Origin of the sequence: Stenotrophomonas pavanii (genome assembly GCF_900101175.1) — a bacterium.
GTDB lineage: Bacteria > Pseudomonadota > Gammaproteobacteria > Xanthomonadales > Xanthomonadaceae > Stenotrophomonas > Stenotrophomonas pavanii.
Map to the genome: position 1 here is coordinate 111,480 of NZ_FNFQ01000003.1, position 54,366 is coordinate 165,845.

Genomic DNA, 54,366 nt, shown 5'->3' on the forward strand with positions numbered 1-54,366 from the left:
CGCGCAAGAAAAAATTTCCAACCGACGTGTCGATTCCCCGCCCCCTGGTTCGTTGTACTCAGTGAAGGGCACGCACCACGCGTCCCACGGGAGACCGCAATGAAAGTGATGGTGATCGTGAAGGCCAACGCCGACTCCGAAGCCGGCCGCATGCCCAGCGAACAGGAACTGTCCGAAATGGGCGCCTTCAACGAGCAACTGGTCGCGGCCGGCATCATGCTGGCCGGCGAAGGCCTGCACGCCACCCAGCGCGGCCGCCGCATCCATTTCGGTGGCACCGCCCCCCGGGTCGAGGCCGGTCCGTTCGGCCCGGCCAGCGAACAGATCGCCGGCTTCTGGCTGTGGGAGGTGCGCTCGCTGGAGGAGGCGGTCGAATGGGCCAGCCGTGCGCCGTTCGGCAGCGGCGGCGCGCTTGAACTGCGCCCGCTGATGTCCGCGGAAGACTTCGGTGAGGCCTTCACCCCCGAATTACAGCAGCAGGAACAGCGTCTGCGTGCACAGCTGGAAGGTTGACCCGATTCATCTCCATGCCGGGCACGATCCGGCGCCATCCCCTTGAACCACACACGGAGCATTGCGATGAAACTGATTCCCTTCCTCGGCTTCAGCGGCCAGGCCCATGAGGCGATGGCGTTCTACGCCAAGGCACTCGGTGGCCAGGTCACTTCGGAAATGAAATACCGCGACATGCCGCCGTCCGATGGCTCGCCGGGCTGCAACGAGATGCCGCCGGAAACCCTGGACCACGTCGCCCACAGCCAGCTGGAGATCGGCAACGCCATCGTGATGGCGGCCGACGGCCCCGGCGGCGGCGAGGGTAGCTCGACCACCATCAATGTCGACGTCGACAGCGTCGAAGAAGCCGAACGCGTGTTCGCTGCACTGGCCGAAGGCGGGCAGGTGCAGATGCCGATCGCCGAAACGTTCTGGGCGCACCGCTGGGGCATGCTGATCGACCGCTACGGCAAGCCGTGGATGGTCAACTGCATGAAGCAGCCCTGATCCCGCCTTCTCCATCCACCCAGGAGCTTTACCGATGAGTGCACCACAACCGCAGATGATCTTCGTCAACCTGCCCGTGCAGGACCTGAACGCGTCCAAGGCCTTCTTCGCCGCGCTGGGCTACAGCTTCAACCCGGCCTTCACCAACGACGATGCCGCCTGCATGGTCATCAGTGAAAGCATCTTCGTGATGCTGCTGACCCAGCCGTTCTTCAAGCAGTTCACCACCAAGCCGATCGCCGACGCGCGCAGCCAGACCGAGGTGATCACCTGCCTGTCGGCGGACAGCCGCAAGGCGGTGGACGCGATGGTGGACAAGGCACTGGCCGCCGGTGCCAGCGAACCGCAGCCGGCGCGCGATTACGGCTTCATGTACCAGCGTGGCTTCCAGGACCTGGATGGCCATCTCTGGGAAATCGCACACATGGACGGCGAGCCGGGCTGACCGCCGCCGCAAGGGAGAACCCTCATGGCTTACGTGGATGCTTACGTGCTGCCGTGCCCACAGGACAAGGTGGCGGCTTACCGTCGCCTTGCCCGCAAGGCCGGCGCGGTGTGGAAGGACCATGGCGCGCTGCAGTACATGGAATGCGTGGCTGACGATGTGGAACCGGGCAAGCGCACCTCGTTCCCGCGCGCGGTCAAGGCAAAGCCCGGCGAAACGGTGATCGTTGCGTTCGTGGTGTTCCGTTCGCGCGCGGCACGCGACCGCATCAATGCCAGGGTGATGGCCGACCCGCGGCTGGCGTCGCTCGGCCCGAAGGACATGCCGTTCGATACCAAACGCATGTTCTGGGGCGGCTTCAAGCCCATCGTCGAAGCGTGAGCCATGGCGCTTGTGCGGGACGGGCGTGCGTGCTGTGATCGGCGCATGCTCGATCCCGCACTGACGCAGCGTCTGGAAACCCTCTGGCGGATGGAGTCGCCAGTGTTGATCGCGCGCCTGGCGCGGCTGCTCGGCGGCGATGTCGGCCGTGCCGAGGAGCTCGCCCAGGACACCTGGCTGGCCGCGCTGGAGCGCTGGCCAGAGCAGGGCATCCCGGACAACCCCGGAGCCTGGCTGATGACCACTGCGCGCAACCGTGCCATCGATGTGCTGCGCCAGCACCAGCGGGTGGCGCAGCAGCATGCGCAGTGGGGCGAGGAACTGCATCCGGCGGCACTGCCGGCGCCGGATGACAGCCAGGCACTGGAGGACGACCTGGGCGATGACCTGCTGCGGCTGATGTTCGTGGCCTGCCATCCGGTGCTGCCGGCCGATGCGCGGGTGGCACTGACCCTGCGCCTGCTCGGTGGCCTGACCACCGTCGAGATCGCGCGTGCGTTCCTGCAGCCGGAGCCGACCATCGCCCAGCGCATCGTGCGCGCAAAACGCACGCTGGCGCAGAAGCAGGTGCCCTATGAAGTGCCGCGCGCAGACGCGATGCCAGAGCGGTTGGCCTCGGTGCTGGAGGCGGTCTACCTGGTGTTCAACGAAGGCTATGCGGCCAGCGCCGGTGACGACTGGATGCGTCCGGCGTTGTGCGAGGAGGCGCTGCGGCTGGCGCGCATCCTGGCCCATCGCCTGCCGGTGCCGCCGGTACTGGGCCTGCTGGCGCTGATGGAACTGCAGGCCTCGCGCGCGGCGGCACGCGTGGATGCACAGGGCACGCCGGTGCTGCTGGACCAGCAGAACCGCGCGCGCTGGGACTGGTTGCAGATCGAACGCGGCCAGCAGGCGCTGGCGCGCGCGCTGGCGGCCGGTGGTGGCGACGATCCCTACGTCCTGCAGGCGCGCATCGCCGCCTGCCATGCGGTTGCGCGGCGCGCCGACGCTACCGACTGGCCGCGTATCGCCGCGCTCTATGCACAGCTGCTGCAGGTGCAACCTTCGCCGGTGGTGGCATTGAACCGGGTGGTGGCGATCCTGCGCAGCGAAGGCCCGTTCGCCGCGTGGGCGCAGCTGCAACCCCTGCTGGTCGACGCGCGCCTGCGCGACTATGCGCCGCTGCAGGTGGTTCGTGGCGAGCTGTTGCAGGCACTGGGGCGTGAGCAGGATGCGCGTGACGCTTTTGCCGCGGCCGCCGAACTCAGCCAGAACCGCGCCGAGCGCGGACTGTTGCGGCGACGGGCGGGACTACCGCCCACGGACTGAGCCGACAAGGACAGCACTTGTCGCCGGGCGCCTGAGCGGCTATGTTTCGCGCCCAGCGGACGCATCAGCGTCCGCATTCCATGCGTATTGACCGAGGAGCGGTTGGATGTATTCAAGGACGAAGAGCGCATCGCGCGCTTTTGCGCGCCTGCTTGCCTGTGCCCTGTGCCTGGCCGTATGGCCGATGGCCGTGCAGGCCGCCGACAAATCACAGCAGGCTTACTGGGCCGGGTTTGCCTACACCGCCGACGCCGCTGCCGTGCAGGCGACCACGCCGCATGCGCACGCCGTGCTGGAAAAGCGTGGCTTGATCCCGCTCAACCAGGCGCTGGCACAGTCGCTCAAGCGCCGAGCCCCGGCCCACCTGGAGCTGATCGACCAGCCGGTGGCGATGCTGGACGGCACCACCAGCGCGACCGTGCTGGCCGCCGCGCTGGACCGCGAACTGGTGTCGGTCGAGCCGATCGGCGACCAGTACAAGGTGCTGGTGGAAGTGGCGCTGCAGGCGCTGTTCTTCGACTTCCGCGAGCGCCAGGTGATTGCCTCCTATCCGCTCACCCTGCAGCGCATCGACGTGCAGGACTACCGTCCTGACAACGATGATATCGACGCGATCGTCGCCGATCTGCTGTACGGCAGCGCCGAGACCAGCCTGTCGCAGGTACTCGCGGCGAGCCTGGCACAGGCCCGGCTGCCCGACGCCGCCGTGCGCCGCCTGCAGGTGGGCGGGGTGACCCTGTCCGATGCGGTGCGCGCCAAGCTGCCCGACCCGAAATGGGAAGCGACGCTGCGCGCGACGCTGGCGCACGAGTTGTCCAAGACGCTGTCGTCCAACACCGGCGTCGGCCTGCTGCCACCGGCCTCGGGCCAGGCGATCGGCGGTGCGATGGCCGCCCGCTTTGCCGATGGCAAGGTCTACCAGCTGAAGATTCCCGAACCCGACTACGTCATCACCCTGCAGGTCGACGCGCTGAAGAACGGCGTGATCCAGGAAACCCCGGCGATGAAGACGATGCTGTTCGGTGCGTTCTTCACCGCCAAGGTGACCGAGCCGTTCTCGGGCAAGGTCTATTTCGAACAGCCGCTGCGCAAGGGGGCCACCAAGGTGGTGCCGGTCACGCAGTGGCAGGTTGACCAGTGGTCGGCCAGCTACGAAACCCTGCTGGCCGGGCTCGACGCCTTCGCCGGCGCCGCTGCCAGGCGCGCCGATTCGCGCGCGTGGCTGGACGAACAGAAGCCGGGCGGCCGCCCGTTGCAGCAGCAGACCCAAGCCCTCCAGGAGTTGATCAAGTCATGTCGTTGATGCGTACCATCCTGCTCATCCTCATCGCGCTGGTGGTGGCCTCGCCGGTCGCTGCACAGACCGCCAGCTCGCGCGGCACCGGCTCGGCCAGCTACGGCCTGCGCCTGAGCGCCGATACCCGCGCCCAGGCCCTGAACAAGGCCAAGGTCAACGCACTGGAGGCATACATCGCCGAAACCGGTGCGGCCAAGCTGCGCCTGTTCGAAGCCCGCCGCGCCGAGTTCATCGGCGAGATCGACCGCTACGTGCTCAGCGCCGTGCAGCTGTCGGACACCGAAGACAAGAAGGCCAAGACCTACACCGTCACCGTCCGCGCCGAGATCAACACCACCCTGCTGCAGACCAAGCTGGATGCGGGTTCGGCCGTGGCCGGCGCCACCGCCGCACAGCGCTCGCTGCTGACCTTCCTGTTCATGGCGCGCTCGCAGGACACCGTGCAGTCGTTCCAGGACAAGGAATACCGCCGCGTCGACGCCAGCAGCAGCTACAGCGAGAACACCCGCGAAGGCGACAGCTTCCGCGGCAACTCGGTCAGCACCAACGGCAGCATCAACCAGAACGGTTCGGTGTCGGTCACCAGCGGCGGCAGCACCACCGCGCGCGCCGACAACATCACCTGGAAGGTGGCCAACGCCGCCGAAGTCAACACCGCGATGACCGGTGCCTTCAGTGCTGCCGGCTACGAAGTGGTGGAAGCGGAGTACGTGGAAGGCGAGTCGCGCGGCCTGCTCAGCATCGAGCGCATCCGCAAGGACTTCAGCACCGGCAACGACCTGGCCCCGGCCACCCTGCGTGACACCGCCAACGGCATCCGCGCGGCCAACATCCCCTACATCGCCGTCGGCACGCTCGACGTCGGCATGCGCGACCGCGATCCGGCCAGTGGCAACACTCGCGTGTTCGTCACCGTCACCGGCAAGGTGCTGGATGTGACCGGCCGCTTCCCGCGCACCGTGTCGTCGGTGGGCCCGGTGCAGTTCTCCGGTACCGGCCCGAACGAAACCGTGGCCCGTACCAATGCCCTGCAGCTGGCTGCCGAAAAGGCGGCCCAGCAGATGATCAACGAACTGAACGTCAAGGCGGTCCGCTGATCCGCCGCCCCCGGCAGGTGCCGAGCTCGCTCGGCGTCGCCCCGGGGTTCACCGATTCCCCGCGTGCCGCACCGCGGCCGTCTCTCCCAAAGGACATCCTCATGATCCGCAATACCGCTCTCGTCGTGGCCATCGCCGCCGCTACCCTGTCGATGCCGGCGCACGCCGGCCTGGGCAAGCTGAAGGACCTGGCCGGTGCCGCCACCGGTTCCTCCACCAGCAGCGCCTCCAGCGCCGCCGCTCCGGACGAAGCCGCGCAGGAAGCGCTGGTGCGCCGTTTCGTCAGCTCGCAGTCGCACTCGCTGCAGGCCCAGACCTCGTTCGCCCGCGCCTTCGGCCTGGCCGAGCAGGTGCAGCTGCTGGAAGCCGAGCGCCAGGCGCTGTCGTCGGGTTCGGTCAGCGTCGATGCGATGAAGAAGTCGGTGTCGGTCAGTGAAGCCGCCCAGGCCGCGATCAACGAGCGCCAGGCCGCGCAGCCGGAACTGAACGCTGAATCCAAGCAGCACTACGCCGAAGGCCTGGTCTCGCTGCTGGCGTCGGCCGCCGAAGCGCAGAAGCTCGGTGGCGAGGCGAGCAACTTCACTGCCGGCATGAAGAACCTGGGCGCAACCCAGATGGCGACCGTTGGCCGCAAGCTGGCGGCAGGTGCCTGGGTTGCCAAGGAATCGCCGGGCTTCATCCAGGGCCTGTACGGCTCGACCAAGTCGGCCGTGACCTTCGCCAAGAAGAGCAAGGTGAAGGTGCCGTCGAACGCCGATTCGATGCTCGACTCGATCTGATCCGAGGTTCAACCCCATGCGTACGACCTCCCGCCTGATCGGCCTGGGCCTGGCCACGGTGCTGCTTGCAGCCTGTGGCAAGCAGGACACCCCGGCCGCCGATGCGCCCGCACCCGCCAAGGAAAGGGCAACCAGTGCACTGGCCAGCAATGCGCCAGTGGAAGCAGCGCCCCTGCGAGGCACGCCGGATTTCGGCGGCACCACCCAGGTCGCGCGCGAGGCCGACGGTATCGGCAGCACCCCGGAACTGGCGGTGCTGGCGGCACTGCAGTCGGCGGTGGCGCAGGTCAACGGCGTACGCGTGGCCAGCCAGATGCAGAGCCTGCGTGCAGGCCTGCATGTGGACGTGGATGACGAACACGTCGGCGATATCCGCGCCGACGCGTTCACCCAGCAGATGATCGCCGGCTCGCAGGGCGCAGTGCTGGGCTATGAAATCCTGTCGCAGGACGAAGTGCGGCAGCTGGATGAAGAAACCATCGCCCGCGTGCGCGCCAGCGACGAAGGCTGGAGCTTCAAGGGTTCGGCCTCTGCCAGCGCGTCCGGCGAGGCCACGGCCAAGGGCGGCGGTGCCTCGGCCAGCGTCAAGGAGAGCTACGACGAGAAGGTCAGCGTCGATGCCCAGCGTGGCGCACGCTCGTTCGATTCGGACGTGACCCACCGCAGCATGCGCAGCTACTGGAAGGTGCGCGTGCGTGCACAGATTGCCCAGTACCGCGCACCGGACGAGCAGGGCAAGCCGAAGATCGTGGTCGCGCTGCCGCGCACCAGGGCCGGCAGCTATGCCGTGGGCGATGGCCGCGTGAGTGCCGATGAAGTGGCCGACGCGATCCGCGCGCGCCTGTCCGACACGCTGACCCAGACCCAGCGCTTCATCGTGCTGGACCGCGAGTTCGGCGACGAACTGCAGGCCGAGATCGACCACATCAACAGTGGCAACGTGCGTTTGCAGGACACGGCCCGCGTCGGCCAGCAGCTGGCGACCGACCTGATCCTGATCCCGACCATCGAACGCTTCGAATACCCGCGCAGCGTGCGCAACCTGCGCATGTCCGACCGCCAGGTGACCTCGTATTCCGGTGGCGGCCGCATCACCCTGCGCCTGATCAACGCCACCACCGGCCAGGTGGTGTTGTCCGACAGCTTCGACCACCAGCTGGCCTCGACCGGCCCCAGCACCCTGCCGCGCGTGGTCAACGGCCGCAACATGGCTGCGGCGATGATGGAGTCGTTGTCCGGCCAGATCGGTACCACCATCGTCACCACGCTGTTCCCGGTATCGGTGGTATCGGTGGACGGTGACCAGGTGGTGCTGAGCCAGGGCGGCGAGACCCTGCAGGCCGGCCAGCGCTGGCAGGCCGTGCGCCTGGGCGAGGAACTGAAGGACCCGCAGACCGGCCGCTCGCTGGGCCGCAGCGAACACCCGTGCTGCACCATCCGCATCGACCGCGTGGCTGCACAGACCTCGTACGGCACCCTCGAAGACGGCGTCGACGCGATGCGCGGCGGTTTCCGTCCGGGCCAGATCGAACTGCGCCAGAAGCTGGGCAGCAAGCCCGCTGCCGCCGCCAGCGCGACCGCTTCGGCGGCCCCGGCTGCCGCCGCCCGCCCGGCCGCCAAGCCGAAGCCCAAGCCTGCTGCCGCCCCGGCCGAAGACCCGAACTGGTAACACCAAGCAACACACAGATGGGGTCAGAGCCCTTTCCCGCCGGGAAAGGGATCTGACCCCCTCGTGTTTTCGTCCGTGTCGACCCGCGTCGACAGCCAGCAACAGCGGCGGGACCGACCGGCCATCCCACGGAATGCCGGTGTTACTTCGGCTGTTGCCCCCGACGTTGCCGGCCAGCGGCCGGCACTACCGCAGGTGCAGGGCGCAGCCCTGCCGAATCCCATTACACTCCAGAAGGATTTTCCTGCTGGAGAGAGCAATGAAACGAGCGGTACTGGGCGTGCTGGCCCTGTCGGTGTCGAGCGCACTGATGGCGGCCACCCCGAAATTCGATGGCGCGCGGATCTCCGCCGACGTCAAGGAACTGGCCTCCGATGCCTACGAAGGCCGCTCGCCGGCCACCGCTGGCGAAGCGAAGACCATCGCCTATCTCAGCAAGCAGTTCGCCGATGCCGGGCTGCAGCCGGGCGGCGACCTGAAGGACGGCAAGCGCCTGTGGACCCAGGCCGTACCGCTGCGCAAGGGCGACATCGTCGGCACGCCGCAGCTGGCGCTGCACCAGGGCGGAAAGACCGTTGCACTGGAGCAGGGCAAGCAGATCGCCGTGCGCGCGGCCATGAACGGCGCCAGCAGCGTCGACATCAGCAAGGCCCCGCTGGTGTTCCTCGGCTACGGCGTGAAGGCACCGGAGCGCAACTGGGACGACTTCAAGGGCGTGGACCTGAAGGGCAAGATCGCCGTGGTGCTGATCAACGACCCGGACTTCGAAACCGGCCAGGGTGATTTCGACGGCAAGGGCATGACCTATTACGGCCGTTGGACCTACAAGTACGAAGAAGGCGCCCGCCAGGGGGCGCTGGGCGTGCTGATCGTGCACGAGACCGCACCGGCGTCGTACGGCTGGGCCACCGTGGCCGGTTCCAACACCAACACCATGTTCGACGTGGTGCGTGACAACCCGGCAGAAAGCCACCCGCTGCTGGAAGGCTGGATCCAGCGCGACCTTGCCGTGGAGCTGTTCCGCTCGGCCGGGCAGGACTTCGAGGCACTGAAGAAGAAGGCGCAGCAGCGCGACTTCACCCCGGTGCCGCTGACCGGCGCCAGCCTGGACGCGACGTACGCGGTGAAGACCGAAGTGATCACCTCGCACAACGTGGCCGCGCGCCTGGAAGGCAGCCGCCATCCCGACGAGACCATCATCTACAGCGCGCACTGGGACCACATCGGCGTGGGTGAGCCGGATGCACGGGGTGACCGCATCTTCAACGGCGCGCTGGACAACGCCAGCGGCACCGCCTCGCTGGTCGAGCTGGCCCGTGGCTTCGCCAAGGAGAAGCGCCCGCAGCGCTCGCTGCTGTTCCTGGCGGTCACCGCCGAGGAAAAGGGCCTGCTGGGTTCGGAGTACTACGCCACCCATCCGCTGTACCCGCTGGAAAAGACCGTGGCGGTGATCAACATGGACGGCATGGCGCCGTTCGGCCCGTCGCGTGACTTCGGCATCTACGGTGCCGCGCGCTTCGAGCTGCTGGACCAGCTGAAGGACGTGGCCAAGGGCTGGGACATCCGCTACACGCCGGACCCGAAGCCGGAAGCGGGCCTGTTCTTCCGCTCCGACCACTTCCCGTTCGCCAAGCGTGGCGTGCCGGCGCTGTCCTGGTCGGCCGGCCAGGACTGGGTGGACGGTGGCGTGGCCGCAGGCAAGAAGGCCTCCGAGGACTACACCGCCAAGCGCTATCACCAGCAGGGCGACGAATGGCAGCCGGACTGGGTGTTCGCCGGTGCCGCCCGCGACCTGGAAGTGCTGTACACGCTGGGCAACCAGCTGGCCAATTCCCGCGATTGGCCGAACTGGAGCAAGGACGAGGCGTTCCGCGCCGTGCGTGACGCCAGCGCCGGCCAGCGCAAATAACGGCGTCCGGTAGTGCCGGCCGCTGGCCGGCATTGCCGCCCCCGGAACGCCGGGCCGTGCCCGGCGTTTCCATAACGGCTTCCATCCCCACTTTCCCGGCCTTCGTCGCAGGCCGCTTGTTTGCCCGGCCGGCCGCCCTATGCTCGGCTCACCCTCTTCCTCCAAGGCGCCGCCGTGTTCGCCAGCCTTTCACTCCTGTTCCGTCACCTGCTGGCCTGGGCTGCGGCGCTTTTCGTCGCGGGCATGGTCTGGAGCGGCATCTTCAGTGGCATGAACGATGGCCCGGGCTGGATCTTCGGGCTGCTGGCGATGTTCCTGATCATTTCCGCGCTCGGCAGTGCCATCACCCACATCCGCCGGGTCTGGCTGGTGGCCGGTCGCCTGGATGCCACCACCCTGTCCGGCCGCCAGCGCCGCCAGATCGAACTGCCGATGGACGCCGGCCACGCCTTCTCGGTGGTGGAGGCGGCGATCTCCGAACTGCCCCGCGTGGAAGACGTGGAAAGTTCGGCCGGCAGCCTGCAGGTGCGTGCCTATGTCCGCCGGGTCGACCTCTGGAACGGTCGCCAGCCCTCGCGCTGGAACCTGCCGGCGCGGCTGGCGATCAAGCGCAACAGCGTGCTGGCCACGGTGACACCGGGGCAGGGCACCAGCACCGTGACCCTGCTGTTCGAACCCGACGCGGGTTGGTGGGCCGACCTGCTGGCGCTGGATGAAGGCAGCAACTACGAGAATGCCGAAGCGGTCACCCGTGCGATCAGCCGCCGCGTCGGTGACCAGCGCCGCGACGAGCAGGCCGCGGCCGAACAGACGCAGGTGGAAAAGGAACTGTCCGTGGCGCGGCTGAACCTGCTGCACGCGCAGGTGGAACCGCACTTCCTGTACAACACGCTGGCCAACGCGCAGGTCCTGACCCGCACCGATCCGGCGCGTGCCGAGCAGATGCTCGGCCACCTGATCCAGTACCTGCGCAGCTCGCTGCCGCAGGTGGACGAGTCGGTATCCACGCTGGGCGTGGAGCTGGAACGCACCCGCGCCTACCTGGAGATCCTGCGCATCCGCATGGGGGCACGCCTGGCGGTGGAAGTGCAGGTGCCCAACGAACTGCACAGCGTCCACCTGCCGGCGATGGCGCTGCAGACACTGGTGGAGAACGCGATCAAGCACGGCCTGGAACCCAAGCCCGGCGGCGGTACGATCTGGATCCTGGCGCGCGGCTTCGACGACCACGTGACCGTGACCGTGGCCGACGATGGCCTCGGCTTCGGCCACGGTACCAGCGGTACCGGCATCGGCCTGAAGAACCTGCGCGAGCGCCTGCGCCTGACCTGCGGCGAGCAGGCCGGCGTGGCGATCGTGGCCAACTTCCCCAGCGGCGTGGCCGCGACCATGACCCTGCCGCAGTCGCCCAAGGAGCGCAGCCATGCCGCTTGAAGCCCTGATCGCCGAAGACGAAGAGCTGCTGCGGCAGTCACTGGTGGAGCAGCTGGGCCGGCTGTGGCCGGAGCTGAAGCTGGTGGCCGAGTGCGAGGACGGCGCCAGCGCGCTGGAGCAGTTGGCCGAGAAACAGCCGGACATCGCCTTCCTCGACATCCGCATGCCCGGCATCAGTGGCATCGAGGTGGCACGTTCGCTGTCCGAGCTGAGCCCGCGCACCCAGGTGGTGTTTGTCACCGCGTACGACCAGTACGCCATCGACGCGTTCGAGCAGGGCGCGATGGATTACCTGTTGAAGCCGGTCAGCGACGAACGCCTGTTGGCGACCCGCGAGCGCATCCTGTCGCGGCTGCCGTCGACGCGGCAGGACGATGCCGTGCTCGAGCGCCTGCTGCAGCGGTTGGGCACCCCGCAGGGCGCGGCGGAGCGCCCGCCGCTGGCCTGGATCACCGCCAGCAACGGGCGCGAGACGCAGCTGATCATGCTCGAGGACGTGGCCTACTTCCGCGCCGACAACAAGTACACCACCGTGGTCACCGCCGCTGGCGAGAGCCTGTTGCGCACGCCGTTGCGCGAGCTGCTGGAAGTGCTCGATGCGCAGCATTTCCGCCAGATCCACCGTTCGACCATCGTCAACATGAAGGCGGTGGCGGCGGTCAGCCGCGACGATACCGGGCGCGGCGTACTGCGCCTGCGCGGGCGCACGGAGACGCTGGTGGTCAGCCAGCCGTTCATGAGCCTGTTCCGCGGCATGTAGCCGCACCGTCACTGCCCCTGCACCGAGGAGCGAACATGTCCCGTCTACTGATTGCGTGCGTGGCCGTGCTGGCACTGGCCGGCTGCGAAAAATCCCGCAACACCTCGATCACCCGGACCCAGGCCAACGGCGTGGATACGCTGTACAGCAAGAGCACGGTGGTCGAGGGCGAAGCCCGCTTCCAGTGCATCGCCAGCAGCAGTGGCGCCTGTCACTACCTGCTGCTTGATCCGGCCTGCAGCCCCGATGCCGCGTGTACCACGCCGCCGCTGCGCCGGTTCACTGTTGCAGTGGGCAAGACCGAGGCCATGCGTGACCTGCCCGACGGCTTCCGCCAGTGCGTCAGCCAGGACCCGATGGAACACTGCCACCATGAGTGATCACGGTGGCAGTGTGGATCCCCCCGCTACCCTGACGGGTCAGTAGGCAGGCTGCAGCGTCAGCTCGTGATGGTGCTCGGTTTCGCCGACGTGGTTCAGGCGCCCGACCAGTTCCGAGTGCTGCTTCATCCGCCCGATCTCGGTCATGATGCGGATGTCCTCGTGGCGCAGTTCGCGCTTGGCGGTGACCGCCTGCTTGTAGTCCAGCACTTCCGGGTAGTGCTCGGCCAGGTCCAGCGCCTCGGCCACGTGCTCGACGCTGTCGGCCTTGGAACTGATGCGCGCGCGGCTGTTGAAGGCCTTCATCCAGCGCTCGAAGCCGGCCTGCTGATCGAACATGTTGGCCATGAACCAGATCACGAACAGGATCGAGACCCAGGAGCCGAAGACGATCACCACGCGGGTGAAGGTGATATGGAAATCGTCGCGCCACAGGTAGTTGGCGATCAGGCCGAGGATCAGCAGCGAGGCCGCCTGCCAGCCAACGATCGACGCGATCAGCCACTGGCACTTCGCCTGGGCCAGCACCGCCACTTCATCGCGGATCTGCTGCTCGCTCAGGTTGCGCCAGTGCGCCACCTGTTTGTCGAACGGGCTGCTGTAGAGCTCGTTGTCGCGAAGCAGAATTCCCAAACCCTTGAACAAAGCAATCATGGCTGGCTCCTTGTGGAACGTGCGTCGATCAGCATTGGACGGTGTGGCAGGTCCAGTTCTAGCACTTCCAGCGGGCCGTGCAACGGGGGCAATGCCAAGCGGCGCAAGGGTTTGCCCGGCGGGGGTGAAAATTGATGCATTGCATCATTGCAGTCGCAGCCTGCGACAGGATGTCGCAGGGTGAAACGTGCTGCGGCCGCACATGAAACCCTGGCTGAGTGCGAAGACTCGCCGTCGGCGCCATGATCGCCGAGAATCGGGGCCGACCGCGCAAGATGCGACCGTTCCTCCGCCTTCCCTGGACCTGTGATGCCGGCCTTGCTGCAGCGACTCTCCCGCCCCGTGACCGCGCCGATCCGGCGCTGGGTACTGGAGGCCTTCCCGCGCGGGCAGAGCGGCATCGATTACGACCATCCGCAGGGTGATCCGGGCTGGTTCGGCCCGGACAGCGTGACCTGGCGCGTGCATGCCGAGCTGCCGTCGATGCTTGCCGGCGGCCTGTGCGCATTGATGCTGCAGACCCTGCACCCACGCGCGCTGGCCGGGGTCTACGACCATTCCAACTTCCGCCAGGACCTGGTGGGCCGGCTGCGCCGCACTACGGCCTTCGTGGCCGGCACCAGCTATGCGCCCACCGGTGAGGTGGAAGCGCTGGTGGCCAGGGTGCGCCGCATCCACGCGCAGATCCGCGGCCGCACCGCGCAGGGCGAGCCCTATGCCGCCGACGATCCGCAACTGCTGACCTGGGTCCATGTGACCGAAGCCTTCGGGTTCCTGCAGGGCTTCCGCCGCTATGGGCGCGAGGTCCCCGCGCACATCGCCGACCGCTACTACGATGAGTACCGCTGCGTGGCCGAGGCGCTGGGTGCGGTGGATGTACCGCGCAGCGAAGCGGAGGTGGCGGCGTATTTCTGCGCGCGGCAGCCGGAACTGCGCGTGGATGATCGCTCGCGCGAGGTGCTGGAGGTGCTGTCCGGCGTGCGCCTGCCGGTCCCGGTGCCGGGGCTGTCGCGCGACGTGTTCCTGGGGGCGGGCGCGGCGTTGCTGCCGGACTGGGCCGCAGGCATGCTCGAGCGCAGCGGCCGCCAGCGCGCGCAGGCGGCGGCATCGGCGAAGCTGATGCAGGGCATGGCACCGCTGTTCCGCCGCGCGCTGCCCGATGGCCTGGCCAGCCATGCCTGCGCGCGCATGGGCGTACCGGTGGAGATCCTGCGGGCGTGGCCCGCGGATGCCTGGTAGGAGCCGACCCGGGTCGGCACGCGTTTCGTGCGGCACCGCAGAAGCGCCAATCCAGGGTGGATCTACCAGAGCGGATTCGGGGGTGGACCCACGCGATGCGTGGAGGGGCGTTACCCTGCCACCTTCAATCCACGCAGGAGCATCTCCAGCGCCGCCGTCGCCCGCCGCAGGCGCGCATCCCCCTCTTCGCCCTCGGCGATCCAGAACGCGGCCTCGGCCAGGCTGCCGTACACCAGCGACGCCAGCGCCTGCGCATCTACCGATGCCACCATCCCCTGGGCGACCAGACGTTCGATCAGGTGCTGCATCGAGTGCACGCAGTGGCGCTGCGATTCCGGTGAGGCGCCGCCGAGTACCGCACGCGCATCGCGCAGTACGATGCGCTGTATCTCCGGTTCCAGGGCCATTTCCAGATAGGCGCGGCAACGCTGCACGAATCCCTCCCAGGCATCGTCGGCGGTGTCACTGATCGCCTGCAGGCGCAGGTCGGTCTCTTTGTCGAGCTGGGCAACCACGGCCGCAAGCAGGCCCTTCTTGTCCCCGAAGTGGTGGTACAGCGCACCGCGGGTCAGGCCCGCCTGGGCGGTCAGGTCGTCCATCGAGGTGCCCGCATAGCCGTGCTCGCTGAACAGCCGGCGGGCGGCAGCCAGCAGGGTGGCGCGGGTTTCTTCCATCTCGGCGCGGGTGCGACGAACCATTCGGAGCTCCTTACATACGCAGTGCATGATTATTTACATACGACGCGTATGAATGTAGCCTCTTATTCATACGCTGTGTATGTATTGTCGTGGCGCGCTGTGCGCCAGGCAAGTCGCTGCCTTGGAGAACTGATGGCTACCCCCTACCGCGACCTGTTCACTGCCCCCGGCACTGCCGGCCTTGCCCTGGCCGGGCTGGTGGCGCGCCTGCCGCTGCCGATGACCGGGATCGGCATCATCACCCTGCTGTCCCAGCTGCGTGGCAGCTATGCGCTGGCCGGTGCGGTGTCGGCCACCTTCGTACTGACCTACGCGCTGCTGTCGCCACAGGTGTCGCGCTGGGTCGACCGGCGTGGGCAAAACAAGGTGCTGCCGTGGGCCACTGCGGCCAGCGCGGCCGGTCTGTTGCTGCTGCCCGCATGCACGCTGCTGGCTGCGCCGGACTGGATGCTGTTCATTGCGGCGATGCTGTGCGGCTGCATGCCCAGCGTGTCGGCGATGGTGCGCGCGCGCTGGACCGCGATCCATCGCGGCCGTCCGCTGCTGCAGACCGCGTACTCGCTGGAGACGGTGTTCGACGAGGTGACCTTCATTGCCGGGCCACCGTTGTCGGTGGGACTGTCGGTGGCCGTATGGCCACAGGCGGGCGTTCTGGCGGCGGCCCTGCTGCTGGTGCTCGGGGTGACCGCACTGGTCCTGCAGCGCGGCACCGAACCGCCGCTGCAGCCCTGCGAGAGCGTCACCCCCGTGCGATCACTGCTGCGGCAGCCGGAAATCCGCCTGCTTGCGCTGTTGATGCTGGCGATGGGGATGATCGTCGGTACGGTCGACATCACCAGCGTCGCCTTCGCCGAACAGCGGGGACAGCCGCTTGCTGCCAGCGCGGTGCTGTCGGCCTATGCGCTGGGCAGCTGCGCGGCGGGCCTGCTGTTCGGTGCACGGACGCTGCAGATACCGCTACCGCGCCTGTTGCTGACCGGCGCAGCGGCCACCGCACTGGCCACGGTGCCGCTGCTGTGGGTCGGCAGCCTGCCGGCGCTGGCCCTTGCTGTGCTGCTGGCCGGGGTGTTCTTCGCACCGACGATGATCGTGGCGATGTCGCTGGTCGAACAACACGTGCCCGAATCGCGCCTGACCGAGGGCATGACCTGGCTGCTGGCCGGATTGAACATCGGCGTGGCGCTGGGCGCAGCGCTGTCCGGGCAGAGCGTCGATGCGGGGGGCGTGCGCAGCGGTTTTGTGGTGGCGCTGGCGGCAGGCGGCGGCGTGCTGCTGTTCGCCGTGCTCGCGCAGCGTGCGCTGCGCCCGTCTGCCGCGTCGAGATCGCCCGAAGGCATCATCCCATGAGCGCGTCATCGCCTGCGCATCCTGCGCCCGTGGCCCGCCATCGGTGGTGGGCGGTGTCCGCCGTGGGCCTCGCCACGTTCTCGGTGGTCACCACCGAAATGCTGCCGGTCGGGCTGCTGACCCCGGTCGCTGAAGATCTCGGCGCGTCCACCGGTACGGCCGGCCTGCTGATCTCGCTGCCGGCCCTGCTGGCGGCGGTGTTCGCACCGCTGGTGGTGATTGCAGCCGGTGGCATCGATCGTCGCCGCATCCTGTGCGCGCTGCTGGGCCTGCTGCTGGTCGCCAACCTTGCGTCGGCACTGGCACCGGGCATCGGCTGGCTGCTGGCCGCGCGCGTACTGGTGGGGTTCTGCATGGGTGGCATCTGGGCCATCGCCGGTGGGCTGGCAGCGCGCCTGATACCTGCGCAGCGCATTGGCCTGGCCACTTCGATCATCTTCGGAGGCGTGGCCGCAGCTTCGGTGCTGGGTGTTCCGTTGGGCGTGCTGATCGGGGATGCCTGGGGCTGGCGCAGTGCATTCATCGCGATGGCCTTGTTCAGCGCGGCAGTGATGCTGCTTCACGTGTGGGTGGTTCCGGCGCTGCCGGTCAGTACATCGGTGCGGCCACGGCAGTTCGCGCAGCAGCTCGGTCATCGCGGACTGCAGCGGGGACTTGGGCTGACCCTGCTGCTGGTGTCCGGGCATTTCATCGCGTTCACCTATGTGCGGCCGCTGCTGACATCCCTGTCGGGCGTGGACGCGTCATGGGTCGGCGCACTGCTGTTTGCCTACGGCCTGGCCGGCATCGTCGGCAACTTCCTGGCCGGGCCACTGGCAGCACGCCATCCACGCGGCACGCTGCTGGCCATCGCGTCCAGCCTGCTGCTGACGCCTGTGCTGTTCCTGTGGATGGGAAGTACACCGGCCGGTGGCAGCGTGTTGATGCTGGTGTGGGGCCTGGCCTATGGCGGCGTGTCGGTCGGTCTGATGGGCTGGATGATGAAAGCGGTGCCGCAGGCCGTGGAGATCGCCACCGCGCTGTACGTGGGGGTGTTCAACATCGGCATCGCATTGGGCGCCTGGGGTGGTGGTCGCCTGCTGGATGGCATCGGGCTGCACGCCACGCTTTGGGCTGCGGCGGTGTTGGCGGGGAGTGCTCTGCTGATGGTTGCCACCACCCGCAGGTAGAGCCGCGCCGTGCGTGGATTCCCAGCCTGTGCCGACCAAGGTCGGCACCCACCAGAGCGGTGCATGTGCCGACCAAGGCTGGCCGCCACCTGAAATGAAACGGGCGCCTTGCGGCGCCCGTTCCGGTTACATCACCACACCTTGACCCGCTTGTCCGGGGCCAGGTACAGCTTCTGGCCTTCCTTCACCTCGAACGCCGGATACCAGGCGTCGATGTTGCGCACGGTCAGCGCGCGGAACTGGCCCGGTGCATGCACGTCGGTCAGCAGCGAATTGCGCAGCGCCTGCTCGCGGCTCTTGCTGCGCCACGCCTGGGCGAAGCCGAGGAAGAAGCGCTGGTCCGGGCTGAAGCCTTCCAGGGTCTGGCCCGGCTTGCCCTGCAGCGACAGCTGGTAGGCATCGTAGGCGGTACCCAGTCCGGCCACGTCGGCGATGTTCTCGCCCAGGGTCAGCTTGCCGTTCACATGCACGCCGGGGAACGGCTCGTAGCTGCTGAACTGCGCGGCGAGTGCATCACCGGCCGCGTTGAACTGCTTCAGGTCTTCGTCGGTCCACCAGTTGTGCAGCTTGCCGGTCTCGTCGAACAGCGCACCGGCGTTGTCGAAGCCGTGGCTGATCTCGTGGCCGATCACCGCACCGATCGCACCGTAGTTCACCGCGTCGTCGGCGGCGCCGTCGAAGAACGGCGGCTGCAGGATCGCGGCCGGGAACACCAGGCGGTTTTCCAGCGGCACGTTCATCGCATTGATGGTCTGCGGCAGCATCGCCCACTCGCTGTGGTCGACCGGCTTGCCCAGCTTGGCGATGTTGCGCTGGTACTCGAACAGCTCGGCGCGCTGTGCATTGCCCAGCGGGTCATCACGACGGATCTCCAGGCCGGTGTAGTCGCGCCACTTTTCCGGATAGCCCATGCCCACGGTCAAGCCGGCCACCTTGGCCTTGGCATGTGCCTTGGTCTGCGGTGACATCCACGCCAGTGCGTCGATGCGCTTGCTGAAGGCGGCGATGATGTTCTTCGCCATCTCGTCCGCGCGTTCCTTGGTCCTGGCGTCGAAGTGCTTCTCGACGTAGCGCTTGCCGATGGCCTCGCCGACCGCATGGTTGGCATCGTCCACCGCGCGCTTCCAGCGATCGCTCTGCTGTGGCGTGCCGCTCAGCGCGGTGCCATGGAAGGCGAAGCGGGCGTCGGCGAACTTCTTCGGCAGGTAAGCGGCGGCACGGTCCAGCGCGTGGAACGCCAGGTAGTCCTTCCACGCGTCCAGCGGCTCGGTGGCGACCAGCCGGGACAGGCCGGCCACGGCCTTGGGCTGCCACACGATGAAGTCCTGCTGGTTGCCCAGTGCGGCTGCATCGAGGAAGGCGTTCCAGTCCAGGCCCGGCGCCTTGGCATTGAAGTCGGCCTGGGTCCAGGTATTGGCCCCCTTGGTCACGTCGTTGGTTTCTTCCTGGGTGGCATGCGCCTGCGCGATCTTGGTTTCCAGCGCGAGGATGCGCTGCGCCTTGCCGGCCGGGTCGGCGACGCCGGCCAGCTGCAGCATCTGCGCGATGTAGGCCTGGTACTGCTTGCGCAGCTCGGCCATGCGGCCATCGCCCAGGTAGAAGTCGCGGTCGGGCATGCCCAGACCGCCCTGCACCAGGTACGGCGCGGTGCGGTCCGGTTGCAGCATGTCCACCGACACCCACAGGCCGAACAGGCGGTCGGTGTAGAAGTTGGTGGCATTGAGCAGGTCGACGTCGGCGCGCAGGTCGCCGCCGAGGGCCCGCGCCAGCCCGGCCTTGTCGGCGATCGCATCGATGGCCTTCAGCTGCGGCTGCACCGGCGCCAGACCGTGTTGCTCAATGCCGGCTTCGTCCATGTAGGCGGCGTAGTAGTCGCCGATCAGCTTGTCGTCGCCGCTGGCCTGGGTGTTGCCGGCAGCCCCTTCCAGGATGGCGCGGGTGTCGGCCAGGGTCTTCTCGGCAATGACATTGAAGCTGCCGAAGCGCGAGCGGTCGGCCGGAATCTCGGTGTTCTTCACCCAGGTGCCGTTGGCGAAGCCGAAGAAGTCGTCGCCGGCGGCGATGCTGCGGTCCATGCCGCTGGCATCGAAGCCGAAACTGCCCAGCATCGGCTTGGCCACAGCGGGGGCGGCGTCGGCCGGGGCGGTGGCCGAGGCGGCCGGGTCGGCCGGGCGGTCACAGGCGGCCAGGGACAGGCTGGCGACGATGGCCAGCGCCAGGGTGGGACGGCGCAGCTTGGACATGGACTTCTCTTGCGGCGGAAAACACCAAGTCTAATCCGCTCCAGCGCCGCTGGCCGCTCCCCTGCGGTGCCTGCCCTGTGCAGGATCTGGCTGAACGCGCAGCGGCGATCTTCACGCCGTCACCGGGGTGGTGCATGCTGGACCCTCGAGCCCTGCGCGGACACGGGGAGGTGGCCATGCAGGACGGGGTCAGGCGTCAAGAATGGCGTCCGCCGGCCGTTGAGGTCGGGGACGTGGAGGATTCGTTCGCGCATGAAGCCAGCCGACTGCACAAGGAACATCAACCGATGCCCGCGCTGAAGCGGGCGTTGGCCCGGCCGTTGCGCGCCATTACCTGGGGCGGCGTGCTGCTGGGCGTGCTGCTGGTGGCCGGCCTGACCCTGATGCTGGTCAACGACCACCACCGCCGCCTGGAAGCGGCGCAGCGGCAGAGCCGCGCGCTGGCGGTGGGCAGCGAGCGCCTGCTGGCCCTGGAGCTGCGCAACCTGGAGCGGGCCATGTCCGGTATCGCCGCCGATGCCGCGGAACTGTTCCGCAGTGTGCCGGCGCAGGCGCCGGCCCTGCTCGATGCGTCCATTGGAGGGGTGCTGCGCCGGCACGCCGAACTGCACAGCATCGTGGTGCTCGACAGCTATGGCCGCGCATTGACGGCCGGCAAGGGCGACCTGCAGTTGCCGCTGTGGACCGATCCGCAACGGCGCGGCCCGGGCAGCGCGCTGTACATCGGCCCGCCGCAGCGCGCCAGCGACGGGGGCTGGGTGGTCCCGCTGGCGCTGCCGATGGCCGATGGGCGCTGGCTGCTGGCACGGCTGCGCTGTGGCGAACTGCAGCGCATCGTCGGCGGCCTGGATGTCGGCCCCAACGGATTGGTCTCGATCAGCGACGCCCAGGGCTACATGCTGGCCCGCGTACCCGATCCGCATGGCACGGTGGGCCGCCGCTATGACCTGCCGCGCCGGGACCTGCTCGGCACGCAGGCAGTGGTCGAGCTGGGCAGTATGCCCGGCGTCGTCGACGGCGTGCCACGCATCCTCACCATCAGCACGCTCGAACGCAGTCCGCTGGCGGTACAGGTCGGGTTGGCCGACGAGGACGTGCTGGCACCCTGGTGGCCGTACCTGCAGGCCTCGGTGGCGATCGTGCTGGCCTACATCGTGGTGTTGCTGGTGCTGCTGTACGCCGTCCGCCGCAGTACCCGCAGCCAGCAGGCGATGGCCGAGGAGCTGAAGGCCGGCCATGCCGAGCTGCGCCTGGCGCACCAGGTCGGGCGTGTCTGCACGTGGTACGTGGATGAGGACGCCGCGCTGCTGCGCTGGTCGCCGCTGGCCCGCGAGATCTTTGGGGTACAGACCGACGCCTTGCCGGTTGCGGATTTCTTCGCGCGCGTGCATCGCGATGATGCCGCGCGCCTGCAGCAGGCGTTCGACCAGGCCTTCGCCGGCGGCGCGGTGCTCGACCAGGTGTTCCGCCTGGTGCTGCCCGGAGGCGAGGTGCGCTGGGTCGGCGCGCGTGGGCAGCGGGTGGAAGTGGCCGACAGCGAGCGGCGCATGATCGGTGCACTGACCGACCTGAGCGAACGCTATCAGGCGCGCGAGCAGATGAGCGAAGTGGAACGCCGCTTCCGCCTGCTGTTCGACCGCAATCCGGCGCCGTTCTGGGTGTTCGACCCGGATACGCTGCGCTTCATCGAGGTCAACGACGCTGCGGTGCGCCAGTACGGCTACAGCCGCGACGAGTTCCTGGCGATGAGCATCCTCGACATCCGCCCGCGCGAAGGCTGGGACGAAGTGCGTGGTGCCATCCAGCGGGCGCAGGTGGGCGATCCGCCCGACGCGACCGTGCGCCTGCACCGGCGCAAGGACGGCAGTGTGTTCGAGGTGCGCGCACACCTGTCCAAGCTCGATTTCGATGGGCAGCCTGCGTGCCTGGTGCTCGCCGAGGATGTCAGCGAGCGGCTGGCCTACGAGCGCGACCTGGCCTACCAGGCACGGCACAACCCGGCCACCGGCCTGCTCAATGTGCGCGCCCTGACCGAGCAGCTGGACGAACAGGACGCCGGCTATACCATCGCCTTCGTGCAGCTGCGCGGCCTGCAGCTGGTGGCCGACACGCTCGGTCGCGAGATCGGTGATGCGGTGCTGCAGTCGATGGCGACCCGGCTCGGGGGCCTGGGCGCGCGCTGTGGCACGCTGGCGTTCCAGCCCGCCGAGGACTTCGTGTTCGCCATCGGTGCCGAGCACGATACCCAGCGCGTGCTGGACGACCTGCTGCAGATCGTGTCGGCGCCGATGCGCGGCAAGGACTCGCTGCACCAGTTCGAGCCGCGTATCGGCGTGGCGGTGCACATCGCCGGTGACGGGCACACGGCCGAGCAGGTGATCGGCATGGCCGCGCAGGCCGCGCATGCGGCGCGCGCCGAGGGCAACGTGGTGGTCTGGTTCGACGCGGCCGTGACCACGCGCCTGGCCGACCGCCTGCGCCTGGCCGGGCGCATCCATGCCGCCATCGACAACGAATTCCAGCTGTATTTCCAGCCGATCCGGCATGCCAGCGACGGCAGCCCGGCAGCGCTGGAGGCACTGCTGCGCTGGCCGCAGGCCGATGGCAGCTTCATCCCGCCCAACGAGTTCATCCAGCTGTGCGAGGACACCGGGTTGATCCTGGCGCTTGGCCGCTGGGTGATCCGCGCGGCGGCGAAGGCGCAGCGCCGTCTGGTCGACGCCGGGTGGGGCGAGCTGCCGATCGCGGTCAACGTGTCTGCGGTGCAGTTCTTCAACAGCGATCTGGTGGCCGAATTCACCCGTGCCCAGCAGGACTTCGGCCTGGCCCGCGGCGCGCTGCACGTGGAGCTGACCGAGAGCAGCCTGATGCGCAAGCCGGCGCAGGCGATGCAGACCATGCAGCGCCTGCATGAGCAGGGCATCCGCGTGTCGCTGGATGATTTCGGCACCGGCTATTCCAGCATGTCCTACCTGCAGCACCTGCCGCTGGACATCCTGAAGATCGACCGCAGCTTCGTCGCCGACGTGGAAACCAACCCACGCAATGCCTCGATCTGCCGCGCGCTGTTGTCGCTGGGGCACAGCATGGGCCTGACCATCATCGCCGAGGGCGTGGAAACGCCGGGGCAGCTGGACTGGCTGGCCGCGCACGGCTGTGACCAGGTGCAGGGCTATCTGCTGGGGCGGCCGGCGCCGCTGGAGCGGATCATCGACGCGCTGGATGAAGTCGCCGCCTAAGTGGTAGTGCCGGCCGCTGGCCGGCATTCGCCCAGGACCGGGAGGTGTCTGATTGCCGGCCAGCGGCCGGCACTACCGGCAAACGCCAGACTCGGCTACACCCCGCTTTCCACCAGATGGTCGATGAAACTGCGCACCTTCGGTGCGAGGTGGCTGCGGCTGGTATAGACGGCGAAAATGCCGATCGGCGAGGCCTCCCATTCGGGCAGCACGCGCACCAGGCGGCCATCGGCCAGCGCGTCTTCCAGCAGGAAATCCGGTTGCAGGATCACGCCCATGCCGGCGATCGCCGCTTCGCGCAGCACGTCGCCGTTGTTGGCGTGCAGCAGGCTGTTCACCGCCACCTTGACCTCGCCGCCAGGCCCCTGCAGCGGCCAGTGGTCACCGGCGGCCCAGTAGCTGTAGCTCAGGCAGGCGTGGGCCTGCAGCTCCTGCGGATGCTGCGGGGTGCCGCGCGCGGCCAGGTAGGCCGGCGCCGCGCACAGGCTCACCCGTGACTCGCCCAGGCGGCGCGCAATCAGCGCCGGGCTCGGTTCGCGGGTGATGCGGATGGCCACGTCGTAGCCTTCCTCGACCATGTCGACCAGGCGGTCGGACAGGGCCAGGTCCAGTTCCACCTGCGGGAAGCGCTCGCGGTAGCGGGCCAGCAGCGGGCCGAGGCGGGCGATGCCCCAGCTGACGGGGGCGTTGATGCGCAGCGTCCCGGAAGGCTCCAGTGCCTGCGCGCCGATGCTGGCCTCCAGCGCATCGAACTCGGCCAGCAGGCGCACGCACTGCGCGTAGTAGGCGGCGCCGGCACTGGTCGGGCTGACCCGGCGCGTGGTGCGGTGGAGCAGGCGGGTGGACAGGCGTTTTTCCAGCGCAGCGACCTGGCGGGTGACGCCGGCGGTGGACAGGTCCAGGGCCTGGGCGGCGGCGCTGAAGCCATTGCGTTCGACCACCGCCACGAACACGCGCATCGCCTCGAGAGTGTCCATTGTTGCGCCTTTTGAAATAAATACGGTCAAACGATCGTATTTATCGGTCCACGAACGCGCAATAACCTGTCTCCACTCCCCTCAAGGTGTTTTGCCATGCACACCACGACCGCTCCTGTCTCGTCGCTGGCCCCGTACGGTGCCACCCTGCTGCGCCTGGCCCTGGGCGTGCTGTTCCTGGTCCACGTCCTGACCAAGCTGCTGGTGTTCACCCCGGCCGGTACTGCCGCGTTCTTCGAATCGCTGGGCCTGCCTGGGGTACTCGGCTATCTCACCCTCGGCGTCGAACTGGCGATCAGCGCCGCGCTGCTGCTGGGCATCTACGCGCGCTGGGTGGGCCTGATCGGCGTGCCGCTGCTGCTGGGCACCATCGTCACCGTGCACGGCGCCAACGGCTTCGGCTTCGCCAATGCCGGCGGCGGCTGGGAATACCCGGCGTTCTGGGCGCTGGCGCTGGTGGTGCTGTTCCTGATCGGCGATGGCAAGTGGACCCTGCGTTCGCGCTGATCGCCGCCCGACCCTGCAACTGGAGCCTTCCATGTCCCGCCTGCCTTCGCTGTACATCTCCCACGGTTCGCCGATGACCGCCCTGCATCCGGGCCAGGTCGGCGTGCGCCTGGCCGAGCTGGCGCGCGACCTGCCGACGCCGCGTGCCATCGTGATGGCCTCGGCGCACTGGCTGGGCCGGCAGCCGCTGGTCGGTGCGCACCCGCAGCCGCCGACGATCCACGACTTCGGCGGCTTCCCGCGCGCGCTGTTTGAACTGCAGTACCCGGCGCCCGGCGATCCGGCGCTGGCCGAAGAGGTGGCCGGCCGCATCGCCGCCGCCGGGCTGCCGGTGGCGCTCGACCCGCAGCGTGGCCTCGACCACGGTGCCTGGGTGCCGTTGCGGCTGCTGCGCCCGCAGGCCGACATCCCGGTGGTGCCGGTATCGATCCAGCCGCTGCTCGGCCCCGAGCATCAGTTCGCGCTGGGCCGCGCGCTGGCGCCGCTGCGCGAACAGGGCGTGCTGCTGGTCGGTTCGGGCAGCATCACCCACAACCTGCACGACTGGGGCGATTACCAGGACGGCAAGGAAGCACCGTATGTGCGGCCCTTCATCGAGTGGGTGGAGCAGCGGCTGGCCGCCGATGACCGCCAGGCGCTGTTCGACTACCGCCGGCAGGCCCCGTTCGCCGAGCGTGCGCACCCGACCGACGAGCACCTGCTGCCGCTGTTCTTCGCGATGGGTGCGGCCGGCGAGGGCGGTTTCGGTGCGCGCCGCATCGACGCCGGCATCGATGCCGGCTTCCTGGCCATGGATCTGTACCGCTTCGACGGGGCATGAGCCGGGGCTGACGCGCGGCGGCTGCGGCCGTCGCGGCCAGGGCCGCATGTGGTAGTTTTTTCCGGGTTTCCGGCGCTGGCCCTCGTGCCTCCCCACGCGCCGCTTCCTGGAAGAAGCATGCATACCATCGAAGTCGTCCTGGCGATGCTGGTGGCCGTTGTCGCCAGCGGCTACCTGGTTCGCGTCCTCCCGTTCTCGCTGCCGCTGCCGTTGGTGCAGATCGGCCTGGGGGCGGTGATTGCCGGCGTGTTCAACCGCGGCCACGCGCTGGAGCCGGAAGTGTTCTTCCTGCTGTTCCTGCCGCCGCTGCTGTTCCTGGATGGCTGGCGCATTCCCAAGCAGGGCCTGTTCCGCGACAAGGGGGCGATCCTCGAACTGGCGTTCGGCCTGGTGGTGTTCACCGTGATCGGTGCCGGCCTGCTGATCCACTGGATGATCCCGGTGATGCCGCTGGCGGTGTGCTTCGCGCTGGCGGCCATCGTCTCGCCGACCGACCCGGTGGCGGTGGGCGCGATTGCTTCGAAGGCACCGATTCCCAAGCGCCTGATGCACATCCTGGAAGGCGAATCGCTGCTCAACGATGCCTCCGGCCTGGTCTGCTTCCGCTTCGCGGTGGCGGCGGTGATGACCGGTTCCTTCTCGCTGGCCACGGCCTCGCTGACCTTCCTGTGGGTCGCAGTGGCCGGCCTGGCCGTGGGCGTGGCGGTTACCCTCGGCGTGTCCACGTTCCAGCGCTGGTTGTGGCGCCGCTTCGGCGAGGAGCCGGGTGCGGCGATGCTGGTCAACCTGCTGATCCCGTTCGCGGCCTACCTGCTGGCCGAAGAAATCCATGCCTCGGGCATCCTCGCTGCGGTCGCCGCCGGCATCGCAATGAGCTACGTCGAGCTGACCGGCCGTGTCTCCGGCAGCATGCGCGTGCAGCGCGCGGGTGTCTGGAACATGCTGCAGTTCAGCTTCAACGGCATCATGTTCGTGCTGCTGGGCGAGCAGTTGCCGGGCATCGTCGAGCGCGCCACCACCACCATGAACGAGTCCGGCCACCAGAGTGCATGGTGGCTGCTGGTCTACGTGGTGGTGATCAACCTGGCGCTGATCCTGCTGCGCCTGCTGTGGGTATGGCTGTCGCTGCGCTGGAACCTGCTGCGTGCGCGCCGTCGTGGCCTGGAGCGGGGCGAGGCGCCGAACTGGCGCATCGTGGTGGCGACCTCGGTGGCCGGCGTGCGCGGCGCGATCACCCTGGCCGGTGTGTTGACCCTGCCACTGTTCCTGCCCGACGGCAGCGCGTTCCCGGCGCGCGACCTGGTGATCTTCCTGGCCGCGGCGGTGATCCTGTTCTCGCTGGTCGGCGCCAGCGTGGCGCTGCCGCAGCTGCTGAAGGGCCTGCAGCTGCCGGCCGATTCGGGCGAGCGCAAGGAAGAGGACCTGGCACGCCGGCTGTCGTCCAAGGCCGCGCTGGCCGGGGTCGAGCGCATGCGCCAGCAGTTGGTGATGAACCAGAACACCGAGAACGTGCAGCTGTACAACGACGCTGCCTCGCGGGTGAGCCTGCTGTACCAGCGGCACCTGGAGAAGGACAACGACGGCCCCGACGTGGACCCGGAGAAGGTGCGGCGCATGGAGCTGGGTTACCGCCAGCTGCGCAGCGCCGGCCTCAATGCCGAGCGTGAGGAACTGTTCCGGCTGACCCGGCGCGGGGTGATCTCCGATGAGATCTCGCGGCGCCTGATCCGCAACCTGGACCTGCTGGAATCGCGCAAGCGCGAATGACCGTGTACCCCGGGTGGGTGCGGACCTTGGTCCGCACACCGTTCAGGCCTTACTCCGGCTTCTGGTCCAGGAAATACACCTCGACCTTGCCCTTGACCTTGATGGTCATCGGGTTGCCACGGCGGTCGCGGGCCTTGCCGGCCTGCACGCGGATCCAGCCTTCGCTGACCGAGTATTCCTCGACGTTGTCGCGCTCGACGTCGTTGAAACGCACGCCGACGCCGCGCTCCAGCGCCTGCGCATCATGGAAGGGGCTGGCCGGGTTGATCGCCAGGTGGTCGGGAGGGATATCGCTCATCGCTTCATTCACAGTGACGGCCACCAAGGCCGGCTTCAGCGGCACAGGATAAACCGTAGAATGCCGACCTGCCCCAGAGGACGTTCCGCCATGCCCGACAACAGCGACTATTTCGACTTCGAGGAAGACATCCACGACTTCGACGAGGAGGGCTTCGAGGCGCGGGTCTGGAACCTGCTGGTGCTGATCAACCCGGGCGACGAAGAGCTGGCCCTGCAGCAGTTCAACCGCTGGCGCGAGCACCTGTCCGAGGACGGGCAGCCGCTGGAAGCGGACAGCGACTGGCTGCCGGCGCTGTTCACCGCCATTGCCTGGCAGTCCGGTTTCGATGTGGAGCGGGATGACCTGGAATCGCTGCAGTCGGCGGTCAACGAGCTCTCGGCGCGCTTCAACCTGCAGCTGGACTGGGGCGGGGACCTGGACGACGAGGACTTCGCCGAGGGCCTGGACGGCGTGCAGCTGATGTCCACCGCTTTCGACCGCCTGCGCGAGCACAACTACACGCTGTGGAGCGTGGATGCCGGCAGTGACGGCTTTACCGGGGTGATGGCATTGACCCGCGACGACGATGCGATGCTGGCGCTGTGCTCGCTGCTGAACGTGGAAATCCGGCTGGGCAGCGACCCGTTCTGAGCGATGGACCGATCCGCCGGGCGCGGCCTGACGGGTTGATCCGCTGAGGACGACCCGACGGGGTAGAGTCGACTGTCAGTCGACTATTCACGCGCAGCGCGGGGTTCTCGCGGCCGGATGGGAGAGCAGTCGACTAACAGTCGACTCTACCCCGCCGGTGCCGGTTGGTGTCCGGCGAACCCGCGGCGCGGCCTACGGCCGGTACTGCGCCCGGGCGTTGGCGATCACCGCTTTGACCAGTTCGCGGTCGGCATGCCGCGAAATCGCTTGCGCGCCGAGCGCGATCGCCTGTGCGCGCAGCTCGGCAGTGACATCGTAATGGGCACCGCTGGCCTTGTTCTGGAAGGCCCGCGGTGGAATGCCGAGCTGCGCCGCCATGGCGTGCAGCTCGGCCAGGGTGTCGGCCATCAGGTGCGCCCAGCGCTGTCCGCGCCAGGGATGCACCGCGTCATCGACGTAGACCGTCACCGCCGCGGCCGGTTCAGGCCTGCGGCTTGCCGTCGCTGTCAGCGGCCGGGGCGGCGTCGGCAGCAGCTTCAACCACGTCGCCTTCGGCGGCCGCAGCGGCTTCTTCGCCTTCTTCGGCTTCCACGGTCTCGAACTCGGCGACCAGCTTGTCCAGGTACTCGTCAGCGGTCTGATCGGATTCGGCGGCCAGGGTGTCCAGCAGCGACTTCAGCAGTTCGGAATATTCCAGGTTGACCTTGCGGCCTTCCTTTTCCTGCACGTTGGACAGGTGCTTGAGCATGGCCAGCATCGGCACCGGGTTCTCGGCATTGCCCATGGTCTGGCCGCCGATGGCCAGCAGCCACTCACGGCCCTGCAGGCCGATGGCCGCCACCACCTGGCCGTCTTCGTTGGTCAGCACGGCATGGTTCTGCACCTGCTGCTGGGCGTTCAGGCGGAGGAACGGGCGCTTGCCCTGCTGCTTCTTGCGCTTGTCGCGCTTGGCCTTGGAATTCTGGGACATGGGGGTGGAATCACCTGGAAACGGAAAGACCACCATTGTAGCGGGTGCGCCGGGGGATGCCCCTGGTGGGTGCGGACCTTGGTCCGCACGCTTTCCCGGATGTGCGGACCAAGGTCCGCACCCACCGTCTACTTTGCCTCACCCTGCGCGGCCTGCACGTCCGGGTCGGCGGTCGGCGCCGACAGCCCCACCTGCGGCCCGGCGCCGGCCAGCGCGGCCGCTTCGGCGGCCTGGGTCATCACCACGATGCTGATACGGCGGTTGATCGGGTTCTGCGGGTCGGCCTTGTCGAACAGCACTGACGAGGACAGGCCGACCACGCGGGTGATCTTGCTGTCCTCCAGGCCGCCGTCCACCAGTGCACGTCGTGCAGCGTTGGCGCGGTCGGCGCTCAGTTCCCAGTTGCCGTAGCCGCGTGCGGCCGAATAGGCGGTGATGTCGGTGTGGCCGGTCAGGCTGATCCGGTTCGGCACGTGGTTCAGGTAGTTGGCCAGCTCGTGCAGGATCTGTTGCGTGTACGGCTTCAGCGTAGCGCTGCCGAGGTCGAACATCGGCCGGTTCTGCTTGTCCACGATCTGGATGCGCAGGCCTTCCGGGGTCAGGTCCAGCAGCAGCTGGTCCTTGAACGGTTCCAGTGCCTGGCTCTTGCTGATCGCTTCCTGCAGCTCCTTCATCAGCGCTTCCAGCTGCTGCTTGTCGCGCTGCTGCTGGTCCACCGGCTGCGGCACCGCTTCCTTCTGGTTCTGGAAGGGATCGTTGCTGCTGCCGCGCGAGATGTCGGTGGCGCCGCCCAGCTTGATCATCGAGGTGCTGGCGCCGCCCGGGCCGGCCATGCCGGGCGCCGGCGTGGCGTTCTGCCCGCTCAGCGGGCTGGGGTTGCGGAAGTACTCCGAAATGGCCGCACGGTCGTTCTTGTTGGTGGTGGCCATCAGCCACAGCACCAGGAAGAAGGCCATCATCGCGGTCACGAAGTCGGCATAGGCCACCTTCCACGACCCGCCGTGGTGAGCGGCGTGGCCGGCTTTCTTGACCCGGCGGACGATGACGGTGGGCTTGTTCTCGGCCATGGCTTACTTGACCGTCTTCAGGTGCTGCTCGAAATCGGAGAAGGCCGGGCGCACGTTCGACGGCAGCGTCTTGCGGGCGAATTCCAGCGCGATCTTCGGGTTGTAACCGCGCAGGCAGGCCAGCAGGGCAGTCTTGACCGATTCGTAGATGCGGCTGTCCTGCTCGGCGCGTGCCTCCATGGCGGCGGCCATCGGGCCGACGAAGCCGTAGCCGAGCAGGATGCCGAGGAAGGTGCCGACCAGTGCACCGGCCACGTGGCCACCGACCTCGACGATGTCGCCGCCGATCGAGCCCATGGTGATGACGATGCCCAGCACCGCCGCGACGATGCCGAAACCGGGCAGTCCGTCGGCGACCTTGGTCAGCACCTGCGACGGTGCCATGGCCTCGGCGTGGTGCTTCTCCAGTTCCAGCTCCAGCAGCGGCTCGAGCTCGTGCGGCTCGATGTTGCTGCCGATCATCAGGCGCAGGCAGTCGGTGATGAAGTCGATCAGGTGGTGGTCGGCCTGCACCTTGGGGTAGTTGGCGAACAGGGCGCTCTCGGCCGGCCGCTCGACATGGTCTTCCAGGGCCATGAAGCCTTCGCGGCGGGCCTTGTTGAGCAGTTCATAAAGCAGGCTGAGGACATCGATGTAGTCCTGCTGCTTGTAGCGCGGGCCCTTGAACACGCCGACCATGGCCTGCAGGGTCTGCTTGACCGTCTTGGCCGGGGTGCCGACCAGGAACGCGCCCAGTGCGGCGCCGCCGATGATGACCAGCTCGTAGGGCTGCCAGAGGGCACCCAGGCGGCCGTGGGCACCGAGGTAGCCCCCGATCACGCTGATGATGACGACCAGGAATCCAACGATGATGAGCATGGGGCGACGCAGGGAGGGGGGATATCTCCTTGTCGGCCCGTCGCCCGGTTTTCTGAAGAGGGAATTCTGTGAAATCGGTCAGCGGGGTGTTTCAGCCCGCCACACCGGCTTCGGCACCGCCACGCTGCAGCGGATCGGGCCAGGGCTCGCCGGTGCCGACGAACGAAAGTGAGACGGAGTTCAGGCAGTGGCGCTCGTAGGTGGGCGGCGGACCGTCCGGGAACACGTGGCCCAGGTGGCTGCCGCAGCGGGCGCAGGTGATCTCGGTGCGCACCATGCCATGGCTGGTATCGCGGATCTCGCGCACGTGCGCCGGGTCGAACGGGGCGAAGAAGCTGGGCCAGCCGGTGCCGGAATCGAACTTGGTGCTGGAGCGGAACAGCGGCAGGGCACACAGCCGGCAGCAGTAGACGCCCTCGCGCTTGTTGTCGAGGAACACGCCGCAGAAGGGCGCCTCGGTACCGTGCTGCAGCAGCACGCGGCGCTCTTCGCTGCTGAGGCCGGCGACCAGCGCCTCGGTCTGGGTGGCAGTAGGGGGCGTCAGGTCGAAGGCAGTCATGCCGGCTCTCCGTGGGGTCGATGGCCTGGGATGCCGGACAACGTGGGGGTCGTGGCGCGCGCTTGCAAGTGTGATGGCCGTTCATGGGCGGCACACAGGCGCGGGCGCAAGGTGACTGCGATCCACGCCGGAGCGTGCCATGAAACCGACCCTTCCCCTGCTGTTGATCGCCCTGATGCCGGCACTGGCGCAGGCCCAGGTGCCCACGGCCGACCCGACCGCCACCCGCAGCGCGACCCGCGTGGCCCCGCCGCCGGTGGCACCCCCGCCACAAGCGGCCCGGCCGCAGCCGCAGGTGCTGCCGTCGCCGCAGCCCACGCAGCCGATCAAGTCCACCGGTCCGGCCCAGGTCGCGCCCGCCCCGGCGCCGAAGCCGGCTGACAAGGTCTATGACCGCAACGGCCGCATCGTGCCCGGGGTCCGCCCGGCCGGCCCGAACCGCGTGTTCGATTCGCGCACCGGTCGTTATTACGACAGCGTGCCGGCCGGCGATGGCCAGCAGATCAAGCGCTGACGCGGCCGCAGGCCCGGCGGGCGGACGCGGTGGCCTGAACGCACGAAAACAACGGTCTGCCAATCACTGCTTTTTCGCCTGCGATTAACCGCTGCCGGACCACCGTGGCCGTGCGCCGGCATTCCGCCGCCGCGTGTCCTTCGTCCACTGGATCGCGATCATGAAAAACCAGCAGAACCGTCATCCCGGCAAGGAACCGCAGGGCCGCAACCCGCAGCAGCAACAGCAGCAGCAACAGCAGCAGCAACAGCAGATGGAGCCGCAGCAGCACAAGGGCGGCAAGCCGCAGGAACAGCGCTCGCAGAAGCATCCGCAGCAGCGCTAACTGTCGCCATGACCGGGGTCAGGGCCCGCTGCGCGGGATCCGACCCCTTGCCGGATGCCGACCGGGGTCGGATCCCGCGCCGCGGGCTCTGACCCCATCCGGTTCCCAGCTTCAATCCGGAATCGGCAGGCTCAGCGTCTCTTTCACTTCTTCCATCACGATGTAGCTCTTCGATTCCCGTACATGCGGCAGCGTCAGCAACGTGCTGCCCAGCAGCTTGCGGTACGAGGCCATCTCGCTGATCCGCGCCTTCAGCAGGTAATCGAAGTCGCCCGACACCAGGTGGCACTCCAGCACGTTGGGAAGCTTCAGCGCCGCGCGCCGGAACTCCTCGAAGATGTCCCCGGACTTGTAGGCCAGGCTGATCTCCACGAACACCAGCAGGCTGGCCTTCACTGCCGCCGGGTCGAGGTGGGCGTGGTAGCCGGTGATCACCCCTTCGCGCTCGAGCCGGCGCACGCGCTCGGTGCACGGGGTGGTCGACAGGCCGACCCGTTCACCCAGTTCGGTGAAGGAAATACGGCCCTCGGCCTGCAGGATGCGCAGGATCTTGCGGTCGATCTTGTCCAGTTCGCGGGTCCGGGGGGCCATGGCCGTCAACCTCGGGGAATGAATTGCAGGAGAACATCCTGCCGGTTGATTGTAAATCAGGCAAATCGACTGGTATTGCCTGTCTATACTTCCCCAATTATGGTCCCCGCGCGCTCTGGTGCAGGGAATGATCGGGTTGGAGAATTCCCATGCGAGTCCTAGTTCTCGGCAGCGGCGTGATCGGCACCACCAGTGCCTGGTACCTGCGACAGGCCGGGTTTGAAGTCACGGTGATCGACCGCCAGCCCGGCCCGGCGCTGGAGACCAGCTTCGCCAATGCCGGCCAGCTGTCGTTCGGCTACACCTCGCCCTGGGCGGCCCCCGGCGTGCCGAAGAAGGCGATCGGCTGGCTGTTCGAGAAGCACGCGCCGCTGGCGATCAAGCCGGGCATGGACCTGGCCCAGTACCGCTGGCTGTGGCAGATGCTGCGCAACTGCACGCATGAGCGCTATGCGATCAACAAGGCGCGCATGGTGCGCATGTCCGAATACAGCCGCGACTGCCTGAACGAACTGCGCGCGCAGATCGGCATCGAATTCGAAGGTCGCGACCTGGGTACCACCCAGCTGTTCCGTACCCAGCAGCAGCTGGACGCGTCGGCGCAGGACATCGAGATCCTGGCCCAGTACGGCGTGCCGTACGAGGTGCTGGACCGCGCGGGCATCATCCAGGCCGAACCGGCCCTGGCCCATGTCGACGGCCTGGTCGGCGCACTGCGCCTGCCGCGTGACCAGACTGGCGACTGCCAGCTGTTCACCCGCCGCCTGGCGCAGATGTGCGTGGATGCCGGCGTCGAATTCCGCTTCGACCAGGACATCACCGGCCTGGAGTTTGACGGCGACCGCATCACCGGCGTGCGCATCGACGGCAAGCGGGAAACCGCCGACCGCTTCGTGGTCGCGCTCGGCAGCTACTCGCCGGCACTGGTTGCACCGCTGGGCATGCGCCTGCCGGTCTACCCGCTGAAGGGCTATTCGCTGACCCTGCCGATCACCGACCCGGCGATGGCGCCGACCTCGACCATCCTCGACGAGAGTTACAAGGTGGCGGTGACCCGCTTCGACGACCGCATCCGCGTCGGTGGCATGGCCGAAGTGGCCGGTTTCGACCTGTCGCTGTCGCAGCGCCGCCGCGAAACCCTGGAACTGGTGGTCAGCGACCTCTACCCGAAGGGCGGTGACCTGTCGCGCGCGCAGTTCTGGACCGGCCTGCGCCCGGCCACGCCCGATGGCACGCCGGTGATCGGCGCCACGCCGTTCCGCAATCTCTACCTCAACACCGGCCACGGCACGCTGGGCTGGACCATGGCCTGTGGCTCGGGCCGCTACCTGGCCGACCTGATGAGCGCGCGCCAGCCGCAGATCAGCACCGAAGGTCTGGATATTTTCCGCTACGGCCAGTACGGTCACGCGCCGCAACACGAGAACCGCACATGCGTCCTGCCCGCGCGCTGATCGATCTGGGCGCCCTGCGCAGCAACTACCGGTTTGCCCGTGAACTGGGCGGTGGCAAGGCCCTGGCGATCATCAAGGCTGATGCTTATGGGCATGGCGCAGTGCGCTGTGCGCAGGCGCTGGAAGGCGAGGCCGATGGCTTCGGCGTGGCCACCATCGAAGAAGCGCTGGAGCTGCGCCAGGCCGGCATCCGAGCACCGATCCTGCTGCTGGAAGGCATCTTCGAGCCCAGCGACATGGCGCTGGTGGCCGAACACGATTTCTGGTTCGCCGTCGGTTCGCCGTGGCAGGTGGAGGCGCTGGCCGCCTTCGCCAGCCCGCGCCCGCTGACGGTGTGGCTGAAGCTGGACAGCGGCATGCATCGCCTGGGCCTGGACGTGGACAGCTTCCGCGCCGCGCATGCACGCCTGTCGACGCTGCCGCAGGTCGAACGCATCGTACTGATGACCCACCTGGCGCGCGCCGACGAGCTGGACAGCGAGCGCACCCACGAACAGGCCGCGACCTTCGCCCGCGCCATCGACGGCCTGCACGGCGAGACCAGCGTATGCAATTCGCCGGCACTGCTGGGCTGGCCGGATGTACGCAGCGACTGGGTGCGCCCGGGCCTGATGCTGTACGGCGCCAACCCGCTGCCGGACGACACCGCGTTGACCGAGCGCCTGCGCCCGGTGATGACGATGCAGTCGAAGGTGATTGCCGAACGCTGGATCGAGGCCGGCGAGCCGGTGGGGTATGGCGCGCGCTTCGTGGCGAAGGCGCGCACCCGCGTGGGCGTGGTCGCGCTCGGCTATGCCGACGGTTATCCGCAGTTCGCCCCCAACGGCACGCCGGTATTGATCGATGGCCAGCCCGGCGCACTGATCGGGCGCGTGTCGATGGACATGCTGACGGTGGACCTGACTGCGCACGCGCAGGCCGGCGTCGGCAGCGTGGTGGAACTGTGGGGCGCTGCGCCGACGCTGTCGGAACTGGCGCCGCGCTGTGGCGTGAGTGCCTACCAGCTGCCGTGCGCGGTCAAGCGTGTGGCGCGGGTGTACCAGGAGTGACGTAATGCCGGCCAGCGGCCGGCATTGCCAGGACCAGGGCTGGCGCCGGGCCATGCCCGGCGGTTGCCCATCATCGTGCAGCGGTAGCCCGCGTGCTCAGCTCGCGCTTCACCCAGTCGTCGATCAGGCGCTTCTCGTAGCGCAGCGGATCGCTGTCGCTCTTCAGCCCCAGGTTGTGCAGGTAGCCGGTGTCGCTGAGCTTGGCTTCGCCCTCATCGACGATGCGGCCGCTGGCGTCCTTCAGCGTGTACTGCAGGGTGATCCGCGGCGGATAGATGTCGCGCATGATCCGGATGTCGCTGCCCCGCGGGCCGTGCCAGGGCTCGTAGTCGCCCGCGCGCTTGATGTCGACCAGGGTCACGTCCAGGGTCTGCCCGGGCTGCAGCGGCTTGGCTGCGGTGGTCTGCACGTAGCTGGCCAGCTGCTGCACCCAGTTGCCGCGTTCGGCTTCGAAGCGGTTGGTGCTCTGGCGGATCTCGGTGAATGTGGCCGGATCGTCCCATTTCACGCTGACCGGCCCGTTGGCCTGCAGCGCACGGGGCGCGTCCGGATCAGTGACGGCGCGCGGCGCGGCGTTCGCGCTGCCGGCCATGAGGGCGCCTGCCAGCAGCAGGGCAGTGGCCAATGAGCGGTTCATGACGGTCTCCTGCGTCCCATCAATGGGGACGATGCGGTTCTCGGAGCGAGTGTGATCCCGCATTCCGGTGGCCGCAACGGCCGATTGCGACATACGCAAGAGCGGTTGCCGCCAATTCATCGTCGTCAACCATGACTGACGGCGCTTGACGCTGTGAATACGCCCTTTGGAAGATGCTGTGTCTCCAACCCGGCCCGTCCAGACGCCCTTGTCCACACTGCCGCCCCTAGTGGAGCGCCCACCGATGATGGTGCCGGCGCCCGAACCCGACCTGCATCATGGCGTGCTTGAACGCATCAACGCCGGTTTCTGCGTGATCCAGGTGCTGTTCGAGGGCGACCGTGCGGTCGACTATCGCTTCATCGAGGTCAACGACGCGTTCGAACGCCATACCGGCCTGAAGGACGCGCGTGGCCAGCGCATGACCGCGCTGGAACCCAACCATGAGCAGGACTGGTTCCGCATCTATGGCGAGGTCGCACGCAGCGGCCGCCCGGCCCAGTTCGAGATGGAAGCGCGTGCGCTGGGTCGTTCGTTCGCGGTCGACGCGGTGCGCGTGGGCCGGCCGGGCGAGGACAAGGTCGGCATCCTGTTCTTCGACATCACCGCGCGCAAGCAGATGGAAGTGGAGCTGGGCGAGAGCGAAGCGCGCTTCAGCGCACTGGCCGACGGCCTGCCGATGCCGGTGTGGGTGCTCGATGAGCGTGGGCACGCCCGTTTCGTCAACAGCGCTTTCAGCGAGTTCTTCGGCGGCGACGAGACGCGCGTTCCGGAAGACGTCTGGCGTGGCCTGGTGCATCCGGACGACGCCTCGGTGTTCGAATACGAACTCCAGGAGGCGTTGAAGGCGCAGCGCTCGATGCACGCGCTGGTGCGTGCGCGGCGTGCCGATGGCCAATGGCGCTGGCTGGAGATGAACGCCCGCCCGCGCTTCTCGCGCATGGGCCGCTTCATCGGCCTGGCCGGCAGCAGCCCGGACGTGACCGAACGCCGCGAGATCGAACTGGCCCGCGAGGAGCTGTTGCAGTCCGAGCGGGCCGCACGCAGTGCCGCGGAAAACATGGCGCGGCTGAAGGATGAGTTTCTGGCCACGCTGTCGCATGAACTGCGTACGCCGCTGACCACCATTCTTGGCTGGAGCGAACTGCTGCTGCAGCGCGTGGACGACACCAGTCCGCTGTACAAGGGCCTGAACGTGATCGCCAACAGCGCCGGCGCGCAGAAGCGGCTGATCTCGGACATGCTCGACCTCAGCAGCATGCTGCTGGGCAAGGTGCAGCTGGAGGTGGAAGTGCTGGACCTGCGCACCGTGCTTGGCGAAGCCATTGGTGCGCAGGAACTGGTCGCCGAAGGCAAGGCACTGGACGTGCACCTGCAGCTGCCCGAGCAGCCCAGCCTGGTGCTGGGTGATGCCACGCGCCTGCAGCAGGTGTTCTGGAACCTGCTCTCCAACGCCATCAAGTTCACCCCGGCCGAAGGCCGCATCGACCTGCAGCTGCAGGCCGACGGCAATCACTGGGTGATCACCGTGCGCGACACCGGCGACGGCATCGCGCCTGAATTCCTCAATCATCTGTTCAGCCGCTTCCGCCAGGCCGACGGCACCACCACGCGCCGCCACGGCGGGCTGGGGCTGGGCCTGGCGATCGTGCAGCAGCTGGTGGAACTGCACGGCGGCACGGTCACGGCGGCCAGCGAAGGGCATGGCCTCGGTGCCACGTTCACCGTGCGCCTGCCACAGCACCTTCCCGATGCCGAGCGGCGGCCACTGCGCGAAGTCATCAGCGGGCCGATCCTGGAGCCGGTGATCGTCGAACCGTATCCGCTGCGCGGCATGCACGTGCTGGCGGTGGAAGACCAGCCGGAAGTGCTGGAATACCTGCGCCGCATGCTGGAAGAGCAGGGCGCCAGCGTGTCCGCGGCCAGCTCGGCCGGCGAGGCGTTGGCGCTGCTGGCCGACACCGGCCATCTGCAGTACCACGTGCTGCTGACCGACATCGGCATGCCGGGCATGGATGGCTATGGCCTGGTGCGCACGCTGCGCGAGGACATGGGCGTGGATGCGGCGACCTTGCCTGCGGTGGCGGTGACTGCACTGGCGCGTGCCGACGACCGCCGCCGCGCGCTGGCATCGGGCTTCCAGGAGCATGTGGCCAAGCCGTACTCGGTAGCGCAGCTGGTGGCTGCCGTGCGCAAGGTGCAGGTGCCACGCGCGGACAACGCGCTGCACTGAGCATTCACGGACGATCGGCGATCCTGCAGCCAGGAGGTCGCCGATGTCCCGCATAGCTCCCCGTATCCATACCGATCCGGCGCAGATCGCGCGCCTGGAAGCCCTGCTGCCGCAGCTCGACGGCGAGACGCAGGTGGAACTGATCCTGCAGGACGGCCGTCGACTGCTCGGCACCGTCGCGGTGAGGCCGACGGTGCAGCAGTATCGCAACGAAGCCGGCGATGAAGGCAGCAACGGGCAGTTGCGCCTGGATGACTACGACACGCCGGTGCAGCAGCACCATGTGTGGCTGGACGAGATTGCCAGCATCCGCAGGTTGCCGCCGAGGGTCTGACGGCAGCCTGCTGGGCCCATCCACGCATGGCGTGGATCTACCAGAGGTTGCAGTAGAGCCACGCCATGCGTGGCTGCTGGGCTCAGTGCTCGAACAAGGTCGGCGTCGCTTCGAACCGGCGCGCGTAGGCGCGTTCTTCCGCCACCCGGGCTACCTCGTCATCGGCCAGGTCCGGCGCGCCATACACCGCATAGGCCACGCTGCCGTCGGCCCCATGGCCGACCTGGTGCAGCCGGTAGCGCGAGTGGCCGCCGCCGGTGTCTTCGGGGTAATGCACGGGCGGATGGCTGCCTTCCAGGTCCATTTCACTGTTGTCGACCACGCCACCGACGAACAAGGCTCGCATGCAGGTTCTCCTGGGTTCCGGGGGGAGCCTCTACCCTGAACGTTTCAATGTTGCTGGCAGATCAAGGCCCCGTTCGGGTTTCGCAAAGCGCCCTGGGCGGGGCTGCCTGGCCGAGCCGGTACAATGGTCGGCCCTCACGCTTGAAGTACCCCGCGCCGATGGCCTCCAGCGACGACGCCCCCCTGCAGACCCTGCTCCTGCCGTTCTCCCAAGGCGCCCTGCGCTGGCCGGAGGGCCCGGTGGCCTTCCTGCGTGCCCGCGACGGCTGGCCGCTGCGCGAAGTGGCCGGCCACCGCGAGCTGCACTGCGAACAGAGCTTTGCCCCGTTCGCGCAGCCGCTGCAGCATGCCGCCGGCTGGACCGTCAGTGGCCAGCTGGAGGATGGGGCCGGCAAGGGCCGCTACCCGCTGGTGCTGGTGCTGCCGCCGCGCCAGCGCGAAGAAGCCCGTGCGCTGTTCGCCCGCGCGCTGGCGCTGGTCGCCGAAGGGGGCCGCATCGTCGCCTGCCAGTCCAACAACGAAGGCGCACGCTCCGGCGAGGGTGACCTCAGGCAGCTGACCGGCCTCGGCGGCAGCCTGACCAAGAACCATTGCCGCGTGTACTGGACCGCCCCGATGCAGGGCCAGCACGATGCCGAGCTGGCCAAGCGCTGGTCGGCGCTGGATGCGGTGCGCCCGATCGTCGGTGGCCGCTTCCTCAGCCGCCCGGGCGTGTTCGCCTGGGATCGCATCGATCCGGCGTCGGCGCTGCTGGCCGAGCACCTGCCGCCCGACCTGGCCGGCCGCGCCGCCGACCTCGGCGCCGGCTACGGCTATCTGTCGCGCGAGTTGCTGGAACGCTGCCCGAAGATCACCGCGCTGGACCTTTACGAGGCCGAGCAGCGCGCGTTGGCACTGGCCGAGCTGAACCTGGCGCCGCCGCCGCGCGCGCTGCCGCTGCGCTTCCTGTGGCAGGACGTCACCACCGGCATCGAGCCGGGTTACGACGTGATCATCAGCAATCCGCCGTTCCACACGCCGTCGCGCGCCGACCGCCCGGACATCGGCCAGCGCTTCATCGCCGTGGCCGCGCAGGCGCTGCGCCCGGGTGGGCGCCTGTATGTGGTGGCCAACCGCCACCTGCCGTACGAGCACACCCTCAACGACAGTTTCGGTGCGGTGCGCGTGGTCGCCGAGCGCGATGGGTTCAAGCTGGTCGAAGCGGTGAAGGGGAAGGGCAAGTGAAGCTGGTCAAGCACATCGCCAACCTGGGCTATGGCAGCCGCAAGCAGGTGCAGTGGCTGTTCCGCGAAGGCCGCATCACCGATGCCGACGGCGAGGTGTTGTACGCCGACGACCAGGTGCCGCATGAGGCCATCCGGGTCGATGGCGAGCCACTGGATCCGCCCGTGGGCCTGTCGATCGCGCTGCACAAGCCGGCCGGCTACACCTGCTCGACCAAGGATACCGGTCGCCTGATCTACGACCTTCTGCCGCCGCGCTTCCGCGACCGCGACCCGGTGCTGTCCACGGTGGGCCGCCTCGACCGCGAGACCAGTGGCCTGCTGCTGCTGACCGATGATGGTGGCCTGCTGCACCGGATCATCTCGCCGAAATCGAAGCTGCCCAAGGTCTACGAGGTCGAGTTGAGCGACGACCTGCGCGGTGATGAAGTGGCGCTGTTCGCCAGCGGCACGCTGATGCTGGAGTCCGAGAAGACGCCCCTGCTGCCGGCTGAACTCGAAGTGCTGGATGCGCGTCGCGCGCGCCTGGTGCTGCACGAAGGTCGTTACCATCAGGTACGCCGCATGTTCGCCGCCACCGGCAACCACGTGCAGGCCCTGCACCGCAGCCGCGTCGGCGGGCTGGACCTGGAGGGGCTGGACGAAGGGCAATGGCGGCAGCTCACCCCTACCGACCTGGATACGCTGTTCGCTCCATGACCCACATCGCTGCGCTGCCGTTTCTTCCCGACGCCGTCATCTTCGACATGGACGGCCTGATGATCGACAGCGAGCGTGTCTCGCTGGCCTGCTGGGGCCAGGCCGCCGATGAATTCGGGCTGGGCCTGGACGAGGCAGTGTTCCTGCGCATGGTCGGCCTCGGCGACCGCGATTCGCACGCGCTGCTGCGCGCGCAGGGCATCGAGGACAGCGTGATCGATGCGGTGGCCGCACGTTGCCACGACCTGTATGAGGCACGTACGCAGACCGGGTTGCCGCTGCGTCCGGGCATCCTGGAACTGCTGGAGCTGCTGAAGGCACATGCGATCCCGCGTGCGGTGGCCACCACCACGCGGCAGCCGCGGGCCGGCCGCAAGCTGGCCGCTGCCGGCCTGCTGCCGTATTTCGATGCGGTGATCACCAGTGGCGACGTGGCGCGGCCGAAGCCGGCGCCGGACATCTACCTGCTGGCCGCGCAGCGGCTGGGCCAGGCGCCAGAACGTTGCCTGGCGCTGGAAGATTCACCGGCCGGCACGCGCGCTGCACTGGCGGCGGGAATGACCGTGATCCAGGTGCCGGACCTGGTACATCCGGATGAAGATCTGCGCGCACTGGGCCACCGCATCGTCGGCTCGCTGGTGGATGCGCACGCGTTGCTGCTGCCGTTGCTGCCGAGGTAACGGTGGGTGCCGTCCGCCCCTGACGGTGGGTGCCGACCGCTGGTCGGCACGCCTGCCCCATCACACCCGACCGAACACCAGCGCCGCGTTGGTGCCACCGAAGCCGAAGCTGTTGGACATCACCGTGTCCAGCTTCTGTGCGCGGCTCTCGCGCAGGATCGGGAAATCCACCACCTTCGGGTCCAGCTCGGCGATGTTGGCCGAACCGGCCACGAAGCCGTCGCGCATCATCAGCAGGCAGTAGATCGCCTCGTGCACGCTGGCCGCACCCAGTGAATGGCCGGACAGCGCCTTGGTCGAGGACAGCGGCGGCACCGCGTCGCCGAATACTTCGCGGATCGCGTTGAGCTCGGTGACATCGCCCAGCGGGGTCGAGGTGCCGTGGGTGTTGAGGTAATCCAGCGGGCGGTCGACGCCCTGCAGTGCCATCTTCATGCAGCGCACCGCGCCTTCACCGGAGGGCGCCACCATGTCGGCGCCATCGGAGGTCACGCCATAGCCGATCAGCTCGGCATGGATGCGCGCGCCGCGTGCGACGGCGTGGTCGTAGTCCTCCAGCACCAGCATGCCGCCGCCACCGGCGATGACGAAGCCGTCGCGGTCCTTGTCATACGGGCGCGAGGCGCTGGCCGGAGTGTCGTTGAAGCTGGTCGACAGCGCGCCCATCGCGTCGAACATCACGCTCATGGACCAGTGCAGGTCTTCGCCACCACCGGCGAACATGATGTCCTGCGCACCGTGGCGGATCATGTCCGCAGCGGCGCCGATGCAGTGCGCGGAGGTCGCGCAGGCGGCCGACAGCGAGTAGCTGACGCCCTTGATCTGGTAGGCCGTGGCCAGGCAGGCCGAGACCGTCGAGCACATCGTGCGCGGCACCATGTACGGGCCGACCTTGCGCACGCCCCGTTCGCGCAGCAGGTCGACGGCACCGATCTGCCATTCGCTGGAGCCGCCACCGGAGCCGGCAATCAGGCCGGTACGCAGGTGGCTGACCTGCTCGGCGCTGAGCCCGGCATCGGCGATGGCATCGCGCATGGACAGGTAGGCGAAGGCCGCCGCGTCGCTCATGAAGCGCTTCTGCTTGCGATCGATCAGTGCGTCCAGGTCGAGGTCGACACGGCCGCCGACCTGGCTGCGCAGCCCGGCCTCGGCGTGGTCGGCCAGCTGGGTGATACCCGAGCGCCCTTCGCGCAGCGCAGACGATACGGTATCCAGATCATTGCCGAGGCAGGACGTGATGCCCATGCCGGTGATGACGACGCGACGCATCAGAAGCTCCCGGTTTCAGTGAACAGGCCGACGCGCAGGTCGCGCGCGCTGTAGATTTCGCGGTCATCCACGTACATGCGGGCGTCCGACTGGGCCATCACCAGCTTGCGGTTGATGACCCGGCTGATGTCGATCTCGTAGCGCACCCGCTTGGCGTCCGGCAGTACCTGGCCGGTGAACTTCACTTCGCCGCAGCCCAGTGCGCGGCCCTTGCCGGGGGCACCCAGCCAGGTCAGGAAGAAGCCGGTCAGCTGCCACATGGCGTCCAGGCCGAGGCAGCCGGGCATCACCGGGTCGCCGATGAAGTGGCAGCCGAAGAACCACAGGTCCGGGCGGATATCCAGCTCGGCGCGTACCATGCCCTTGCCGTGCGGTCCGCCGTCCTCGTGGATGTCGGTGATGCGGTCGAACATCAGCATCGGATCGTTGGGCAAACGGCCGGCGGCGGTGCCGAACAGTTCACCGCGTGCGCTGGCCAGCAGCTGTTCGCGGTTGAACGCGTGGAGACGGGTCATGAAGCACAATCCTGGAAGCGGGGAAACAGGGAAACAAGTTCTCGAGGATGCCCGTGGAAACTGTGCCGATCAAACATTTCAACCGTACGCAACCGTAGAGTTTTCAAGGGAATACGCGCATCCTGTTGATGTGCAACGACCATACTTCGGCGTGTGGCCTGCCTGGCCCGCCCCCGCCTTTTCCGCCCGACATGACCCGACTGCGCAAGATCATCCACGTTGACATGGACGCGTTCTACGCGTCGGTGGAGCAGCGCGACGATCCGTCACTGCGCGGCAAGCCGGTGGTTGTGGCATGGCGCGGCGCGCGTTCGGTGGTGTGTGCGGCCTCGTACGAGGCACGCGTGTTCGGCGTGCGTTCGGCGATGCCCGCGGTGCGCGCCGAGCGCCTGTGCCCGGACGCGATTTTCGTACCGCCGGACTTCGCGCGTTACAAGGCGGTGTCACAGCAGGTACGCGCGATCTTCCTGCGGCATACCGACCTGGTCGAACCGCTGTCGCTGGACGAGGCCTACCTGGACGTGACCGAGCCGAAGAGTGGCATCGAGCTGGCCACCGACATCGCGCGCACCATCCGCGCTCAGATCCGCGAGGAAACCCACCTGACTGCTTCAGCCGGGATCGCCCCGAACAAGTTCCTGGCCAAGATCGCGTCGGACTGGCGCAAGCCGGATGGCCAGTTCGTGATTCCACCGCAGCGGGTGGATGCGTTCCTGCTGCCGCTGCCGGTGAAACGGGTGCCTGGCGTGGGCAAGGTGATGGAGGGCAAGCTGGCCGCGCGCGGCATCGTCACCTGCGGCGACCTGCGGCAATGGGCATTGACCGATCTGGAAGAGGCGTTCGGCAGTTTCGGGCGCAGTCTGTACAACCGGGCGCGCGGCATCGACGAGCGGCCGGTGGAGCCGGACCAGCAGGTGCAGTCGATTTCCTCGGAGGACACCTTCGCCGAAGACCTGCTGCTGGAAGACCTGACCGAGGCAATCGTGCAGTTGGCGGAGAAGACCTGGAAGGCCACCCGCAAGACCGAGCGTGTCGGCCATACCGTGGTGCTGAAGCTGAAGACCGCGCAGTTCCGCATCCTCACCCGCAGCTTCACCCCGGAGCGCCCGCCGGAATCGATGGAAGAACTGCGCGACATCGCGCTGGCCCTGCGTGCCCGCGTCGACCTGCCGGCGGAGACCCGTTACCGTCTGGTTGGTGTCGGGCTGGGCGGCTTCCGCGAGAAGGAGCCGGTGGTGCAGGGCGAGTTGTTCGAGCACGGACCGAACGAGTCCACATCCCTCTGATCTGCAAAGGCGGGGTCAGCGCCCGTTGCGCAGCAACGGGATCCGACCCCAGTAGATTGCCGATATCTGTCGAAGGCGGGGTGGGTCCGGTTGCGGGGGCGTGAGCGCCATGGATGGCGCGACCGGGCCTCCATGGACGGATTCACGGCGTCCCCCGCAACCGGACCCACCTCGCCATCCCACGGATGGCCAGCTGTTGCTGTTGCTGTTGCTTCGGCTGTTGCTGTTGCCTCTGCAGGTGCAGGGCGCAGCCCTGCAAAAGAAAACGCCCTACCTCATGGCCACTGCATCTCGCCCTTGGCCACCTTTGCACTCAGCTCCAGCGACGCCACGCCGGCCAGCGTCGGGTAGCGCGACTGCATTGCTTTCACCAGCGCCGCACTGTCCTTGGCCTTTGCCGTTTCGGCATCGAACGCGCGGATGTAGTCCGCAGTGAAGCGCAGTGCACTGGCATCCAGCGCCGCACCCGGCGCGTAGTGCCCCGGCACCACCACCGTCGGCTTCAATGCCTGCAGTCGCTGCAGGGTCTGCAGCCAGTCGGCATGTGACTTCGGCGTCTGCGTGTCGGCCATCCACACGTGCTCGCCGGCCACCACCGGAATGCCACCAACGATCGCGCGCAGCGACGGCACCCACAGCACGGTGCGGTCCGGGGTCGGGCCGTCCAGGCCGATCAGCGGCAGGCGCTGGCCTTCCAGCTGCAGGGCATCACCGTCCAGCACCTGCGGCACGACGATGCGCGCCGGCGCATCGGCTCCCATTTTCGGTCCCCAGTAGGCCAGCTTGCCGGCCTGGGTCTGCCGGATATGCGCAACGGTCTGCGCGGTGGCGACGATGCGTGCCTGCGGGAAGGCGTCCTGCACGGTGGCCAGGCCGAAGTAGTAGTCCGGATCACCGTGGCTGATGTAGATCGTGGTCAGCTGCTTGCCGCTGGCGCGGATCCGTTCGACCAGCGCGCGCGCGTCGCTGGCACCGAATTGCGCGTCGACCAGGATCGCGTCGTGGCGGCCTTCGATCAGCACCGAGGAGACCGAGAACATCGCCTGCGGGCCGGGATGGAAGGTCTGCAGGTGCAGCTGGGCTTTCGTCGCCGCCGCCGGCGCCGGGGTGGCCGGTGCGGCGAGCAGCGGTGCACTGGTGAAGCTGGCGGCCAGGGCGAGGGGGAGCAGCAGGGCAGCGGTACGCATGGGAATTCCTTGTGTAGAGCCGGGCCAATGCCCGGCTGCATGTTCGCGTAGAGCCGAGCGCGGGCTCTGCTCTACAAGGGACGTGCGTGGATCAATACGCGGCCGTGATGATCTGCTTCGGGTACTGGTGTGCTTCCAGCTCGGCGACGAACGCTGCACCGTAGTCGGCGTAGCTGATGCGGCTGTGGCCGCTGGCATCGGCGAGGAAGGCCTTGGGCTGCACGCGGTACTGGCCGCGCTCTTCGCCCGGGCCGATTTCGGCGGCCGGCGAGAAGAAGGTCCAGTCCAGGTCGTCCACCGCCTGCAGGCGGTTGAATGCCTCACGGTGGGCCAGCGCGTACGGCTTGTAGGCCTCCGGGAAGTCGGGGGTATCGACCAGCTGCACGCCGGGCGCGACTTCCAGGCTGCCGGCACCACCGACCACCACCAGGCGCGGCACGCCGGCCTTGCGTGCGGCGGCGGCCAGCTGCGCGGCGATCTCGCCCACACGGCCGATGTCATCGCCGGGGCGCGGGCCGTAGGCACTGGCCAGCACGTCGTGGCCGGCAATGGCGGCGACCAGCGCATCCAGGTCGTCCAGCGAGGCGACCACTGGATGCGCACCGGCCAGTTCAGCCGGGAGGTCCTGCGCGCTGCGCACGATGACGGTGAGTTCGTGGCCGCGGGCCAGCGCGTGGCGGGTGATCTGGCGGCCGATGTTGCCGGTGGAACCAACGAGGGCGATCTTCATGGCAGGACTCCGTGGGGCGGTGTGGGGTGGGAATGGGGCCACTCTAGGCCCCTGCAGTCGGCCGAAAAACAGCGTATAACGCGCTTGTTTGTTGCATGGATCGAGCATATGGACCGATTGACCGCCATGACCGTGTTCGTCGAAGTGGCCGAGCGTGGCAGCCTGACCGCGGCCGCCGAGGTGCTGGACATGTCGCGGGCGATGGTCAGCCGCTACCTGGCCGAGGTCGAGGCCTGGCTGGGCGCGCGCCTGCTGCACCGGACCACGCGCCGGGTCAGCCTGACCGGCCCGGGCGAGGCGGCGCTGGCGCGCTTCCGCCAGATGCTGGCGATCGGCGAGGAACTGCAGGGCGAGCTGGCCAGCGACGATCCCGAGCCACACGGCACGCTGCGGGTCACCGCCAGCGTGTCGTTCGGGCAGAGCCACCTGGCACGGGCCGTTGCCGGCTTTGTTGCGCGCCATCCTGCCGCGCGCATCGAGCTGCTGCTGGTCGACCGCATGGTGAACCTGGTGGAGGAGCGGGTGGACCTGGCGGTGCGCATCGCGCGCCAGATCGACCCCAGCCTGATCGCGCGCCGGTTGGCCACCTGCCGCTCGGTACTGTGCGCAACGCCGTCGTACCTGCAGGCACGCGGCACGCCCACCGCCCCCGAGCACCTGGCCGCGCACAACTGCCTGACCCACCATTACGTCGGCAAGAGCCTGTGGCAGCTGCACCGCGATGGCCGTTCGCTGTCGGTGGCGGTGGGCGGCAACATCAGTGCCAACGAGGCCTCGCTGCTGCTGGAGGCGGTGCGGGCCGGTGCCGGCATCGCCATGCTGCCGACCTACCAGGTGGCACCGTTGCTGCGCAGCGGTGAACTGATCGAACTGCTGCCTGCGTTCAGTCTGGACGAACTCGGTATTCATGCCGTGTACGCATCACGCCGCCAGCAGCCCGCTATCATGCGGCGATTCCTGGACTACCTGGCCGAGTGCTTCGCCAGCCCGGCCTTCCAGGATCTGGATTGGCGCCCACCGGGCAAGGAGAACACATGAACCATGGACAGGCCTTGATCGACCACAACCGTGCTGCCTGGGACCGCCAGGCCAGCGAAGTGCGCGAATGGTCGCGCCCGGTGGAGAGTTCAACGATTGCCGCCGCGCGCGAAGGGCGTTGGCAGGTGCACCTGACGCCCCGCGCCCTGCCGCTGGACTGGCTGGGCGATGTGCGCGGCCGCCGGGTGCTGTGCCTGGCCTCGGGCGGTGGCCAGCAGGCACCGGTGCTGGCGGCGGCCGGGGCCGACGTCACCGTGTTCGACCTGTCCGACGGGCAGCTGGAACAGGACCGCAGCGTGGCGGCGCGCGACGGCCTGCGGCTGCGCACGGTGCAGGGCGACATGCGCGACCTGCACGTATTTGCCAACGACAGCTTCGATGTGGTGTTCCACCCCATCTCCAATCTGTACGTGCCGGACGTGCGCCCGGTCTGGACCGAATGCCGCCGCGTGCTCGCGCGCGATGGCATGTTGATGGCCAGCTTCTACAACCCGGTGCTGTTCGTCGGTGCGCGCGATCCGCAGCTCGATGCGCAGGGCCTGATTCGGCCGCAGTACGCCATTCCCTATTCGGACCTGGAAGACCTGCCCGCCGCCGAACGTGAGGCGAAACTTGCCCGCGGCGATGCGCTGACCTTTGGCCACAGCCTGACCGAACTGATCGGCGGCCAGCTGGATGCGGGGTTCGTCATCGATCGCTTCATGGAAGACTGGCAGCCGCAGCCGCGCTTCCTGATCGACCGCTACCTGCCCACGTTCCTGGCCACCCGCGCGCGCCGGATCGGCTGAGGCGGATCGGCGCAGAAACCAGCGGCGTACAATGGGCGGCCCCACGTCGTGCAGGTGCCGTCCCTTGTCGTATCCCTATCCGCTGGTCGTGTTCGACCTTGATGGCACGCTGGTCGACAGCGCAGCTGATATCGCCGAAGCACTGAACCGCACGCTGGAAGACATCGGCATGGCACGCGTGCCGGAAGCCACCGTGCTCGGCTGGATCGGCGACGGTGTGCGCCGCCTGGTCGAACAGGCCGTGCACGCCGCCGGTCGTGAGGTCGACCTGGCCGAGGTGATGCCGGTCTTCATGGTGCACTACCGCGAGTGCCTGCTGCGCAGCCCGCGCCTGTTCGATGGCGTGGCCGACGCACTGGCGCAGCTGCGCGCACGCGACGTGCCACTGGCGATCTGCACCAACAAGCCCGAAGCACTGGTGCCGCCTCTGCTGCAGCACCTGGGCATTGGTGATGCGTTCGCGCTGGTACTGGGGGGCGATTCGCTGCCGCAGCGCAAGCCCAGTGGCGAACCGCTGCGGCACATCGCTGCGCATTTCGCGCTGCCGGTGGACGCCTGCCTGATGGTGGGAGATTCGTTGACCGACTACCGCGCCGCCGAAGAGGCCGGCATGCCGATCGCGCTGGTGCGCTACGGCTACCCGCGCGGCCTGGATCTGGCCAGCGCGCATGCGGTGGCAGTGATCGACGACCTGCGTGAGTTGCCGGGGTTGGCCGCGGGCCGGTAACCCAGCCAACGCAACAGGTGGTGCCGGCCGCTGGCCGGCAACCCAGGGCCGACGCAACAGGTAGTGCCGGCCGCTGGCCGGCAACCCAGGGCCAACGCAACGGGTAGTGCCGGCCGCTGGCCGGCAACCCAGAGCCAACGCAACGGGTAGTGCCGGCCGCTGGCCGGCAACCCCGAGGACGTCGCCGAAGGTCATGATGTTGCCAGCCGCTGGCCGGCACCACCATGACCGTCGCGGTCATTTCGGCTGGTAACGCACGCTCAGCTGGTACTCGCGACCGGGCTGGTTGAACCACGCCACTGTTTCATAGCGGCGGTCGAACACGTTGGCAGCGCGCGCCAGCAGCGACCACGACGGCGTCAATGCGTATTCGGCGCGAACATCCAGCGTACCGTAGCCGCCCACCTTCACCGCATTCGAGGCGTCGTCATAGCGCTTGCCCGCACCCTGCACGGTGAGGCCGGCACGGAAGTCCCCGAAGCGGCGATCGATGTCCAGGCGCGCAGTCTGCTGTGCACGACGCGGCAGCCAGTTGTCGAACTGGCTGCTGCCGCGGGTGCGGTTGCGCGGGTCGGTGTAGCTCAGCTGCGCGTTGAGGTCGAAGCCGGCCAGCAGCATGCCACCGGTCAGTTCGGCGCCGCGGATGCGCGCCTTCTCCACCTGCTGCATCCTGAACGTCGACGCATCGTAGGTGATCAGGTCATCGATGCGGGTCTCGTACACATCCAGGCCCCAATGCCAGCCCTGGCCCTGCTGCAAAACGCCCAGGTTGGCACTCTTGGACTTCTCCGGCTTCAACGTCGGCACGCCGCTCCACGGGTCGTACAGGTCGCTGAAGGTCGGCGCCTTGAACGCGGTGCCGTAGCTGGCATTGACGCGCAGGCCGTGTCCCAGTTCCATCGCCCAGCCGACACTGCCGGTGGCATGGTTGCCGAACTGCTGGTTGTCGTCGTTGCGCGCACTGGCCTGCAGCTGGTGGCGACCAAAGCGGCCCTGGTACTGCACGAACACGCCGGTGTTGCGACGGCTGTCGACCAGATAGCCGGCACTGCTGCCATCCAGGTTGTCCTGGCTCCAGTCCACACCGGTGCTCAGCAGCTGGCCCTCGGCCAAGCCGATGTCACCCTGCAGCGAGGCGCTGTCGCGGTGGGTCTGCGCACTGCCACGCGCACCGAAGTCGCCGACGTTGTCCGACTCGTTGTCGCTGCGGCCGACAGTGGCGGTCAACGCCAGGCGCTCGGACGGGGTGTAGCGCACCTTGCCGGCCAGCACCTGCTGACGGGTTTCCGAGTAGTTGTAGTAGCCGTCGTAGTGGTTCTTGCCGTCGGCACGCAGTGCGCTGCCTTCCACGCTCCACTGGTCGTTGAAGGTGTAGCCGCCGCGCAGGCTCTTGGACAGGTTGCGGTAGCCGTCGCGGTCATGTTCGTCGGCAAAGCAACCGGTGAACAGCGTTGCCGAGCCGCGGCAGGCATCGATGCCATCGGAATGCTGGTAGGCGATGTCGGCGCCGAACCAGCCGCGCTCGGTACCGCCGCCGATGCCGCCGCTGGCCTCGCGCAGGCCGTTGCTGCCACCGCCGAGCTGGAAGTGCGGTGCGAAGTCGCCCGGGTTACGGCGGGTGAAGATCTGGATCACGCCGCCGATGGCGTCGGCACCGTACAGGCTGGACTGCGGGCCACGCACGATCTCCACGCGCTCGATCTGCGCCAGCGGCAGGTCCTGGTACATCGCCAGGCCGAGGTCGGCGCTGTTGATGCGCACGCCATCGATCAGCACCACGGTGTGGCCCGAGTTGGTGCCGCGCAGGAACAGCGAGCTCTGCTTGCCCAGCCCGCCGGCATTGGTCAGGTTGATGCCGGCGCGGCCGCGCAGCAGTTCCTGCAGTGAAGTGGCCTGGCTGGATTCGATCTGGGCGCGGTCGATCACCTGCGCCGGCGCGATGCTGTCCTGCAGGGCGATCGGGGTGCGGGTGGCGGTGACCAGGATCTGGTCGAGCGCGGTGGTGTCATTGGCGGCCTGGGCCAGCGCGGGCAGGGCGGCCAGCACGGCCAGGGACAGCATTCGGGACTGCAGCTTCATGGGGGACTCCAGGTGCCACGCACGCCCGCGTGGCGAAGGGGAGGAGCCGCGAAGGCAGGCATGCGCCGACGCCGCAGCGCAGGCTGCGGTCATCCAGCGCCATGCCCACCGCATCGCGACCTGAGGCTTCCGGGCCGGTCTCCGGGCTTGCCGCCGGGTGGCCGGGGGGCCACCGTCCAGGCGCCTTCCCATGCACAGGGCACAGTGGCGTTGTTGCCTGGAACTGACGTGCTTACCGTTGCGGGGGCAGCGCCGGCATGGCGTGGAATCACGCGTCACCGGCTTCCCGTTTCAACCTGCCGGCCGTGGCCGCAGGTCACCTGGAAGTGCGCGCAGTCTACGGCATCGCAGGCGGCCCGTAGCGCCGCGCTTGCTCGACTGCCTTTGCCATGCCTTTAGAATGGCCTCTTGATCCCGTGGTGCCGTTGCCGATGTCCGCCTGTTTTCCGCTGTTCCCGCGTTGCCTGTACAGGACGCGCGCATGATCCTCGACCTGGTCCGCCATGCCGGCAACGGTCGCGATGAGTTCCTCGATGGCCGCAGCGATCCACCGCAGCTGGCCCGCCTGCCGCAGGAACTGGTCGATGCCTATGCCGCGCAGCCCTGGGAGCGGGTGATCAGTTCGCCGCGGCTGCGCTCGCTGCATACGGCAATGGCCCTGGCCACGCCGCGCGGGCTGGATGTGGAAGCAGACGAGGAATGGGAAGAGCTGGATTTCGGCGATTGGGACGGGCAGTCGCTGTTCGACCTGCCGGAGGATGCACTCGCTGCCTTCCACGCCGATCCGCATGCGTTCCCACCGCCGAACGGCGAAAGCTGGGGCCACTTCGAGCGGCGCATCGCGCGCGCGCTCGACCGCCTGCTGGACGAGGATGATCCGGTGCCGACGCTGGTGGTCAGCCATGGTGGCCCGCTGCGCATGGTGCTGTCGCAGGTCTGCGGCCTGCCGATGTCGCTGTGCTGGGCGCTGCGCATCGACCACGGCACGCGCCTGCGGGTATGGCTGGAACGTGGCGAAGCCGGGCTGGCAGGCGAGCTGCTGGAACTGCAGCAGCCGTAACCCCTCGGTAGTGCCGGCCGCTGGCCGGCAGCCCGAGGAACGTTGAAAGACCATGCAGTTGCCGGCCAGCGGCCGGCACTACCAGGCCGTCAATCCTCGTTCGCATCCTCGGCAACGCTGTCTTCAGCGTCATCGTCGGCATCGAAGCGCTGTTCGTGCACCGGGCCCGAGGCGGGGCCGGCCGCCTTCAGCGGATGCGCGGCGATGCGTGCTTCGTAATCCTGCACCAGCGCCTCACGCTGCGGCTCGCTCAGTTCCTGCCAGTGGCAGTCCAGCAACGCGCCTTCCAGCGAGTACAGCAGGTTCAGGCTGGGCTTGAAGCCGGCGCGCTTGACCTTGACGAAGGCGCCCACCGCACCGATCGCGACCAGATCCTCGCGGCTGCGCAGGCCGACCTGGCGCAGCCAGGCCGCGCTCTTGGGGCCGATGTTGCGCAGCTTGGGTGCGCTCATCCCAGCGCCTCGACGAATACCCGGGCGATGGCTTCCAGGCCGGCCTGGTCGTCGGCATCGAAGCGGCCGATCTTCGGGCTGTCGATGTCGAACACGCCGATCAGTTCATCACCGCGCAGCAGCGGAACCACCAGTTCCGAGCGCGAGGCCGAATCGCAGGCGATGTGGCCGGGGAAGGCATCGACGTCGTCCACGCGCTGGGTCACGCGCTGGCTGGCGGCGGCACCGCACACGCCCTTGTCCAGCGGGATGCGCACGCAGGCCGGCAGGCCCTGGAACGGGCCGACCACCAGTTCCTTGCCGTCGTACAGGTAGAAGCCCACCCAGTTCAGGTCGGGCAGGGCGTGGTAGACCAGTGCGGAGAGGTTGGCCGCGTTGGCGATGCGGTCGGACTCGGCGTAGACCAGGCCACGGGCCTGTTCCAGCAGCTGGGCGTATTGTTCCGGCTTGCTGCCGGTGAGCGAGGCGTTGGCGAACATGCCCGCAGTCTAGCAAGCGCGCCGGGCCGGCGATAATGCACGCTCTGTTGCCCTGTTGGAGCCCATCGATGCCGTTGCCCGCTACGCTGCCGCCCGCCCTGTTCATCACCGGCACCGACACCGAAATCGGCAAGACCGCGGCCAGCACCGCGCTGCTGCATGCGCTGCGCCGGCGCGGCCGGCGCGCGGTGGGCATGAAGCCGGTGGCCAGTGGCAGCGAAGACCTGGGGCAGGGCCTGCGCAACGAGGACGCGTTGGCCCTGCAGGCGGCCAGCTGGCCGGTGCCGGACTATGCCGATCTGAACCCGTACGCGCTGCGGCAGCCGCTGGCACCGGAGCTGGCCGCTGCCGAGGACGGCGTGCAGGTGGAACTGGCGCCGATCGTGGCCGCGTTCGCGCGATTGCGCGCGCAGGCCGACATCGTGGTGGTGGAGGGCGTCGGTGGGTGGCTGGCACCGGTCTCGGCCACGCTGGACCAGCTCGACCTGGTGCGAGCACTGCAGGTGCCGGTGCTGCTGGTGGTGGGCATGCGGCTGGGCTGCGTCAACCATGCGCGCCTGACCGCGCAGTCGCTGCAGGCCAGTGGCGTGGAGTGCCTGGGCTGGATTGGCAACCACATCGACCCGGCCATGCAGCGCCAGGACGAGAACATCGCCACGCTGCGGCAGCGGCTGCCGATGCCGTGCTGGGGACGGCTGCCCCATCTGCCGGGGGCGGACGGCGAAGCGCTGAGCGCGCACCTGCTCGATTGATCCGGGGTAGTGCCGGCCGCTGGCCGGCAACTGCATCCACCCGGTGATCCCGATGGTGCCGGCAAGCGGCCGGCACTACCGTGCTGCAGCCGCCAGCTCCCGTGCGATCGCACCCAGCCGCTCCACCGCACCGGTGAAGCGCGCATCCAGCGTCTGGCAGCACGACAGGCGCAGGCAGTGGCGATAGCGCGCACCGCGCGAATACACCTGGCCGGGCATGAACACGATGTCCTCCTGCAGCGCTCGCTCGAACAGCTCGCGCGTGTCCACGCCCGGCAGTTCCAGCCAGAGCAGGAAGCCGCCCTGCGGTTCGGTCGCGCGGGTCCCGGCCGGGAAGTGTTCGGCCACCAGCTGGCGCAGCCGTCCCACCTGTTCGCGGTACAGCCGGCGCATGCGGTGCAGGTGATGCTCGTA

General features: G+C 68.2%; 57 protein-coding genes and 1 riboswitch (1 of these 58 cut by a window edge). Of the genes, 36 read left to right on the forward strand and 21 right to left on the reverse strand.

Going from position 1 to position 54,366, the window contains the following annotated elements; all coding sequences use genetic code 11:
* The first annotated feature begins 99 nt into the window (after positions 1–99).
* The 13 genes from BLS66_RS06725 (at position 100) to BLS66_RS06785 (ending at position 12,461) form a co-directional block, all read left to right on the forward strand.
* Positions 100–513 carry a YciI family protein gene (locus BLS66_RS06725; protein ID WP_074725491.1) on the forward strand — a complete coding sequence of 138 codons (414 nt, stop codon included), beginning with the start codon at positions 100–102 and terminating at the stop codon, positions 511–513.
* Between the two features lie 66 nt (positions 514–579).
* Positions 580–1,002 (forward strand): VOC family protein, encoded by a 423-nt coding sequence (locus BLS66_RS06730; RefSeq protein WP_049464589.1) that lies wholly within the window; start codon positions 580–582, stop codon positions 1,000–1,002.
* A 34-nt stretch (positions 1,003–1,036) separates the two neighbouring features.
* Positions 1,037–1,447 carry a VOC family protein gene (locus tag BLS66_RS06735; protein ID WP_053462047.1) on the forward strand — a complete coding sequence of 137 codons (411 nt, stop codon included), beginning with the start codon at positions 1,037–1,039 and terminating at the stop codon, positions 1,445–1,447.
* A 24-nt stretch (positions 1,448–1,471) separates the two neighbouring features.
* Positions 1,472–1,828, forward strand: coding sequence for a DUF1428 domain-containing protein (locus BLS66_RS06740; protein WP_053462048.1), 357 nt, complete (start codon positions 1,472–1,474; stop codon positions 1,826–1,828).
* Positions 1,829–1,873: 45 nt separating this feature from the next.
* A complete protein-coding gene (locus BLS66_RS06745; RefSeq protein WP_049464583.1) occupies positions 1,874–3,136 on the forward strand; it encodes an RNA polymerase sigma factor in 1,263 nt (420 codons plus the stop codon).
* A gap of 106 nt (positions 3,137–3,242) precedes the next feature.
* Positions 3,243–4,439 carry a hypothetical protein gene (locus tag BLS66_RS06750; RefSeq protein ID WP_053462049.1) on the forward strand — a complete coding sequence of 399 codons (1,197 nt, stop codon included), beginning with the start codon at positions 3,243–3,245 and terminating at the stop codon, positions 4,437–4,439.
* On the forward strand, positions 4,430–5,530 hold the full coding sequence (locus tag BLS66_RS06755) for a hypothetical protein (protein ID WP_049464579.1): 1,101 nt from the start codon (positions 4,430–4,432) through the stop codon (positions 5,528–5,530). Before BLS66_RS06750 ends, BLS66_RS06755 begins: the two co-directional genes overlap by 10 nt.
* Before the next feature lie 101 nt (positions 5,531–5,631).
* A complete protein-coding gene (locus tag BLS66_RS06760; RefSeq protein WP_049464577.1) occupies positions 5,632–6,309 on the forward strand; it encodes a hypothetical protein in 678 nt (225 codons plus the stop codon).
* Between the two features lie 16 nt (positions 6,310–6,325).
* Positions 6,326–7,978, forward strand: coding sequence for a CsgG/HfaB family protein (locus BLS66_RS06765; RefSeq protein ID WP_074725492.1), 1,653 nt, complete (start codon positions 6,326–6,328; stop codon positions 7,976–7,978).
* 259 nt (positions 7,979–8,237) lie between these two features.
* Positions 8,238–9,887: a M28 family metallopeptidase gene (locus BLS66_RS06770; protein WP_053462051.1), complete on the forward strand. Its 1,650-nt coding sequence runs from the start codon at positions 8,238–8,240 to the stop codon at positions 9,885–9,887.
* 174 nt (positions 9,888–10,061) lie between these two features.
* Positions 10,062–11,321 carry a sensor histidine kinase gene (locus BLS66_RS06775; RefSeq protein ID WP_049439164.1) on the forward strand — a complete coding sequence of 420 codons (1,260 nt, stop codon included), beginning with the start codon at positions 10,062–10,064 and terminating at the stop codon, positions 11,319–11,321.
* A complete protein-coding gene (locus tag BLS66_RS06780) occupies positions 11,311–12,081 on the forward strand; it encodes a LytR/AlgR family response regulator transcription factor (protein WP_049464569.1) in 771 nt (256 codons plus the stop codon). The genes BLS66_RS06775 and BLS66_RS06780 overlap by 11 nt, the downstream gene beginning before the upstream one ends.
* A 35-nt stretch (positions 12,082–12,116) precedes the next feature.
* The gene (locus BLS66_RS06785; RefSeq protein ID WP_074725493.1) at positions 12,117–12,461 is read left to right on the forward strand and encodes a hypothetical protein; all 345 of its coding nucleotides are present in this window, start codon (positions 12,117–12,119) and stop codon (positions 12,459–12,461) included.
* A 39-nt stretch (positions 12,462–12,500) separates the two neighbouring features.
* Here BLS66_RS06785 and BLS66_RS06790 read toward each other — a convergent pair whose 3' ends face one another.
* Positions 12,501–13,115: a hypothetical protein gene (locus BLS66_RS06790; RefSeq protein WP_049464567.1), complete on the reverse strand. Its 615-nt coding sequence runs from the start codon at positions 13,113–13,115 to the stop codon at positions 12,501–12,503.
* A gap of 309 nt (positions 13,116–13,424) precedes the next feature.
* Between BLS66_RS06790 and BLS66_RS06795 the strand changes: the two genes are divergently transcribed.
* Complete coding sequence (locus BLS66_RS06795; RefSeq protein WP_074725494.1) at positions 13,425–14,354, forward strand: oxygenase MpaB family protein; 930 nt, start codon at positions 13,425–13,427, stop codon at positions 14,352–14,354.
* Between the two features lie 110 nt (positions 14,355–14,464).
* Here BLS66_RS06795 and BLS66_RS06800 read toward each other — a convergent pair whose 3' ends face one another.
* Complete coding sequence (locus tag BLS66_RS06800; protein WP_074725495.1) at positions 14,465–15,052, reverse strand: TetR/AcrR family transcriptional regulator; 588 nt, start codon at positions 15,050–15,052, stop codon at positions 14,465–14,467.
* 132 nt (positions 15,053–15,184) lie between these two features.
* Between BLS66_RS06800 and BLS66_RS06805 the strand changes: the two genes are divergently transcribed.
* Entirely contained in the window at positions 15,185–16,399 is a 1,215-nt protein-coding gene (locus tag BLS66_RS06805) for an MFS transporter (RefSeq protein ID WP_074725496.1), read from the forward strand.
* Positions 16,396–17,568 (forward strand): MFS transporter, encoded by a 1,173-nt coding sequence (locus BLS66_RS06810; RefSeq protein WP_074725497.1) that lies wholly within the window; start codon positions 16,396–16,398, stop codon positions 17,566–17,568. Before BLS66_RS06805 ends, BLS66_RS06810 begins: the two co-directional genes overlap by 4 nt.
* A 131-nt stretch (positions 17,569–17,699) precedes the next feature.
* On the opposite strand, the gene BLS66_RS06815 is transcribed toward BLS66_RS06810, so the two are convergent.
* Positions 17,700–19,811: a M13 family metallopeptidase gene (locus BLS66_RS06815; protein ID WP_074725498.1), complete on the reverse strand. Its 2,112-nt coding sequence runs from the start codon at positions 19,809–19,811 to the stop codon at positions 17,700–17,702.
* 176 nt (positions 19,812–19,987) lie between these two features.
* On the opposite strand from BLS66_RS06815, the gene BLS66_RS06820 reads away from it, so the two are divergent.
* On the forward strand, positions 19,988–23,050 hold the full coding sequence (locus tag BLS66_RS06820) for a bifunctional diguanylate cyclase/phosphodiesterase (protein ID WP_049464556.1): 3,063 nt from the start codon (positions 19,988–19,990) through the stop codon (positions 23,048–23,050).
* Between the two features lie 95 nt (positions 23,051–23,145).
* Here the strand turns inward: BLS66_RS06820 and BLS66_RS06825 are convergent, their stop codons facing one another.
* On the reverse strand, positions 23,146–24,027 hold the full coding sequence (locus tag BLS66_RS06825) for a LysR family transcriptional regulator (protein WP_053462055.1): 882 nt from the start codon (positions 24,025–24,027) through the stop codon (positions 23,146–23,148).
* 96 nt (positions 24,028–24,123) lie between these two features.
* On the opposite strand from BLS66_RS06825, the gene BLS66_RS06830 reads away from it, so the two are divergent.
* From BLS66_RS06830 to BLS66_RS06840, 3 genes are all read left to right on the forward strand, one after another.
* The gene (locus tag BLS66_RS06830) at positions 24,124–24,534 is read left to right on the forward strand and encodes a DoxX family protein (RefSeq protein ID WP_074725499.1); all 411 of its coding nucleotides are present in this window, start codon (positions 24,124–24,126) and stop codon (positions 24,532–24,534) included.
* A gap of 31 nt (positions 24,535–24,565) precedes the next feature.
* Positions 24,566–25,354: a dioxygenase family protein gene (locus tag BLS66_RS06835; protein ID WP_049464550.1), complete on the forward strand. Its 789-nt coding sequence runs from the start codon at positions 24,566–24,568 to the stop codon at positions 25,352–25,354.
* Positions 25,355–25,471: 117 nt separating this feature from the next.
* On the forward strand, positions 25,472–27,121 hold the full coding sequence (locus BLS66_RS06840) for a Na+/H+ antiporter (RefSeq protein ID WP_005415111.1): 1,650 nt from the start codon (positions 25,472–25,474) through the stop codon (positions 27,119–27,121).
* Positions 27,122–27,170: 49 nt separating this feature from the next.
* Here the strand turns inward: BLS66_RS06840 and BLS66_RS06845 are convergent, their stop codons facing one another.
* Positions 27,171–27,419: a DUF3297 family protein gene (locus tag BLS66_RS06845; protein ID WP_074725500.1), complete on the reverse strand. Its 249-nt coding sequence runs from the start codon at positions 27,417–27,419 to the stop codon at positions 27,171–27,173.
* 90 nt (positions 27,420–27,509) lie between these two features.
* Between BLS66_RS06845 and BLS66_RS06850 the strand changes: the two genes are divergently transcribed.
* Positions 27,510–28,052 (forward strand): DUF6630 family protein, encoded by a 543-nt coding sequence (locus BLS66_RS06850; protein WP_032959249.1) that lies wholly within the window; start codon positions 27,510–27,512, stop codon positions 28,050–28,052.
* A gap of 192 nt (positions 28,053–28,244) precedes the next feature.
* Here the strand turns inward: BLS66_RS06850 and BLS66_RS06855 are convergent, their stop codons facing one another.
* From BLS66_RS06855 to msrB, 5 genes are all read right to left on the reverse strand, one after another.
* Entirely contained in the window at positions 28,245–28,520 is a 276-nt protein-coding gene (locus BLS66_RS06855) for a DUF4031 domain-containing protein (RefSeq protein ID WP_014035835.1), read from the reverse strand.
* A 13-nt stretch (positions 28,521–28,533) separates the two neighbouring features.
* Positions 28,534–29,022, reverse strand: coding sequence for a hypothetical protein (locus tag BLS66_RS06860; protein WP_057494270.1), 489 nt, complete (start codon positions 29,020–29,022; stop codon positions 28,534–28,536).
* A 128-nt stretch (positions 29,023–29,150) separates the two neighbouring features.
* A complete protein-coding gene (motB, locus tag BLS66_RS06865) occupies positions 29,151–30,089 on the reverse strand; it encodes a flagellar motor protein MotB (RefSeq protein WP_057494271.1) in 939 nt (312 codons plus the stop codon).
* A 3-nt stretch (positions 30,090–30,092) separates the two neighbouring features.
* Positions 30,093–30,947, reverse strand: coding sequence for a flagellar motor stator protein MotA (gene motA / locus BLS66_RS06870; protein WP_014645799.1), 855 nt, complete (start codon positions 30,945–30,947; stop codon positions 30,093–30,095).
* A gap of 91 nt (positions 30,948–31,038) precedes the next feature.
* Positions 31,039–31,506, reverse strand: a complete 468-nt coding sequence (msrB, locus tag BLS66_RS06875) for a peptide-methionine (R)-S-oxide reductase MsrB (protein ID WP_049464541.1) — start codon at positions 31,504–31,506, stop codon at positions 31,039–31,041.
* A gap of 139 nt (positions 31,507–31,645) precedes the next feature.
* On the opposite strand from msrB, the gene BLS66_RS06880 reads away from it, so the two are divergent.
* Entirely contained in the window at positions 31,646–32,020 is a 375-nt protein-coding gene (locus BLS66_RS06880) for a hypothetical protein (protein WP_053462059.1), read from the forward strand.
* A gap of 133 nt (positions 32,021–32,153) precedes the next feature.
* Positions 32,154–32,345 carry a hypothetical protein gene (locus BLS66_RS06885; protein WP_049464536.1) on the forward strand — a complete coding sequence of 64 codons (192 nt, stop codon included), beginning with the start codon at positions 32,154–32,156 and terminating at the stop codon, positions 32,343–32,345.
* A gap of 111 nt (positions 32,346–32,456) precedes the next feature.
* Here the strand turns inward: BLS66_RS06885 and BLS66_RS06890 are convergent, their stop codons facing one another.
* Positions 32,457–32,936, reverse strand: coding sequence for a winged helix-turn-helix transcriptional regulator (locus BLS66_RS06890; protein ID WP_049464533.1), 480 nt, complete (start codon positions 32,934–32,936; stop codon positions 32,457–32,459).
* Positions 32,937–33,085: 149 nt separating this feature from the next.
* On the opposite strand from BLS66_RS06890, the gene BLS66_RS06895 reads away from it, so the two are divergent.
* Positions 33,086–34,390: a D-amino acid dehydrogenase gene (locus BLS66_RS06895; protein WP_057494273.1), complete on the forward strand. Its 1,305-nt coding sequence runs from the start codon at positions 33,086–33,088 to the stop codon at positions 34,388–34,390.
* A complete protein-coding gene (gene alr, locus BLS66_RS06900; protein ID WP_049464532.1) occupies positions 34,369–35,439 on the forward strand; it encodes an alanine racemase in 1,071 nt (356 codons plus the stop codon). The genes BLS66_RS06895 and alr overlap by 22 nt, the downstream gene beginning before the upstream one ends.
* 70 nt (positions 35,440–35,509) lie before the next feature.
* On the opposite strand, the gene BLS66_RS06905 is transcribed toward alr, so the two are convergent.
* Complete coding sequence (locus BLS66_RS06905; protein ID WP_049464530.1) at positions 35,510–36,076, reverse strand: DUF3016 domain-containing protein; 567 nt, start codon at positions 36,074–36,076, stop codon at positions 35,510–35,512.
* 244 nt (positions 36,077–36,320) lie between these two features.
* Between BLS66_RS06905 and BLS66_RS06910 the strand changes: the two genes are divergently transcribed.
* Entirely contained in the window at positions 36,321–38,309 is a 1,989-nt protein-coding gene (locus BLS66_RS06910; protein ID WP_057494275.1) for a hybrid sensor histidine kinase/response regulator, read from the forward strand.
* A 43-nt stretch (positions 38,310–38,352) separates the two neighbouring features.
* Positions 38,353–38,643: a DUF3247 family protein gene (locus BLS66_RS06915; protein ID WP_053462065.1), complete on the forward strand. Its 291-nt coding sequence runs from the start codon at positions 38,353–38,355 to the stop codon at positions 38,641–38,643.
* Between the two features lie 82 nt (positions 38,644–38,725).
* On the opposite strand, the gene BLS66_RS06920 is transcribed toward BLS66_RS06915, so the two are convergent.
* Complete coding sequence (locus BLS66_RS06920) at positions 38,726–38,989, reverse strand: hypothetical protein (RefSeq protein WP_005407925.1); 264 nt, start codon at positions 38,987–38,989, stop codon at positions 38,726–38,728.
* A gap of 158 nt (positions 38,990–39,147) precedes the next feature.
* Between BLS66_RS06920 and BLS66_RS06925 the strand changes: the two genes are divergently transcribed.
* The 3 genes from BLS66_RS06925 to BLS66_RS06935 are packed head-to-tail and all read left to right on the forward strand — an operon-like array spanning position 39,148 to position 41,590.
* Positions 39,148–40,212, forward strand: coding sequence for a class I SAM-dependent methyltransferase (locus tag BLS66_RS06925; protein WP_074725502.1), 1,065 nt, complete (start codon positions 39,148–39,150; stop codon positions 40,210–40,212).
* Positions 40,209–40,910 (forward strand): pseudouridine synthase, encoded by a 702-nt coding sequence (locus tag BLS66_RS06930; protein ID WP_074725503.1) that lies wholly within the window; start codon positions 40,209–40,211, stop codon positions 40,908–40,910. The genes BLS66_RS06925 and BLS66_RS06930 overlap by 4 nt, the downstream gene beginning before the upstream one ends.
* Positions 40,907–41,590: an HAD family hydrolase gene (locus BLS66_RS06935; RefSeq protein WP_074725504.1), complete on the forward strand. Its 684-nt coding sequence runs from the start codon at positions 40,907–40,909 to the stop codon at positions 41,588–41,590. Before BLS66_RS06930 ends, BLS66_RS06935 begins: the two co-directional genes overlap by 4 nt.
* Before the next feature lie 60 nt (positions 41,591–41,650).
* On the opposite strand, the gene fabB is transcribed toward BLS66_RS06935, so the two are convergent.
* Both fabB and fabA read right to left on the reverse strand, forming a co-directional pair.
* Positions 41,651–42,859 carry a beta-ketoacyl-ACP synthase I gene (gene fabB, locus BLS66_RS06940; protein ID WP_049464518.1) on the reverse strand — a complete coding sequence of 403 codons (1,209 nt, stop codon included), beginning with the start codon at positions 42,857–42,859 and terminating at the stop codon, positions 41,651–41,653.
* Complete coding sequence (fabA, locus tag BLS66_RS06945) at positions 42,859–43,374, reverse strand: 3-hydroxyacyl-[acyl-carrier-protein] dehydratase FabA (protein WP_049464516.1); 516 nt, start codon at positions 43,372–43,374, stop codon at positions 42,859–42,861. The genes fabB and fabA overlap by 1 nt, the downstream gene beginning before the upstream one ends.
* A gap of 191 nt (positions 43,375–43,565) precedes the next feature.
* Between fabA and dinB the strand changes: the two genes are divergently transcribed.
* Positions 43,566–44,660 (forward strand): DNA polymerase IV, encoded by a 1,095-nt coding sequence (dinB, locus tag BLS66_RS06950; protein ID WP_049464514.1) that lies wholly within the window; start codon positions 43,566–43,568, stop codon positions 44,658–44,660.
* Between the two features lie 275 nt (positions 44,661–44,935).
* Here dinB and BLS66_RS06955 read toward each other — a convergent pair whose 3' ends face one another.
* Positions 44,936–45,847: an MBL fold metallo-hydrolase gene (locus BLS66_RS06955; protein WP_074725505.1), complete on the reverse strand. Its 912-nt coding sequence runs from the start codon at positions 45,845–45,847 to the stop codon at positions 44,936–44,938.
* A gap of 91 nt (positions 45,848–45,938) precedes the next feature.
* Positions 45,939–46,577, reverse strand: a complete 639-nt coding sequence (locus BLS66_RS06960) for an NAD(P)-dependent oxidoreductase (protein ID WP_074725506.1) — start codon at positions 46,575–46,577, stop codon at positions 45,939–45,941.
* A 108-nt stretch (positions 46,578–46,685) separates the two neighbouring features.
* On the opposite strand from BLS66_RS06960, the gene BLS66_RS06965 reads away from it, so the two are divergent.
* From BLS66_RS06965 to gph, 3 genes are all read left to right on the forward strand, one after another.
* Positions 46,686–47,615, forward strand: coding sequence for a LysR family transcriptional regulator (locus tag BLS66_RS06965; RefSeq protein WP_049465043.1), 930 nt, complete (start codon positions 46,686–46,688; stop codon positions 47,613–47,615).
* On the forward strand, positions 47,612–48,403 hold the full coding sequence (locus tag BLS66_RS06970; protein WP_049465045.1) for a class I SAM-dependent methyltransferase: 792 nt from the start codon (positions 47,612–47,614) through the stop codon (positions 48,401–48,403). The genes BLS66_RS06965 and BLS66_RS06970 overlap by 4 nt, the downstream gene beginning before the upstream one ends.
* Positions 48,404–48,467: 64 nt before the next feature.
* Complete coding sequence (gene gph / locus BLS66_RS06975; protein ID WP_053462075.1) at positions 48,468–49,130, forward strand: phosphoglycolate phosphatase; 663 nt, start codon at positions 48,468–48,470, stop codon at positions 49,128–49,130.
* A gap of 237 nt (positions 49,131–49,367) precedes the next feature.
* On the opposite strand, the gene btuB is transcribed toward gph, so the two are convergent.
* Positions 49,368–51,209, reverse strand: coding sequence for a TonB-dependent vitamin B12 receptor (gene btuB, locus BLS66_RS06980; RefSeq protein ID WP_074725507.1), 1,842 nt, complete (start codon positions 51,207–51,209; stop codon positions 49,368–49,370).
* Between the two features lie 115 nt (positions 51,210–51,324).
* Positions 51,325–51,548: riboswitch (cobalamin riboswitch) on the reverse strand.
* A 142-nt stretch (positions 51,549–51,690) separates the two neighbouring features.
* Between btuB and BLS66_RS06985 the strand changes: the two genes are divergently transcribed.
* Positions 51,691–52,269: a histidine phosphatase family protein gene (locus tag BLS66_RS06985; RefSeq protein ID WP_049465051.1), complete on the forward strand. Its 579-nt coding sequence runs from the start codon at positions 51,691–51,693 to the stop codon at positions 52,267–52,269.
* 89 nt (positions 52,270–52,358) lie between these two features.
* Here BLS66_RS06985 and BLS66_RS06990 read toward each other — a convergent pair whose 3' ends face one another.
* Both BLS66_RS06990 and BLS66_RS06995 read right to left on the reverse strand, forming a co-directional pair.
* On the reverse strand, positions 52,359–52,721 hold the full coding sequence (locus tag BLS66_RS06990) for a TfoX/Sxy family protein (RefSeq protein ID WP_074725508.1): 363 nt from the start codon (positions 52,719–52,721) through the stop codon (positions 52,359–52,361).
* A complete protein-coding gene (locus tag BLS66_RS06995) occupies positions 52,718–53,200 on the reverse strand; it encodes a GAF domain-containing protein (RefSeq protein WP_032959222.1) in 483 nt (160 codons plus the stop codon). Before BLS66_RS06995 ends, BLS66_RS06990 begins: the two co-directional genes overlap by 4 nt.
* 68 nt (positions 53,201–53,268) lie before the next feature.
* Here BLS66_RS06995 and bioD point away from each other — a divergent pair, with 68 nt between their 5' ends.
* A complete protein-coding gene (bioD, locus tag BLS66_RS07000) occupies positions 53,269–53,952 on the forward strand; it encodes a dethiobiotin synthase (RefSeq protein WP_074725509.1) in 684 nt (227 codons plus the stop codon).
* A 75-nt stretch (positions 53,953–54,027) separates the two neighbouring features.
* Here the strand turns inward: bioD and BLS66_RS07005 are convergent, their stop codons facing one another.
* On the reverse strand, positions 54,028–54,366 hold the 3' end of the coding sequence (locus tag BLS66_RS07005) for an aminotransferase-like domain-containing protein (protein ID WP_049465057.1). 1,110 nt of this gene lie beyond the right edge of the window; the window shows 339 of its 1,449 coding nt (coding positions 1,111–1,449); its start codon lies off the right edge, out of view — the gene reads right to left on this strand; it ends in the stop codon at positions 54,028–54,030.

Bases quoted from the DNA above. Each gene is read 5' to 3' on its own strand.
- BLS66_RS06995 (WP_032959222.1), bottom strand. From the start codon at position 53,200: ATGTTCGCCAACGCCTCGCTCACCGGCAGCAAGCCGGAACAATACGCC.
- BLS66_RS06750 (WP_053462049.1), top strand. From the start codon at position 3,243: ATGTATTCAAGGACGAAGAGCGCATCGCGCGCTTTTGCGCGCCTGCTT.
- BLS66_RS06810 (WP_074725497.1), top strand. From the start codon at position 16,396: ATGAGCGCGTCATCGCCTGCGCATCCTGCGCCCGTGGCCCGCCATCGG.
- BLS66_RS06770 (WP_053462051.1), top strand. From the start codon at position 8,238: ATGAAACGAGCGGTACTGGGCGTGCTGGCCCTGTCGGTGTCGAGCGCA.
- BLS66_RS06800 (WP_074725495.1), bottom strand. From the start codon at position 15,052: ATGGTTCGTCGCACCCGCGCCGAGATGGAAGAAACCCGCGCCACCCTG.
- BLS66_RS06780 (WP_049464569.1), top strand. From the start codon at position 11,311: ATGCCGCTTGAAGCCCTGATCGCCGAAGACGAAGAGCTGCTGCGGCAG.
- BLS66_RS06840 (WP_005415111.1), top strand. From the start codon at position 25,472: ATGCATACCATCGAAGTCGTCCTGGCGATGCTGGTGGCCGTTGTCGCC.
- BLS66_RS06735 (WP_053462047.1), top strand. From the start codon at position 1,037: ATGAGTGCACCACAACCGCAGATGATCTTCGTCAACCTGCCCGTGCAG.
- BLS66_RS06850 (WP_032959249.1), top strand. From the start codon at position 27,510: ATGCCCGACAACAGCGACTATTTCGACTTCGAGGAAGACATCCACGAC.
- BLS66_RS06905 (WP_049464530.1), bottom strand. From the start codon at position 36,076: ATGAACCGCTCATTGGCCACTGCCCTGCTGCTGGCAGGCGCCCTCATG.
- BLS66_RS06985 (WP_049465051.1), top strand. From the start codon at position 51,691: ATGATCCTCGACCTGGTCCGCCATGCCGGCAACGGTCGCGATGAGTTC.
- BLS66_RS06955 (WP_074725505.1), bottom strand. From the start codon at position 45,847: ATGCGTACCGCTGCCCTGCTGCTCCCCCTCGCCCTGGCCGCCAGCTTC.
- bioD (WP_074725509.1), top strand. From the start codon at position 53,269: ATGCCGTTGCCCGCTACGCTGCCGCCCGCCCTGTTCATCACCGGCACC.
- BLS66_RS06815 (WP_074725498.1), bottom strand. From the start codon at position 19,811: ATGTCCAAGCTGCGCCGTCCCACCCTGGCGCTGGCCATCGTCGCCAGC.
- BLS66_RS06920 (WP_005407925.1), bottom strand. From the start codon at position 38,989: ATGCGAGCCTTGTTCGTCGGTGGCGTGGTCGACAACAGTGAAATGGAC.
- BLS66_RS06790 (WP_049464567.1), bottom strand. From the start codon at position 13,115: ATGATTGCTTTGTTCAAGGGTTTGGGAATTCTGCTTCGCGACAACGAG.
- BLS66_RS06740 (WP_053462048.1), top strand. From the start codon at position 1,472: ATGGCTTACGTGGATGCTTACGTGCTGCCGTGCCCACAGGACAAGGTG.
- alr (WP_049464532.1), top strand. From the start codon at position 34,369: ATGCGTCCTGCCCGCGCGCTGATCGATCTGGGCGCCCTGCGCAGCAAC.
- BLS66_RS06970 (WP_049465045.1), top strand. From the start codon at position 47,612: ATGAACCATGGACAGGCCTTGATCGACCACAACCGTGCTGCCTGGGAC.
- msrB (WP_049464541.1), bottom strand. From the start codon at position 31,506: ATGACTGCCTTCGACCTGACGCCCCCTACTGCCACCCAGACCGAGGCG.
- BLS66_RS06895 (WP_057494273.1), top strand. From the start codon at position 33,086: ATGCGAGTCCTAGTTCTCGGCAGCGGCGTGATCGGCACCACCAGTGCC.
- BLS66_RS06925 (WP_074725502.1), top strand. From the start codon at position 39,148: ATGGCCTCCAGCGACGACGCCCCCCTGCAGACCCTGCTCCTGCCGTTC.
- BLS66_RS06805 (WP_074725496.1), top strand. From the start codon at position 15,185: ATGGCTACCCCCTACCGCGACCTGTTCACTGCCCCCGGCACTGCCGGC.
- BLS66_RS06935 (WP_074725504.1), top strand. From the start codon at position 40,907: ATGACCCACATCGCTGCGCTGCCGTTTCTTCCCGACGCCGTCATCTTC.
- BLS66_RS06910 (WP_057494275.1), top strand. From the start codon at position 36,321: ATGATGGTGCCGGCGCCCGAACCCGACCTGCATCATGGCGTGCTTGAA.
- BLS66_RS06745 (WP_049464583.1), top strand. From the start codon at position 1,874: ATGCTCGATCCCGCACTGACGCAGCGTCTGGAAACCCTCTGGCGGATG.
- motB (WP_057494271.1), bottom strand. From the start codon at position 30,089: ATGGCCGAGAACAAGCCCACCGTCATCGTCCGCCGGGTCAAGAAAGCC.
- BLS66_RS06845 (WP_074725500.1), bottom strand. From the start codon at position 27,419: ATGAGCGATATCCCTCCCGACCACCTGGCGATCAACCCGGCCAGCCCC.
- BLS66_RS06890 (WP_049464533.1), bottom strand. From the start codon at position 32,936: ATGGCCCCCCGGACCCGCGAACTGGACAAGATCGACCGCAAGATCCTG.
- BLS66_RS06835 (WP_049464550.1), top strand. From the start codon at position 24,566: ATGTCCCGCCTGCCTTCGCTGTACATCTCCCACGGTTCGCCGATGACC.
- fabB (WP_049464518.1), bottom strand. From the start codon at position 42,859: ATGCGTCGCGTCGTCATCACCGGCATGGGCATCACGTCCTGCCTCGGC.
- BLS66_RS06825 (WP_053462055.1), bottom strand. From the start codon at position 24,027: ATGGACACTCTCGAGGCGATGCGCGTGTTCGTGGCGGTGGTCGAACGC.
- BLS66_RS06795 (WP_074725494.1), top strand. From the start codon at position 13,425: ATGCCGGCCTTGCTGCAGCGACTCTCCCGCCCCGTGACCGCGCCGATC.
- BLS66_RS06990 (WP_074725508.1), bottom strand. From the start codon at position 52,721: ATGAGCGCACCCAAGCTGCGCAACATCGGCCCCAAGAGCGCGGCCTGG.
- BLS66_RS06725 (WP_074725491.1), top strand. From the start codon at position 100: ATGAAAGTGATGGTGATCGTGAAGGCCAACGCCGACTCCGAAGCCGGC.
- BLS66_RS06960 (WP_074725506.1), bottom strand. From the start codon at position 46,577: ATGAAGATCGCCCTCGTTGGTTCCACCGGCAACATCGGCCGCCAGATC.
- BLS66_RS06755 (WP_049464579.1), top strand. From the start codon at position 4,430: ATGTCGTTGATGCGTACCATCCTGCTCATCCTCATCGCGCTGGTGGTG.
- BLS66_RS06765 (WP_074725492.1), top strand. From the start codon at position 6,326: ATGCGTACGACCTCCCGCCTGATCGGCCTGGGCCTGGCCACGGTGCTG.
- BLS66_RS06880 (WP_053462059.1), top strand. From the start codon at position 31,646: ATGAAACCGACCCTTCCCCTGCTGTTGATCGCCCTGATGCCGGCACTG.
- BLS66_RS06915 (WP_053462065.1), top strand. From the start codon at position 38,353: ATGTCCCGCATAGCTCCCCGTATCCATACCGATCCGGCGCAGATCGCG.
- BLS66_RS06785 (WP_074725493.1), top strand. From the start codon at position 12,117: ATGTCCCGTCTACTGATTGCGTGCGTGGCCGTGCTGGCACTGGCCGGC.
- BLS66_RS06965 (WP_049465043.1), top strand. From the start codon at position 46,686: ATGGACCGATTGACCGCCATGACCGTGTTCGTCGAAGTGGCCGAGCGT.
- motA (WP_014645799.1), bottom strand. From the start codon at position 30,947: ATGCTCATCATCGTTGGATTCCTGGTCGTCATCATCAGCGTGATCGGG.
- dinB (WP_049464514.1), top strand. From the start codon at position 43,566: ATGACCCGACTGCGCAAGATCATCCACGTTGACATGGACGCGTTCTAC.
- BLS66_RS06820 (WP_049464556.1), top strand. From the start codon at position 19,988: ATGCAGGACGGGGTCAGGCGTCAAGAATGGCGTCCGCCGGCCGTTGAG.
- BLS66_RS06760 (WP_049464577.1), top strand. From the start codon at position 5,632: ATGATCCGCAATACCGCTCTCGTCGTGGCCATCGCCGCCGCTACCCTG.
- BLS66_RS06860 (WP_057494270.1), bottom strand. From the start codon at position 29,022: ATGTCCCAGAATTCCAAGGCCAAGCGCGACAAGCGCAAGAAGCAGCAG.
- fabA (WP_049464516.1), bottom strand. From the start codon at position 43,374: ATGACCCGTCTCCACGCGTTCAACCGCGAACAGCTGCTGGCCAGCGCA.
- BLS66_RS06730 (WP_049464589.1), top strand. From the start codon at position 580: ATGAAACTGATTCCCTTCCTCGGCTTCAGCGGCCAGGCCCATGAGGCG.
- BLS66_RS06830 (WP_074725499.1), top strand. From the start codon at position 24,124: ATGCACACCACGACCGCTCCTGTCTCGTCGCTGGCCCCGTACGGTGCC.
- btuB (WP_074725507.1), bottom strand. From the start codon at position 51,209: ATGAAGCTGCAGTCCCGAATGCTGTCCCTGGCCGTGCTGGCCGCCCTG.